Origin of the sequence: Roseateles sp. NT4 (assembly GCF_051857475.1) — a bacterium.
Classification (GTDB): domain Bacteria; phylum Pseudomonadota; class Gammaproteobacteria; order Burkholderiales; family Burkholderiaceae_C; genus Pelomonas.
In genome coordinates, this window is the sequence record NZ_JBPZGZ010000005.1 from 53,490 (window position 1) to 109,905 (window position 56,416).

Sequence of the window (56,416 nt, forward strand, 5' to 3'; positions counted from 1 at the left end):
GGGCGAAGCGGCCGTCCAGGACGGCGGCGGTGCGGGCGCGCAGCTGGGCGGGCGTCAGGGGCGAGCCGTCGGGGTGTTGCATGGTGAACGTGAGTGTCGCTTCGGGCACGTAGATGACCTCCCAGCCCAGGTCGGAGGCGTGGCGGGTCGTCGTCTCGCAGCACTGCTCGGTGCGGATGCCGCTGATGACGAGCTGGCGGATGCCCTGGCTGGTCAGCCACACATCCAGGCCGCTGGCGACCAGGGCGCTGTGGCGGGTCTTGTGCACGGTCAGGTCGGCCTGGAAGTCGCGCAGGCCTTCCAGGGGGCGCACATGGCCGCTTTCCAGGCTGAAGGGATCGGCGCCGGTGGCGTCGGGTTGCACATGGAAGACGCGCACGATGGGCAGGCCGGCGGCCTCGAAGCCTTCGATGAGGCGGTTCTGGGCGGCGAGGTAGGCCGGCAGGCCGTCGGTCTCGAAGGTCGGACGCTGGGTGAAGGAGTGCTGGACGTCGATGACGATGAGGGCGGTGGTCATGGGGTGGCCTCGTGGCGTTGTTGAGGCCTTCAGTGTTCCGCCGACAGGCATCCGTCGCCACGCGCTGGAAGACGGAGATGGATCAATTCAGGACAAACCCAAGGCGCCCGTCAACTCGGTCGGCGAATAGGGCTGGCGGCGCTGCGGCCAGTCGGTCACCAGGCCCAGCATGCGCTGGTTCAGCGGCGCATTGCGGCCCTGGGCGCGGGCCAGGCGCACGACCTCGCCGCAGAGAGCGTCGATCTCGGTCGTGCGGCCCTGGGCCAGGTCGTCGGCCATGCTGGAGCGGGCCTTGGCATCGATGCGCAGCATGCGCGCGGCGGCCAGGCGGAAGATGATGCTGGGCATGCGCAGCAGCGAGATGAGGCGGCGCGGCGGCAGCGGCGTCAGCTGGGCCACCGGGCGGTGGCTGGCCTCCAGCAGGTCCAGGGCCTCTTCCTGCAGGGCCGCCAGTACTCGCCGGTAGCCGCGTTGCAGCAACTCGTCGCGCAGCGGCATGCCGGACAGGGCGTTGACCGGGTTGTTCAGGTTCAGCAGCAACTTGCCCCATTGCACCGGTGCGAGGTCGCCGTGCAATTGCAGGCCCATGCCGACGCGGGCGAGGGCGGTCTGCCAGGCGGCCAGGGCGAGGTCATCGGGGCTGCCCTCGGCCGCCAGCGAGCCGCCGGTGCCGCGGTGATAGCGGCCGGGGCCGAGCTCGGCGACGTTGTAGGGCACCATGCCTGCGTGCCAGTGCAACTGCGGCGCGGCCTGGCGGGCGGTGTCGGCGTTGGCGATGCCGTTTTGCAGGCTGACGACGGGCGTGCCCAGCGGCAGCGTCAGCCCCAGAGCCGTGGCCGCCTCGGCGGTGGCGCCGGACTTCACGCACAGCAGCACCAGGTCGGGTTTGAGACCCGCGGGAGGCTCGTCATGCAGCAGCAGCTGCAGCGGCGGGATGTGGCGGTCCAGGCCGTCCTGGTCGGTCAGGCGCAGGCCATGCTTGCGCAGGGCGGCCAGCACGCGCGGGCGGCCGACAAAGTGGACAGGCACGCCGGCCAGTTGGGTCAGACCGCCGACAAAGCAGCCGACGGAGCCGGCGCCCATGACAAGAACGCCGGTCATGGGTTCAGCAGGTCAAACTGGATGCGCAAGATCGCGCAAGTGGGTGGGCCCAACGCGCTTTTCGATCTCCGCCAGCAGGGGGCGGCCCCAACCCAGCATGAACATGGCCTCGCCGACGACGAACATCGGGCCGACCAGCAGGCCGACGAGGTCGTCGACGAAGGCGGGCTTCTTGCCTTCGTAGTAGTGGCCGATGAACTGGAAGACCCAGCCGACGACGAAGCTGCCGACGCCGATGACCAGCCAGCTCGTTGTCGAACCCTGGGCAGCCGTCATGGCCAGGCCGGTCAGTGCGCCGTTGACGATGGTGGTGGCGGCGCCGAGTGCGAGGTTGCCGCGCGTCAGATACCAGAGGGCACTGAGGCCCCACAGCACGATGGCCGCGTTCATCGGCGTATTGCCGACTGTGAATTCGGCGCGGGCCAGCAGCACGCTGATGGCGAAGACGATGAGGGGAATGCCGACGAAATGGGTCGCGATATTGCGGCGGTCGCGGTGGTATGCCGCGTATTGCGCCATCAGGTCGAGGGCAGGGCGGAACAGGCTGGCCATGTTGGGGCTCCGTTGAGGAGGATGGTGGCTATGCTAGTCCAGCACGACGCGCCGGCGTTGTGCCCAGTCTCACAAAACACTCCAGGAATCCCCCGAATTGAGCGTGCAAACCACAGCAAAACGCCGTCTGTTACTGGCGCTCGCGCTGGCCGGCCTGGCCGGCTGCGCCAGCCCGCCCCTGCCCGCAGCACGGTCAGAGGCTGCCGGCGGCAATGCGCTGCGCATCCTGGTGTTCCGCGGCGGCACGGCCGCGCGGCTGGGCCACAACCATGTGTTGCGTGCCGCCGATCTGCGCGTGCAGTGGCCGGCGGCCGGGCCGGTACTGAGCTTCCGGCTGGATGCGCTGGACATCGACCCCGCGGCCCTGCGTGCTGGGCTGGGCCCGGCGTTCTCGAGTGCCGTCGACGACGAGGCGCGTGCCGGCACGCGGGGCAATCTGCTCAAGGCCCTGGACGTTGCAGCCCACCCCGAGGTGGTCGTGCGCACGCTGCAGCAGGTGGGCGAGGGCGGGCGCCGCGCCGTCGAGGCCGAGATCACACTGCATGGTGTCGCGCGCAAGCAGTGGTTTGTCGTCGAGGTGGAGGGCCAACGGGCGCGCGGCGAGGTGGTGGTGCGCCAGAGCGATTTCGGCATCCAGCCCTTCACCGTGCTGGGCGGGCTGCTGGCGGTGCAGGACGCGCTGGTCGTGCAGTTCGAACTAGTCGAGCCGTAGTCGCATCAGGTCCTTGGACAGGCTGCGGCCGTCCTTGAGGCGGATGGCGTCGGGCAGGCAGCCATAGCGGACGAAGCCCTGGCTCTCGTACAGGCCGATGGCGGCGCGGTTGGTGGACGTCACGCTCAGCGTCACCTGGGCCAGGCCGGGCGTGGCCCTGAGCCTGGCGACGGTCGCGATCAGCAGGTCGCGCCCGATGCCGCGGCCGCGGTGGGTGTCGGACACCATCATGCCGATCAGGTGGGCGATGTGCTGCACCTTCAGGCGCGGTTCGCGCTCGCAGGTGATGGCGCCGACCAGGCGGGCGTCGTCCAGGGCCACCAGCGTGAACAGCGTGGCGCCATTGCTGCCGCCGGTGAGGCGGTTGCGGTAGCTGGACAGGTCACGCTGGCCTTCGGTTTCGGCGTCCGACGTGAAGGCCTCGGGATGGCCGGCCAGCATGGCGTCGCGCAGCGATTTGTAGGCCAGCAAATCGGGCTCGAGCATGGGGCGGATCTGGGCTTCGATCACGTTCACAGGTCGGTCAGGTGGTTCAGGTTGGCAAAGGCGGCTTCGTCGTCGAAGTGTGCGACGCCATGCGGCCGGTTGCGCATCCAGCCGAGCACGGCCCGACCAGCGGTCTCCAGATGAGCTCTCAACGGTTGCCGCAGGCGGGTGTGCAGCAGGGCATGGGTGGGGTGCTCGCGGGCAGCCTGCGCAAAGGCGAGGCCATGAGGCAAGGCAGCGGCCAGCAGGCGCTCGGCGAGGTCCAGGGGCAGGTGAGGGCAGTCGCAGGCAGCAGTCAGCAGCCAGCTGTCTTCCGGAATCGCCTCAAGGCCGGCCAGCATGCCGGCCAGCGGACCCGCGAACTCGAGGCCGGGTGGGTCGGCCAGCACGGGGTGGCCGAGGGCGGCGTAGGAGTCGAGGTTGCGGTTGGCGCTGATGCTCAGCGCACGGGCCTGGGGCGCCAGGCGTTCGATGACATGGACCACGAGAAGCCGCCCGTCCAGCAGCTGCAGGCCCTTGTCCACGCCCCCCATGCGGCTGCCGCGGCCGCCGGCGAGGACCAGGGCGTGAAGCTCAGCCACCGATGTAGTGCATCTCGACGCGGGGTTCGGCCGCGGCTTGCGCCGTGCCGCGCAATTGCGAGTAGCGGTCCTCCCGGCCGCCCCAGACGCCGGCGATGGCGCTGGCGAGCTGGCCGTCGTCCACGGCATCGACACCCCGCAGCAGGCCGCGCAGGTCGTGCCCACGGTGGGCGAACAGGCAGGTGTAGAGCCGCCCCTCGGTCGACAACCGGGCACGGTTGCAGTCGCCGCAGAAGGCCTGGGTGACCGAGGAGATGAAGCCGATCTCGCCGCCACCATCGGCATAGGTCCAGCGCTCGGCCGTCTCGCCCGGCGCGCTGTGCGACAGCGGCGTCAGCGGGAATTCGGTGGCGATGCGGCGCTGCACCTCGGCGCTGGGCAACACCTGGTCCATGCGCCAGCCGTTGGTGGCGCCGACGTCCATGTACTCGATGAAGCGCAGCACGACACCGCTGTTCCGGAAATGGCGGGCCATGGGCAGGATCTGGTCGTCGTTGACGCCGCGCTGCACCACCATATTGACCTTGATCGGCCCCAGGCCCGCGGCTTGGGCGACATGGATGCCGTCCAGCACGTCGGCCACCGGGAAGCCGACGTCGTTCATGCGCTGGAAGACGGCATCGTCCAGCCCGTCCAGACTGACCGTCAGGCGCTTCAGCCCGGCGGCTTTCAGGCCGGAGGCCTTCTTGGCCAGGGTCGAACCGTTGGTCGTCAGCGTCAGGTCCAGCTCGCGGCCATCGGGCGTGCGCAACTGGGCCAGCATCGCGATCAGGTTTTCCAGGCCGCGGCGCAGCGTCGGCTCGCCGCCGGTGATGCGCAGCTTCTCGACACCCAGGCCGACGAAGACGCGCGCCAACCGCTCGATCTCCTCGAAGCTGAGCAGGTGGGCATGGGGCAGGAATTCGTGGTGCTTGTCGAAGACCTGCTTGGGCATGCAGTAGCCGCAGCGGAAATTGCACCGGTCGGTCACGGAGATGCGCAGATCGCGCAGCGGCCGGCCGAGTGTGTCGACGAGGGGCCCCGCCGCCGTCGGCAACGCCGTCTTCAGCCGCGCCAGGGGCGGGCTGAAGACGAGAGGGGCTTCGCGCAGAGTCATGGTGGGATTTTGGCCCGTATGGCCAACCCCGGGCGCGTGCAGGGGCTCAGAGGCGGAAGCGGCTCACGGTCTTGGACAGATTTTCCGCCTGCTGGCGCAGGGATTCGGCGGCCGCCAGGGCTTCTTCGACCAGGGCCGAGTTCTGCTGGGTGCTGCGGTCCATCTCGGCGACGGTCAGATTGACCTGGGCGATGCCGGCCCCCTGTTCGCTGCTGGCGGTGCTGATCTCGCCAATCATGGTGCTGACGCGCTGCACGCTGCCGACCACTTCGCGGATGGTGATGCCGGCCTGCTCGACCTGGGCCGAGCCGGTGCTGACCTTGGCGACCGAGTCGTCGATGAGTCCCTTGATCTCACGCGCCGCCGCGGCGCTGCGCTGGGCGAGGGAGCGCACCTCGGCGGCCACGACGGCAAAGCCGCGCCCCTGCTCACCGGCCCGGGCGGCCTCCACCGCGGCATTCAGGGCCAGGATGTTGGTCTGGAAGGCAATGCCGTCGATGGTGCCGATGATGTCGACGATCTTGCGCGACGAGGCCTCGATGCTGCCCATGGTGTCCACGACCTGCTCGACCACGGCACCGCCCTTGCGCGCCACCTCGGAGGTGCTGCGCGCGAGCTGGTCGGCCTGGGCCGCGTTCTGGGCGTTCTGCTGCACCGTCGAAGTCAGCTCTTCCATGGACGCGGCGGTCTGCTGCAGCGAGCTGGCCTGGGCTTCGGTGCGCGAAGACAGGTCGCCGTTGCCGGCAGCGATCTGCGCCGAGGCGGTGCTGATGGAGTCGCTGGCCTGGCGCACCTGGCCGACGAGCGAGGCCAGGTTGTCGCGCATGGCGCGGATGGCGTGCAGCACGCTGGCATGGTCGCCGGGCTGCACATCCACCTCGGTGCCCAGGTTGCCCTCGGCGATGCGGCCGACCACCTCGGCCGCGTACTGGGGTTCGCCGCCGAGTTGGCGGAACAGCTGTTTCACCGTGGCCCAGACCAGGCCGGCCACGATGGCCATCAAGACGGCGCCTATGGCCAGCAGGATGATGGTGTTGCGCCAGAAGGCCTGCTCGATGTCGTCGATGTAGTCGCCAAAGCCTATGGTCCAGTCCCAGGGGGCGAACTTGATGACGGCATAGAGCTTCTCGACCTCGTCCTTGCTGCCGGGGCGGGTGCCCTTGGCGATGACGGTGCCTATGGTCTTGCCCTGCAGGGCGGCGCGGTAGCGCTCACCCGCCTCCTTGCCGCCCTTGGCGTCGACGATGCCGACGCGCTTGGGGTTGGGATGCACGAGGTTGACGTCATCCGTGTAGCCGCGCACGAAGAAATACAGGTCCTCGCGGTGGAAGCTCGCGATGGCACGCTTGACCTCGGCCTGCGCATCCTCGCGACTCAGCTTGCCGGCCTGCTCCAGCGCGTGGCCTTTTTCGGCCGCTGCATGGGCCAGCGTCACCAGCGTGGACAACTGCGCCACGCGGTCGGCCATCATGGAGCTGCGCAGTGTCGACAGGGCCACGCCGGCCAGGATCAGCATGCCCATCAGCGTGACGGCGCACAGCAGCATCATGCGGGTGCGAAGCTTCATGGAACCTCCTCGGCTGTTTTGTCCATCCTAAGCAGTCGGGACACTTCTTTCCCCTGGGGCTTGCCAGCGCCTCGGCAGCCCGGTTGAATCGAAACATGAGCGCCGTTATGCATCCCGACCTGCCGCACTTCGTTGCATTCGGCGAGGCCCTGACCGACCTGATCCGCACCGGGCCCGACCGCTGGCGCAGCGCCTGTGGCGGTTCGCCCTGGAATGTGGCGGTTGCCATGTCGGCCCTCGGCCAGCTGAGCGCCTTTGCCGGCGCGATCAGCCAGGACCCGTTTGGCAATGAACTCTGGCAGTGCAGCCAGGAGGCGAACCTGGACATGCGCTTCATCCAGCAGCTGCCGCGGCCGCCGCTGCTGGCCGTCGTGCACGAGGTCGATCCGCCGCGCTATTTCTTCATCGGCCATGACAGCGCCGACCTGCATTTCCGCCCCGAGGGTCTGCCCATGGGCTGGACGCGCGGCCTGCGCTGGGCCCATTTCGGCAGCCTGGGCCTGGTGCGCCAGCCGCTGGCCGAGCGGCTGCTGTCGCTGGCCCATGCGTTGAAATCCGAAGGCCGGCTGATCAGCTACGACCCCAACTTCCGCGCCCCGCCCATGGACGCCAGCTATGACGACACGCTGGAGCAGATGTGCCGGCTGGCCGACGTCATCAAGGTCTCCGACGAGGACCTGCGCGGCCTGTTCCGCCTGCCCGACCACCGCTCCGGCCTGGCCCAGATCGCCGCCTGGAACCCCGGCGCCTGGCTGCTGCTGACCCGCGGCGAGGCCGGCGCGACGCTGTATCACGGCGTGGAGGAGTGCACCGCGCTGCCGCCCCGCGTGGACGTCGTCGACACCATAGGCGCGGGCGACTCGGCCATGGCTGGCCTGCTGGACAGCCTGATGCGTGACGCTGGTGCGCCGGCTGAAGTGCATCTGCGCTGGGCCCTGGCGGCGGGGGCCGCGGCCTGCACGGCGCCGGGCTTCGCGCCCCCGCGCCCGGGTCATGTGGCAGCCCTGGTGGACGCCGTCGAAATCCTCAAGGACTAGGGTTTTCCCGCGCATCACTTGATCCCGATCCAGCTCGCTCCTACGATTAACCGACCGGTCGGTAGAGAAATTCCATGTCTGAACAACTGATCCAGATCGAACAGCACGGCGCCGTGCGCCTGCTGCGCCTGAACCGCCCCGAGGCGCTGAATGCCTTCACGGCCGCCATGCTGGGCCAGCTCCGCCAGGCGCTGGAAGCGGCAGCCGAGGACGGCGCGACGCGCTGCGTGCTGATCACCGGCGCCGGCCGCGCCTTCAGCGCCGGCCAGGACCTGGCCGATCCGCATGTGGCGCCCAGCCGCGAGGCGGGTGCCGCGCCCAAGGACATCGGCCACATGCTGGACCACTACTACATCCCGGTCGCCCTGCGCCTGCGCAGCATGCCGGTGCCGGTGGTGGCCGCCGTCAATGGCGTGGCCGCGGGGGCGGGCGCCAACATGGCCTTCGGCTGCGACCTGGTGCTGGCCGGCGAGAGCGCCAGCTTCCTGCAGGCCTTCTCCAAGATCGGCCTGATCCCGGACTGCGGCGGCACTTGGCTGCTGCCCCGCCTGGTGGGCCGCGCCAAGGCCATGGAGATGGCCCTGCTGGGCGACAAGCTCAAGGCCGTGGAGGCCGAACGCGTGGGCCTGATCTCGCGTGTCGTGCCCGATGCGGAGTTGCAGGACACCGCGATGGCCATCGCCCAGAAGCTGGCCGGCATGCCGACCCGCGCCCTGGCCGAGACGCGTCGTGCCCTGGACGAGGCGCTGAAGCTGGACTACGAGTCGGCCCTGAAGCGCGAGGCCGCACTGCAGAGCCAGCTCGGCTTTGCCTACGACTACCAGGAAGGCGTGGCCGCCTTCATGGACAAGCGCAAGCCCGAGTTCAAGGACCGCTGATGGATGCACAAGCCGTTGCCGAGAAGGTCCGCGAAGTCATGTTCGCGGACGATGCCGCGAGCCGCATGCTGGGCTTGGAGATCGAGGAAATCTCGCCCGGCCGGGCCGTCGCGACGATGACGGTGCGCGCCGACATGCTGAACGGTTTTGCCATCTGCCATGGTGGGCTGATCGCGACGCTGGCGGATTCGGCCTTTGCCTTTGCCTGCAACAGCCGCAATGCGCTGACCGTGGCCTCGGGCTTTGGCATCGACATCCTGAAGTCGGCCAAATTGAATGACGTTTTGACGGCGACGGCGGAGGAGACATCGCTGGCTGGCCGCACGGGGCTTTACGACATCACGGTGAAGAACCAGAACGGCGACCTGATCGCTGCCTTCCGGGGTCGTTCCTACCGGCTGGGTGAGAGAAAGGTTTTCGAAGCATGACGGTCAAGACCCCTCAACCCGGCGACCTCGAACACATCGAGACCGCCAGCCGCGACGAACTGCAGGCCCTGCAGCTCGAGCGCCTGCACTGGAGCCTGCAGCACGCCTATGACAACGTGCCGCACTACAAGGCCAGTTTCGACAAGGCCGGCGTTCACCCTTCCGACCTGAAGACGCTGGCGGACCTCGCCAAGTTCCCCTTCACGACCAAGCACGACCTGCGCGCCAACTACCCCTTCGGCCTGTTTGCCGTGCCGCGCGAGAGGATGGCCCGCATCCATGCCTCCTCGGGCACGACGGGCAAGCCGACGGTCGTCGGCTACACGCTGAAGGACATCGACAACTGGGCGAACCTGGTCGCGCGCTCCATCCGCGCCGCGGGCGGCCGCGCCGGTGACCTGGTGCATGTGGCCTATGGCTACGGCCTCTTCACCGGCGGCCTGGGCGCCCACTACGGCGCCGAGCGCCTGGGTTGCACGGTCATCCCGATGAGCGGCGGCCAGACCGAAAAGCAGGTGCAGCTGATCACCGACTTCAAGCCCGACATCATCATGGTCACGCCCAGCTATATGCAGGTGCTGGTCGAGGAGTTCGCCCGCCAGGGGCTGGATGCGCGTGAGTCGTCGCTCAAGGTCGGCATCTTCGGCGCCGAGCCCTGGACCGAGGCCATGCGCCGCGACATCGAGGCCAGCGCCGGCATCGACGCGGTCGACATCTACGGCCTGTCCGAGGTGATGGGCCCGGGTGTGGCCAGCGAGTGCATCGAGAGCAAGGACGGCCCGGTCATCTGGGAAGACCATTTTTATCCCGAGATCATCGACCCCGACACCGGCGAGGTGCTGCCCGACGGCAGCGAGGGCGAGCTGGTCTTCACGTCGCTGAGCAAGGAAGCGATGCCCGTCATCCGCTACCGCACCCGCGACCTGACGCGACTGCTGCCGCCCACCTCGCGCAGCATGCGCCGCATGGGCAAGATCGTCGGCCGCAGCGACGACATGCTCATCATCCGCGGCGTCAACCTTTTCCCGACCCAGGTCGAGGAGCTGGTGCTGCAGGAGAAAGGCCTGGGCGGCCAGTACCAGCTCGTCGTCACGCGCGATGGCCATCTGGACGAACTGCTGATCCGCTGCGAACTGGCCCTGGGCGCCACCGACGATGGCATTGGGCGTAGGCTGTCGGAGCGCATCAAGAATCTGATCGGCGTCACGGCCACCATCCAGGTCGAGCCCAACAATTCCATCGAACGCACGCTGGTAGGCAAAGCCCGCCGCGTCGTCGACCAACGCAAGAAGTAAGCAAGGAGCTTCAAGCATGTACACCCAAGCCATGGATCTGATGGCGCGGGAAGCCAAGCCCAAGGTCGTCAAAAGCGCCGAGGAGCTGGCCCGCGAGGAAGCCTTCGAAGCCCGCATCGATGCCGGTGACTTCATCGAGGCCAAGGACTGGATGCCCGAGCACTACCGCAAGACGCTGGTGCGCCAGATCAGCCAGCATGCCCACAGCGAGATCGTCGGCATGCTGCCCGAGGGCAACTGGATCACGCGCGCGCCCACGCTCAAGCGCAAGGCCATCCTGCTCGCCAAGGTGCAGGACGAGGGCGGCCACGGCCTCTACCTCTACGCCGCCGCCGAGACCCTGGGCACCAGCCGCGACGAGATGACCGAGGCGCTGCTGTCGGGCAAGGCCAAGTACAGCTCCATCTTCAACTACCCCACGCTGACCTGGGCCGACATCGGCGTCATCGGCTGGCTGGTGGACGGCGCGGCCATCATGAACCAGGTGCCGCTGTGCCGCTGCTCCTATGCGCCTTATGCGCGGGCCATGATCCGCGTCTGCCGCGAGGAAAGCTTCCATCAGCGCCAAGGCTATGAAAGCCTGCTGACGATGATGACCCATGGCACACCGGCGCAGAAGGCCATGGTGCAGGACGCCGTGAACCGCTGGTGGTGGCCGTCGCTGATGATGTTCGGCCCGGCCGACAAGGACTCGCCCAACTCCGAGCAGAGCATGCGCTGGGGCATCAAGCGTGTCACCAACGACCAGCTGCGCCAGAAGTTCGTCGACGCGACGATTCCGCAGGCCGACATCCTCGGCGTGACCGTACCCGACCCCGCGCTGAAGTGGAACGCCGAGCGCGACAGCTATGACTTCGGTGAGATCGACTGGGCCGAGTTCTGGCGCGTCGTCGGCGGCGAAGGCCCCTGCAACCGCGAGCGCCTGGCCGCCCGCAACAAGGCCTGGGACGACGGCGCCTGGGTGCGCGATGCGGCCCTGGCCCACGCGCGCAAGCAAGCCACCAAGGCCGAAGCGGCCTGAGGAACAACAAGATGAGCAACCCGAAGAACGAATGGCCGCTGTGGGAAGTCTTCGTCCGCAACAAGGCGGGCCTGGACCACAAGCACTGCGGCAGCCTGCACGCGCCCGACTCGGCCATGGCCATCCAGATGGCGCGCGACGTCTACACCCGCCGCCAGGAAGGCACCAGCATCTGGGTCGTGCGCTCCGAGCAGATCGTCGCCAGCGACCCGACCGAGAAGGGCAGCCTGTTCGACCCGGCCGACGACAAGGTCTACCGCCATCCGACGTTCTATGAACTGCCGGACGAACTGAACCACATGTAAGGACAGCCCACCCCCTACTCGCTTCGCGAGCCCCCTCAAGGGGGCGACTCCGACAGCCCGGCAAAGCCGGATCTGTGGAGTCCGCTGAGTCGAACCCACTTGCCGCGAGTTGAACTGCGAACCCCATCATGTCCGATCCCCGATTTGTCTACGTCCTGCGCCTCGCGGACACCTGCCTCATCCACAGTCAGCGCCTGTCCGAATGGGCCGGCCACGCGCCGGTGCTGGAGGAAGACCTGGCCCTGTCCAACATCGCCCTGGACCTGCTGGGCCAGGCCCGCGCGCTGCTGACCTACGCCGGGCAGCTCGAAAGCGCCGGCCGCGATGAAGACCAGCTCGCCTTCCTGCGCGAGGAGCGCGACTACCGCAACATCATCCTCGTCGAGTTGCCCAATGCGGCGGCCAGCCCCAGCGATGGCGGGGGTGGGCGTGACTTCGCGCTGACGACCTTGCGCAACGCGGCCATGGCCCTCTGGCTGGAACAGCTCTACGAGCGCCTGCAAACGAGTCTCGATACCGAGATCGCCGGCATCGCCGCCAAGTCGCTGAAGGAAGTCCGCTACCACCGCCAGCACAGCAGCGACTGGGTGGTGCGCCTGGGTGACGGCACGGCGGAGTCGCAGGCCCGCATGCAAGCCGCGCTGAACGTGCTCTGGCCCTACTTCAACGAGCTGTTCGCGGCCGACGGCGTCGACGGCGTCGGCCCGGCCTGGAACGAGCTGGAGCCCGAATGGCGCGCCCGCTGGGCCACGCTGATGCAGGAAGCGACGCTCAAGCTGCCGCGCGAAAGCGCCATGCAGCCGCGCGGCATCGATGGCATCCACAGCGAGCACATGGGCCACATGCTGGGCACGATGCAGCATCTGCAGCGCACCTACCCGGGCGGTACGTGGTGATGAACCTCTCCGCCGCTCGCGCCAAGCTCGCCGCCGTGCCCGACCCCGAGATCCCGGTGGTGACGCTGATGGACCTGGGCATCGTGCGCGATCTGCGCGAGACGGCGTCGGGCGTCGAGGTCGTGCTGACACCGACCTACAGCGGCTGCCCGGCCACCGAGCTGATCGCCGACGACGTGCGCGCGGCGCTGGCTGAGTTTGGCGACGTGACCGTCACCATGCAGCGGGCGCCGGCCTGGAGCACCGACTGGATCACGCCCGAGGGCCGCCAGAAGCTGCAGCAATACGGCATCGTGCCGCCGCAGTGCAGCGCCGAGCAGGCCATCCGCGTCGTCCCCCGCCTGCGCTGCCCGCGCTGCGACAGCGGCTCGACCCAGCAGCTGTCGCGCTTCGGCTCCACGGCCTGCAAGTCCACCTGGCGCTGCATCGAGTGCCTGGAACCTTTCGAATACTTCAAGCCCATCTGACATGGCTTTGCACTTCCACCCCCTGCGCGTGACTTCGGTCGAGCGCGACACCGAAGACGCCATGGTGGTCGGCTTCGAGGCGCCGCCCGAGGGCTTCGGCTTCGAGCCCGGCCAGTACCTGACGCTGCGCGCCAGCGTCGGCGGCCAGGAGCTGCGCCGCAGCTATTCCATCTGCTCCGACCGCCGCCTGCAGGTCGGCATCCGCCGGGTCGACGGCGGCGCCTTCTCGACCTGGGTGCACGAGCAGCTCAAGGCCGGCGACGTCATCGAGTCCTATCCGCCTCAGGGTCGCTTTGTGTTGCCCGCGCACGGCGAAGGCCGCCATGTGCTCTTCATCGCCGGCGGCTCGGGCATCACCCCCATCCTGGCCCTGCTGACGGCCCTGCTGGAGCGCGAGCCTCAGGCGCGCGCTACGCTGATCTACGCCAACCGCCGCACCGCGTCGACGATGTTCAAGGAAGAACTCGAAGACCTGAAGAACCGCTTCATGACGCGGCTGTCCCTGCATCTGATCTTCAGCCGCGAGGCTGTCGACGCGCCGCTGTACGGCGGCCGCCTGGATGCCGGCAAGCTCAGCGCTTTCCTGGCCGGCCCGGTGCCCGCATCCAGCATCGACCAGGTTTTCGTCTGCGGACCGTTCGAGATGAACGACCAGGCCGAGGCCGCGCTGCTGGGGGCGGGCGTTTCGGCCGAGCGCATCCACATCGAGCGCTTCGGCACGCCGGAGACGCTGAGCGGCAAGCCGGTGCCGCATGAGGTCAAGGCCGGCGACGCTGCCCAGGCCCAGGTCACGGTGATCCGCGATGGCCTGTCGCGTGTCATCGAATTCTTCTCTACCGACCCCAGCCTGCTCGACGCCGCGGCACGCGAAGGCATGGACGTGCCTTTCTCCTGCAAGAGCGGCGTCTGCTCCACCTGCCGCTGCAAGCTGGTCGAGGGCGAAGTGCGGATGGACAAGAACTTCGCACTGGACAAGGCCGAGGTCGCTGCGGGCTTCATCTTGAGCTGCCAGGCGCATCCTTTGACGGAACGTGTGGTCATCAGCTTCGATGAACGGTGATGCGTGTGCGTGAACACATGAAGGTAGCCACAGAGGCACAGAGGAACAGAGAAATGCATCGCCGCTCTATCTCTGTGTCTCCGTGCCTCTGTGGCTTTGTTTCGCTGCCTTCGCAGGCGGTCCGCTGATGGCCAGAAAACGCGCCCCCGGCTTCGAAGCCCAGCGCGAGGACATCCTCGCTGCCGCTGCCCGCCTGTTTGCCGAGCAGGGCTTCAGCGCCACCTCCATGAACCAGGTTGCCGAGGCCTGTGGCGTGGCCAAGCCGACGCTGTATCACTACTTCCAGGACAAGCAGGAGCTGCTGGCCCAGATCTGCGACAGCCATGTGCACGCCCTGCTGGCCCTGGTGGAGGAGATCAAGGCCCAGCAGCTGGCGCCCGACGCCCAGCTGCGCGCACTGATCGAGCGCTTCACGCGCTCCTATGCCGACGCCCAGGCCCAGCACCGCGTGCTGACCAGCGAGATCAAATTCCTGGCCGATGCCGAGCGCGAGCGCCTGCTGGACGTGGAGCGCCGCGTCGTCAGCGAATTCGCCGCGGCTGTCAGCCTGGTGCGGCCCGAGCTGCGCGAGGCCAATCTGCACAAGCCCTTGACCATGCTGCTTTTTGGCATGATCAACTGGACCTTCACCTGGCTGCGGCCCGACGGCGACCTGTCGCACGAGGCGCTGGCGGCCCTGGTCAGCGATCTGTTCTTTGGCGGTCTCGGCGCGGTCCAGCTGCGCCAGCCCGCCCTCATTCCATAAACCCGAGACGCCCCGAGGAGACCCCCATGAAGCAATTCAAGCAACTCGCCCTGGCCCTGGCCGCCACCCTGAGCCTGGCGGCCCATGCCGACATCAACGTCGGCGTGACGCTGTCGGCCACCGGCCCGGCCGCCTCCCTCGGGATTCCGGAGAAGAACACCTTCGCGCTGATGCCCCAGACCCTGGGTGGCCAGAAGGTCAACTACATCGTGCTGGACGACGCCTCCGACACGACCACGGCCGTCGCCAACACGCGCAAGCTCATCACCGAGAACAAGGTCGACATCGTCATCGGCTCGACCGTGACGCCCAACTCGCTGGCCATGATCGACGCCGTGTCCGAGTCCGGCACGCCCATGATCTCCATGGCCGCTTCCGCCCGCATCGTCGAGCCTGTGGATGCCAAGAAGAAATGGGTCTTCAAGACGCCGCAGAACGACATCATGATGGCCCTGGCCATCGTGACCCACATGGTGGACAACGGCATCAAGACGGCCGCCTTCATCGGCTTTGCCGATGCCTATGGCGAGGGCTGGTGGGGCGAGTTCAACAAGATCGCCGCGACCAAGAAGCTCAATATCGTCGCCAGCGAACGCTACAACCGCACGGACACCTCCGTCACCGGTCAGGTGCTCAAGCTGGTGGCCGCCAAGCCCGACGCCATCCTGATCGCCGGTTCGGGCACGCCCGCGGCCCTGCCGCAGAAGGCGCTGAAGGAACGCGGCTACGCCGGCAAGATCTACCAGACCCATGGCATCGCCAACAACGATTTCCTGCGCGTCGGCGGCAAGGACGTCGAAGGCACGCTGCTGCCCGCCGGCCCGGTGCTGGTCGCGGCCCAGTTGCCGGCCGACCACCCGGTGAAGAAGAGCGCCCAGGACTACATCGCCAAGTACGAAGCGGCCAATGGCAAGGGCTCGGTGTCGACCTTCGGTGGCCACGCCTGGGATGCCGGCCTGCTGCTGGCTGCTGCCGCCCCCGAGGCCCTGAAGAAGGCCCAGCCCGGCACACCCGCCTTCCGTTCGGCCCTGCGTGATGCGCTGGAGAACGTCAAGAACGTGGCCGGTGCGCATGGCGTGTTCAACATGTCGGCCGGTGACCACCTGGGCCTGGACCAGCGCGCCCGTGTGATGGTGCAAATCGAAAACGGAACCTGGAAGTTGATCAAGTGAGCACGCTTCAGAGCTATATCGCCGGCCGCTGGGTCGGCGAACGCGCGGCCAAGCCGCTGACGAGCGCCATCAACGGCCGTGTCATCGCCCACACCCACGAGGAAGGCCTGGACTTCGCCGAGAGCCTGGCCTATGCCCGCGGCACGGCCTTGCCGAGCCTGCTGCGCACCCACTTCCAGGACCGCGCCCGTGTGCTGAAGGCCCTGGCCGGCTATCTGATGGAGCGCAAGGAAGAGCTGTATGCGATCAGCGCCCACACGGGTGCCACGCGCAGCGACTCCTGGATCGACATCGAGGGCGGCATCGGCACCTTGTTCGCCTATGCCTCCATCGGCGGCAAGGACCTGCCCAGCAGCAATGTGCTGCATGAAGGCCCGCCCATGCGCCTGGGCGCCAACAACCACTTCATCGGCAGCCATGTGATGGTGCCCAAGCGTGGCGTGGCCCTGCACATCAACGCCTTCAACTTCCCGATGTGGGGCATGTTGGAGAAGTTCGCGCCCAGCTTCCTGGCCGGCATGCCCTGCCTGGTGAAGCCGGCCACGGCGACCAGCTATGTGGCCGAGGCCTGCGTGCGCATGATCGTGGACTCGGGCCTGGTGCCCGCGGGTGCTCTGCAGCTCATCATCGGTGGCACGGGCGACCTGTTCGAACGCCTGGACGAGGCCGACGTGGTCACCTTCACCGGCAGCGCCGACACCGCGCTGATGCTGAAGGCCCACCCCAATCTGCTGAAGAAGAGCATCCCCTTCAACGCCGAGGCCGACAGCCTGAACTGCGCCATCCTCGCGCCCGACGTGACGCCGGACGACCCGGAGTTCGACCTCTTCATCAAGGAGGTCTCGCGCGAGATGACGGCCAAGGCCGGCCAGAAGTGCACGGCCATCCGCCGCACCATCGTGCCGGCCAAGCTCGTCGATGCCGTCGCCACCGCGCTGAAGGCCCGCCTGTCCAAGACCGTGGTGGGCGACCCCGCCGTCGAAGGCGTGCGCATGGGCGCCCTCGCCAGCAAGGCCCAGCAGGCCGATGTGGCCGAGCGCGTGGCCCAGCTGGCCCAGAACTGCGAGTTGCTGCTCTCGGCCAAGGACGGCTTTGCGCCCAAGGGCGAAGGCGTGGCCGACGGCGCCTTCTTCGCGCCGACGCTGCTGCTGGCACGTGACTCTGCTGTCAGCGATGCCCATCATCTGGAAGCCTTCGGCCCGGTGACGACGCTACTGCCCTACGGCGACTACGAGGAAGCCCTGCATCTGGCGACGCTGGGCCGCGGCAGCCTGGTCGGCACCGTCTGCACCAAGACGCCGGCCCTGGCCGCGCAAGCCGTGCCGACCTTCGCGGCCTGGCATGGCCGCATGCTGGTGCTGGACCGTGAGGCCGCGCTGGAGAACACCGGCCACGGCTCGCCCCTGCCCAAGCTCAAGCACGGCGGCCCCGGCCGCGCCGGCGGTGGCGAGGAGCTGGGTGGCCTGCGCGCGGTCAAGCACTATCTGCAGCGCTGCGCCGTGCAGGGTTCGCCGACCATGATCTCGGCCGTCACCGGCGAGTACCAGCGCGGCGGCACCGTCACCGAGAGCGACATCCATCCCTTCCGCCGCTACTTCGAGGACGTCGAGGTGGGCATGAGCCTGCTGACGCACCGCCGCACGGTGGGCGAGGCCGACATCGTCGCATTCGGCGGCCTGTCGGGCGATTACTTCTATATGCACTTCGACGAAGTGGCGGCCAAGGAATCGCCCTTCGGTCAGCGCATCGCCCACGGCTATTTCGTGCTGTCGGCGGCGGCTGGGTTGTTCGTCAGCCCGGCGCCCGGCCCGGTACTGGCCAACTACGGCCTGGAGAATCTGCGCTTTGTGACGCCGGTCGCCATCGGCGACACCATCCAGGCCCGCCTGACCGCCAAGCGCAAGATCGACCGCCCGCCGCGTGATGACCAGCCCGCCCAGGGCGTCATCGGCTGGGACGTGGCCGTGACCAATCAGCGGGGCGAGCTCTGTGCGAGCTACGAGATCCTGACCTTGGTCGCCAAGCGCGAACGGACGTGAGCCCCTCGTCCAAGGATTACCTTGGCCGGTCCCCCGAGGGGACGGCGATGCTTGCGGCGTCGAGCCGCAAGCACATCGCCAGCGCGGGCCGGCTCGGGAGCGGCCCAGCGCTCGGCCCGCCGCAAGGGTTCACCACGCCGCGAAGCAACTGAGATGACGCCAGCACAGGCCCGCGAACTCGCGCTGGCCTTGGCCGGCGCGGTCGAGAAGCCGCATCACGAGCTGACGTCTTTCCGCCTGCCGGGCGCCAAGGGCAGGATCTTCGCGACCCTGACGCCCGACGGCGCCGAGCTGCGCGTCTTCATCAAGGACGAGGCGGCGCGGGATGCCTGGATCGCGCGCGAAGCCGGTGTGGTCGAGCCGCTGTTCTGGGGTGCCAAGCGCTGCGGCGTGAAGCTGCTGCTGGCCAAAGCCAGGCCGGGTTGGGTGAAGGAGCTGCTCGCGCAGTCCTGGCGCGAGAACGGCGGCAGCGCGTGAGTCAGCGCGCGGCCGTCGCTTCGGTCGTGGCCTTCAGGTCGGCGCGGCGTGCGCCGGTGAAGCGCTTGGCCCAGTAGGAGTCGCGCATGTCCTCCACGCGCACGGCGCTGCCGGTGCGGGGGGCATGGATGAACTTGCCTTCGCCGACATAGATGCCGACATGGCTGAAGGTGCGCTTCATGGTGTTGAAGAACACCAGGTCGCCGGGCTTGAGTTCGCTCTGGCCGATGGTCAGCAGACTGCTGTCCTTGGCCTGCTCGTCGGCGCGGCGCGGCAGCACCAGGCCCACGCTCATCTCGAAGATGTGGCGGGTGAAGCCGCTGCAGTCAAAGCCGTTCTCGACCGAGTTGCCGCCGCGCGTGTAGCGCACGCCCAGGAAGTTCATGGCCGACAGCACGAGCTCGGAGGCCGTGTCGCGCACGCTGGCCAGCAAGCGAGATGACCCGCCGGCTTGTTCCGCGCTGTTCAGCAGGCCGCGCTCGCTGAGGAAGCGGCTGACCGCGTCCTGGGCCGGAGCCGGCTTGGTGGCAGCGGCCGGCTGGGCCGTCGCGACCTTGTCGGCGGCGGCTTGTTGTTGCTGCTGCAGGCTCTGACCGTAGGCGCCCGTCATCGTGCCCGGCGGCGGCGTCACCGTCGCGGCCCGGGCCACGCCCTGCGCCTGCGCGGCAGCGCAACCGATGACCAGCAGGCCAGCGGCAGCAATCCGATTCAGCAGTGCGGTGGAGACAACCAGGGACATTCGCGAGAGAGAAGAACCGGGGCGGACCGCAGGCGGTCGCGATAGCGGAGAGGGACAGCGGCGCGGAGGTTAGGGGGGCACCCCGGCACCGTCAATCGAAGCGGACGTAAAGCGAGCGATTTTCAGGGCAAACCCCGGCTTGGCCGACGGCGAACCCAGTAAAAACCCTGAAATAGATCACGACAGGATGTTGCGAAAGGTCAGATTGACGTCAGTGCCCGGGCTTCAAACTCACCCCATGACCCAGTCCTATGCCGAATTCCACAAGCGCTCGCTGACCGAGCGCGATGCCTTCTGGGCGGAGCAGGCCGAGCGCATCGACTGGCAGACGCCGCCTCAGCAGATCTGCGACGTCAGCAACCCGCCGTTCGCGCGCTGGTTTGTCGGCGGCACGACCAATCTCTGCCACAACGCGGTGGACCGCCATGCGGCCACACGCCCCGGCGACCGCGCGCTGATCTGGGTGTCGACGGAAGTGGGCCAGGAGAAGGTCTACAGCTTTGCCGCGCTGCAGGCCGAGGTCGAGGCCATGGCCGCCATCTTCATCGCCCAGGGCGTGGGCCCCGGCGACCGCGTGCTGATCTATATGCCGATGATTCCCGAGGCCGCCTTTGCCATGCTGGCGTGCGCGCGCATCGGTGCCATCCATTCGGTGGTGTTCGGCGGCTTTGCGTCGGTGAGCCTGGCCAGCCGCATCGAGGACGCCAGCCCGAAGCTCATCGTCTGCGCCGACGCCGGCAGCCGCGCCGGCAAGCGCATCGCTTACAAGCCGCTGCTGGACGAGGCCATCGCGCTGTCCACGCACAAACCCGCCAGCGTGCTGATGGTGGACCGTGGCCTCGTGCCTTTCGAGCGTGTGGCCGGTCGCGACCTGGACTACGCCGAACTCCGGCGCCGTCACGAGGGCGCTCGCGTGCCCTGCGCCTGGCTGGAGTCCAACACGCCGAGCTATACGCTGTACACCAGCGGCACGACGGGGAGACCGAAGGGCGTGCAGCGCGATGTCGGCGGCTATGCGGTGGCGCTGGCGGCCAGCATGGATTGGATCTTTGGCGGCAAGGCCGGCGAGACCTATTTCTCCACCAGCGACATCGGCTGGGTCGTCGGCCACAGCTATATCGTCTACGGGCCGCTGATCCACGGCATGGCGACGCTGATGTACGAAGGCACACCGGTCAACCCTGACGCCGCGGTGCTGTGGAGCCTGGTCGAGAAATACCAGGTCACGGTGATGTTCAGCGCGCCGACGGCGGTGCGGGTGTTGAAGAAGCATGACGCGGCCCTGCTGAAGCGCCACGACCTCTCGTCGCTGCGCGCTCTCTTTCTGGCGGGCGAGCCGCTGGACGAGCCGACGGCGCGCTGGATCGCCGAGGGCCTGGGTGTGCCCATCATCGACAACTACTGGCAGACCGAGACCGGCTGGCCGCTGCTGACCGTGGCCCATCACATCCCGGGCGTCGAAGCTGTGCCCACGCGCTTCGGCTCGCCCGGCGTGCCCATGTTTGGCTACGACGTGAAGCTGCTCGACGAGAACAACGGTGCGACGCTGGAAGGGGCAGACCAGAAGGGCGTGCTCGTCATCGAGCACCCGCTGCCGCCGGGCGCGCTGCAGACCGTCTGGGGCGACGATGCGCGCTTCGTCAACACCTACTGGGGCAGCGTCCCCGGGCGGCAGGTCTACTCGACCTTCGATTGGGCGACGCGTGACGCCGATGGCTACACCTTCATCCTCGGCCGCACCGACGACGTCATCAACGTGGCCGGCCACCGCCTGGGCACGCGCGAGATCGAGGAGTGCATCTCGGGCCACAAGGCGGTCGCTGAGGTCGCCGTCGTAGGCGTGGCGGATCAGCTCAAGGGCCAGGTCGCCATCGCCTTTGCCGTGCTGCGCGACCCCGGTCAGGCCTCGCTTGCGCTGGAAGGCGAGGTCATGAAGCATGTGGATTCGCAACTGGGCGCCGTGGCCAGGCCGGCGCGGGTGCATTTCGTGACCCTGCTGCCCAAGACGCGCTCGGGCAAGTTGCTGCGCCGGGCCCTGCAGGCCGTGGCCGAAGGGCGCGACCCGGGAGATCTGACAACGCTGGACGACCCCGGCGCCCTGGCGCAGGTGAAGGCGGTGTTGCAAGCTAGGTGAGGCCCCAATCTCGTAAACCAGGGTGCTGACCCACGGAGGCGGTCCCTATCGTCCGCGGCGACATCCCAGGAGAGTGCGATCAGCCCGGTTCACACAATGAGCCCCTGGTCGCCGCCGAAGGCGCAACCTCCCATACACGCTCAGGCCCAGAACTGGTTTGTCACAGGAGCCGACGCTGGAGAGCGGGACGGCGCGGCCTGAGCAGGCCGCGAACGTCTCCACCGAAGGAGCAAACGCCGCCGGGCCTCATCCCCGGCGCGTGAATCTCTCAGGTACCGAGGACAGCGGGAGCGGCGCGAAACAGCGAAGGGGCCATCGCCCCTGGCCGTTTCGTGGTCGTTCAACCCGTGCTGGAAAAACTGCCATGCCGTGCTGCCGCCAGCACTTGTCCCCACCGTTGATGGTTGCCGTGACGGCCTGAGCGCCGCCGAGCGCTCCGTCACCACCCCCCTTTCATCTCAAGCCATCCGGCGCTGCCCCAGCGGCTGCGTCTTGGCGGCGTTCGTCCCTTTCTTTCCAGGAATTCGCATGCAACGCAACACACTCAAGCCGCTGGTCGGTGCTCTCGCCCTGGCCGGCCTGATTCCCCTCACCGCCGCCGCCCAGGCACCCCGGCCCGAACAGATCGAGCGGGTGGAAGTCATCGGCAGCCGCATCAAGCGCATCAACATCGATGACGAGACGGCGACGCCGATCACGCTGATCACGCGCGATGAAATCCAGCGTTCCGGCGTGGCCACCACGCGCGACCTGCTGGAAACGCTGCCGGGATTCAACAGCAACTCGCTGTCCGATCTCAACGGCGGCAACTCCTTCGGCAATGGCGGCTCGGGCGCCAGCCTACGCAACCTGGGCAAGCAGTCCACGCTGGTGCTGCTGAACTCGCGCCGCATCGCGGCCTATCCGCTGGCCGACTACAACGAGGTGTTCTCCAACCTCGACTCGCTGCCGGTGGACGCCATCGAGCGCGTCGAGGTGCTCAAGAGCGGCGGCTCGGCGCTCTACGGTTCCGACGCTGTCGCCGGCGTCATCAACATCGTCACGCGCAGCAGCTTCCAGGGCCTCACGGTCAGTGCCAACACACAGAAGTCGCTGAAGTCGCACCAGTTCAAAGACCAGGCCGCCGCCATCACGGGCGGCATCGGCAACCTCGCGACCGATGGCTTCAACATCCTGGCCAACCTCGACTACTACCACCGTGGCGACTTCTTCTGGCGCGACGTGCTGCAGTACAGCAACCCGGCCTACAAGGAGTTCTCGCCCGGCTTCGACACGCCGTCCAGCTACAGCTACCCGGGCAACATCATCGGCCAGGGGCCGATCGCCGGCTGCAAGCTGTTCAACGCGTCCAACACCTTGTGCATGTACGACCGCTACGACCGCTTCTCGGTGCAGCCCTCGGCGGACCGCGTCAGCGGCATCGTGTCGGCCAAGCTGAAGATGTCCGAGCACCTGCAGGGCTTCTCGGAGGTGCTTTACTCCAACACCAAAAACACCTACCAGAACGCGCACAACTACTACGGCGCCGGCCTGGGCAGCGTCGTCTGGGGTGACCCCAACAGCAATGCGGCCCGCACCTTCTACTACCGCGGTCTGCCGGCCCAACACCCGCTGAACCACACCGGCGAGGAGGTCGAGTTCCGCTACCGCTTCTCGGACGATGGCCAGTCCAACCATGTCCAGACCGACCAGTACCGCGTGCTGGCCGGCCTGAAGGGCGACTGGAACGGCTGGGACTGGGAGACCGCGGCCGGTGTGATGGGCGGCAAGACCACGCAGCGCCAGCGTGGCCTGTTCAGCGACAGTGGCTTCAAGGAAGTCATCGGCGACTACAACAAGGACACGCTGGACGCCGATTTCTTCAACAAGCCCAATGGCTACAAGATCGGCCAGCCCAACAGCGCCGCGGTGCTGGACAAGCTCTTCCCCTCCATCGGCTATGACGCCAAGGTCACCCAGAGCTTCGTCGACGGCAAGATCTCGGGCGAATACGGCCGCCTGCCGGGTGGAGCCATCAATTTCGCAGCCGGTTTCGAGCTGCGCCACGAAAGCATGAAGATCGCGCCGGACGCGCTGTCCGCCTCGGGCGACATCGTGGGCCTGGGCACCGTGCGTGCGGATGCCGGCCGCAGCTTCAGCGCCGTCTTCGTGGAGGCCGACCTGCCCGTCACACAGCAGCTCAATGCCCAGCTGGCCGGCCGCCTGGACAAGTTCCCCGGCTTTGCCGCGCACTTCTCGCCCAAGCTCGCCTTGCGGGCTCAGCTGGTGCCCGAGTTCATGCTGCGCGGCTCGGTGGAAGGGGGCTTCCGCGCGCCCAACCTGACGGAAAGTGCCACCTCGAGCAAGTCCGCCTTCGACAACGGCGTCAGCGACCCCAAGCGTTGCGACGCCGCCAGCGCCCTGATCCGTGACCTCATCGCCCAGGCCAACGCGCTGCCCGACAGCGACCCCAACAAGACCCTGCTGCAGGCCCGCGCCGACAACATCGACGAATGCCGCCGCGGCGTGGCCAGCGTGGTGCGCAACAACCCCGGGCTGAAGCCCGAGACCTCGCGCATCGTCAACTTGGGGCTGGCCTTCCAGCCCTTCAAGTCCTTCAGCACGACGCTGGACTACTACGCCGTCACGCGCACCAACGAGATCGGCACCAAGGGCACGGCCGACCTGCTCGGCGCCGAGGCCCAGCAGGCGCCGGGCACCATCGTGCGCGCGCCTGACTTCAACAACGACCCGACCTTCGTCACGGCGGCCGAAGTGGCCAAGTACAAGCCGCTCGCGGGCCGGCTGAGCCTGGTCAGCGGGCAGTTCGAGAACCTTGCCAAGACCCAGACCAGCGGCATCGACTGGAGCATGAACGGCCAGTTCAGCGACCCGCTGGGCCGCCTGGCCCTGAGCTTCGACTCGACCTATCTGCTGAGCTACAAGCAGTACAGCACCTCGGACCTGCGCTACGGCGACAACCTGGCCGGCCGCTGGGGCTATGCGCGCTTCAACTTCAAGCTGCGGGCCAGCCAGGAGTGGGGCAGCTGGACGCACACGCTGTCCTACTTCTGGGCTTCCAGCACCACGCTGACCAAGGACTACTACGACACCACCTGGAACGTCGAGGACTGCGCCAAGAACAAGAACCTGACCGCCGACCAGTGCAAGGTGGCGACCTACAACCGGCTGGACTACAACCTCGCGTGGCGCCCGATGAAGGCGCTGACGCTGAGCGCCAACCTGCGCAACCTGACGGGCCGGCGCCCGCCCATCGACTACCGCAACTTCGGCCAGGGCGGGATCATTCCCGACAACCGCGAGGACGTGATGGGCCGCATGCTGCGCCTCGCCGCGGAATACCGCTTCTTCTGAGTCCGCGTGCCAGCCGTCGCCATGCCGTGCGCGGGTTTGCGCGGTATGGCGAATGGCTGGCCCCGCCGGGCAGGCCAGAATCGCCCCTTTTGCTGACGACAGACGCCATGAAACTCGCCCTGACTCCCCTGGCCGCGCTGGCGCTGAGCGCCGTTGCCGCGCAAGCGCAACCCAAGCTGCCCGCCCCCAATTTCCCGACCTTCGGCTCGGTGGCCGAAGTGCAGAGCCGCTGCGACACCGGCCTCAAGGGCGCGCAGCAGCGCGTCGCCGCGCTGGAGAAGCGCAAGGTCGATGGCGGCTGGCTGGCCGCCTATGACGACCTGACCGTCTACCTGGAAGACAACCAGGGCCCCAACGACTTCGTCCTCAATGTCAGCCCCGACAAGGCCGTGCGCGACGCCGCCCAGGCCTGCTCGCTGCGCTGGGCCGACTTCGGCTCCAGCTTCGGCCAGAACGAGAAGGTCTACCGCGCGCTGCAGAAGGCGCCCAAGAAGGACGGCATCGACGCCGAACTCGTGCGCCTGGCCTCGGGCCAGTTCGAGGACAGCGGCGTGGCTCTGCCCGCAGCCAAGCGCGAGCGCGCCAAGCAGATCCTGGACAAGCTGACCGAGCTGGACCAGCAGTTCAACAAGAACATCCGCGACGCCGGCACCCGGGTCGCCTTCACCGAGGCCGAGCTCAAGGGCGTGCCCGCCAGCGTGTGGGAAAAGGCCAAGCGCGACGAGCAGGGCCGCATCCTGCTGGGCGTCGACTACCCGAGCTATGTGCCCGTGATGCGCCTGGCCGAGAGCGGCGAAGCGCGCCAGCGCATGTGGCTGGCCAAGACCAACGAGGGCGGCCAGGCCAACCTCGACCTGCTGGCCCAGATCGTCACGCTGCGCGGCGAGTACGCCAAGCTGTTCGGCTTCGACAACTATGTCGACTTCAACCTGCGCCGCCAGATGGCCAAGAACGGCGCCTCGGCGACGCGCTTCCTCGACTCGGTGACGGGCGCCGTGAACGAGCGCGAGAAGACCGAGTTGCAGGAGCTGCGCGCCGCCAAGGCCCAGCACGTGGGCACGCCGCTCGACCAGACCAAGGTCGAGCGCTGGGACGCCACCTTCTACAGCGAGCGCGTCAAGCGCGACAAGTACAGCGTCGACCAGAACGCCTTCCGCCCCTACTTCCCGCCCCAGGCCAGCCTGGAGTTCTCGCTGCACGTCATCGAGAAGATGATGGGCGTGAAGTACACGCGCATCGACAACAAGCTCTGGCATGAGGAAGCCCAGACCTATGTCGTCAGTGACGCGGCCACGGGCAAGCCCATCTCGCAGCTCTATGTGGACCTCTATCCGCGCGATGGCAAGTACAACCACGCCGCCGTCTGGCCGCTGCGCGGCAGCGCCACCCGCATCGGCCGCACGCCGGTGGCCGCCCTGGTCGTCAACTTCGACCGCAACGGCCTGACACTGGATGAAGTCGAGACCCTGCTGCACGAGCTGGGCCATTCGGTGCACGTGGACCTGTCCAAGACGCGCTATGTGTCGACCGCCGGCACCACCGTCATGCACGACTTCGTCGAGGCGCCGTCGCAGATGCTGGAGGACTGGGTCTACGACAAGAAGGTGCTGAAGCTGATGCAGGAGGTCTGCCCGACCTGCAAGCCGGTGCCCGACGCGATGGTGGACCAGGCCACGGCTGCCAAGCACTACGGCAAGGGCATGCAGTTCGGCCGCCAGCACCTCTACGCAAGCTACGACATCACCCTGCACCAGAGCGCCAAGCCCGAGCCCCTGCCGCTGTGGGCCAAGATGGAAGGCGCCACGCCGCTAGGCTATGTGAACGGCACCATGTTCCCCGCCGGCTTCGCTCACATCGCCGGCGGCTACGGCGCGGGCTACTACGGCTATCTGTGGAGCCTGGTCGTCGCCATGGATCTGCGCACCGCGTTTGCGGCCGACAAGCTGAATGCCGACGTGGGCAAGCGCTACCGCGACCAGGTGCTGGGCCAGGGCGCGCAAAAGCCCGCGCCCGAACTGGTCAAGGACTTCCTGGGTCGCGAGAGCAACTCGCAGGCTTTCTTCGAGTACCTGAAGAAGTAATCAGGCGCAGCTGCTGCCCGAGCCGCAGCTGTGGGCTTCGCCTGCGGTTGCCGGCTCGCGGCACTCACCCGTCACCGGGTCGAAGCCGCGCTGCTCCATCGTGAAGACCAGGGCCGCATCCATCATCTCGGCATGTTGGGGAAACCAGCCCGCCAGCTCGGTGCGCAGGATGTTCAGCGGCTCGCGGTCGTTCAGCTCATTGGCGTAGCGCAGGGCTTCGCGCATCACGTTCAGCACCATGGCGTGCTGGCTGGCGTGACAGTTCTGCGCCTCGAAGCCGCAGCGCGCCATCCAGTCCTCTTCCATCGCGAAATGGGCTTCGGTATGGGCTAGCAGCGCCTGGTAGGCGGGCAGGGCGTCGATGCCGGCGTCCAGCGCTTCGCCATAGGCGTTCAGCAGTTCGACGAACTCCTGATGGGTGTGGTCCAGCGTGGGCTGGTTCAGCACCAGCTTGTCGCTCCAGGCCAGCGTGCTCATGCGAGACGGGCGCGATGGCGTGCCACTTGAGCGCGCACCTGCGCGGGCGCCGTGCCGCCCAGCACATTGCGGGCGTTCAACGAGCCTTCCAGCGACAGCACCTCGAACACATCGGCCTCGATGCGGGCGTCGAAGGCCTTGAGCTCGTCCAGCGTCAGCACGGCCAGGTCCACGCCCTTGGCCGTGGCCGTCTTCACGGCATGGGCGACGACCTCGTGCGCATCGCGGAAGGCCACGCCCTTCTTGACCAGGTAGTCGGCCAGGTCGGTCGCGGTGGCATGGCCCTTCAGCGCCGCGGCGCGCATGGCCTCGGGCTTGGGGGTCAGGCCGGCCAGCATGTCGGCAAAGATGCGCAGCGTGTCCTTCAGGGTGTCGACCGTGTCGAACAGGGGCTCCTTGTCCTCCTGGTTGTCCTTGTTGTAGGCCAGAGGCTGGCCCTTCATCAGCGTGACCAGGCCGACGAGGTGGCCGACGACGCGGCCCGTCTTGCCGCGCGCCAGCTCGGGCACGTCGGGATTCTTCTTCTGCGGCATGATCGACGAGCCGGTGCAGAAGGCATCGGGCAGGGCGATGAAGCCGAAGTTCTGGCTCATCCACAGGATCAGCTCCTCCGACAGGCGTGAGATGTGCAGCATGACGAGGCTGGCCGCCGACGCGAACTCGATGGCGAAGTCGCGGTCGCTGACGGCATCCAGGCTGTTCTGGCTACACGCCTCCATGCCCAGGGTCCTGGCGACGCGTTCGCGGTCCAGCGGGTAGCTGGTGCCGGCGAGAGCCGCCGCGCCCAGCGGCAGGCGGTTGACGCGCTTGCGGGTGTCGAGCATGCGCTCGGCGTCACGCGCGAACATCTCCACATAGGCCAGCAGGTGGTGGCCAAAGCTGACCGGCTGGGCCACCTGCAGATGGGTGAAGCCCGGCAGGATGACGTCGGCATGCTCGGCGGCTTTCTCGACCATGACGCGCTGCAGGGCAACCAGCAGGCCGCCAATCTCGTCGATCTCGCCGCGCAGCCACAGGCGCACATCGGTGGCGACCTGGTCGTTGCGGCTGCGGCCGGTGTGCAGGCGCTTGCCGGCGATGCCGACGCGCTCGGTCAGGCGCGCCTCGATGTTGAGGTGCACGTCCTCCAGGTCCAGCTTCCATTCGAACTTGCCGGCCTCGATCTCGGCGGCGATCTCGTTCAGGCCGCGCTGGATGGCCGCGTGGTCCTCGCCGCTCAGGATGCCCTGGGCCGCCAGCATCTCCGCATGGGCCAGGCTGCCGTTGATGTCGGCCTTCCACAGGCGCTTGTCGAAGCCCACACTGGCCGTGTAGCGCTTGACCAGATCGCTCATCGGCTCGGAAAACAGGGCGGACCAGGCTTGGGACTTGTTGGCGAGTTGGTTGTCTGACATGACTGAGGTAAGGCGGGCGGCGAAATTCAGCGCGCAAAATGCATGCGCAGCCCGGGATTATCGAACGCCAGCAAATCCAACCCTTCGCGACCCGTTGCCATAGCGTTAACAGGCCCTATCCCACGCCATGCCCTTCTTCAAGCGCCGCGTGCCGACACCGCCCAGCGGCTGGCACGAGTCTTTGCAGCACACCCAATGGGTGGGCTTCGCGGCCACCGAAATGCCCGAGCTCAGCAAGGGCCCCTTGCTCGACCCGACGCGCGCCTTCGATGTCTGCCACGTCGGCCTGGTGCTGCGCGCCGTGCTCGGTGTGCAGCTGCTGCTGGCTTTGGGCGTGGCCGTCGTCGCCCGCGACGCTGGCCAGTGGCTGACGCTGATGGCCAGCGGCACGGTGGTGACCCTGTTTGCCGTGCTGTCCTGGCTGCTTGCCGTCTGTGCCGCCCGGCGGTTGTGGCCTCGTCTGCCCGAGCCGGTGCAATGGGGCGCGCTGATGCTGCTCGGCGCCGTCAGCGCCCTGATGGGCTTCTGGCTGTTGAACCTGATCAACATGGACCCGGTCAGCGGCTGGCGCGCCGCCAGCATCGCCGCCTGCGGCGCCAGCGGAGCGGCGGGGCTGCTGTCCTGGCTCAAGCTGCGCGAGCATTCCCAACGCCCGGCCGATGCGCTGGCCCAACTGGTCGAGCTGCAGTCGCGCATCCGGCCGCACTTCCTGTTCAACACGCTGAACAGCGCCATCGCCCTGGTCCAGATCGACCCGGCCCGTGCGGAGAGCGTGCTGGAGGACCTGGCCGAGCTGTTCCGCGTCGCCCTGGCCGACGCCAGCGCCTCGGTCACGCTGGCGGAAGAGGTCGAGCTGGCGCGCCGCTACCTGGCGATCGAGCAGATCCGCTTCGGCCCGCGTCTGCGCATCGTCTGGAACCTGGACCCCGAGGCCAACGCCGCCGGCGTGCCGCCGCTGCTGCTGCAGCCCTTGGTGGAGAACGCCGTGCGGCACGGTGTCGAACCCAATGACGAGGGGGGCGAGCTCGAGGTGCGCACGCGGCGCCGCGGCGCCGAGGTCGAGATCCGCATCGTCAACAGCGTGGGGGCGCCGTCCCGCACGGCCGGCCATGGCCTGGCCCTGCGCAATGTGCGCCAGCGCCTGAAGCTGATGCACGATGTCGCCGCCCGCCTGGACATCGAATCCACCCCGCAACGCTTTTCCTTGCGTATCCTGGTGCCGTTATGACAACAGCCCTGCGCGTTCTTCTCGTCGACGACGAACCCCTGGCCCGGCTGCGCATGCGCAGCCTGGTCGATGCCATCCAGGAGCCGCGTTGCGAGGTGGTCGCCGAAGCGGCCACGGCCTCGCAGGCCACCACCTGGCTGCGCGACCATGCCTGCGACATCCTGCTGCTGGATGTGCAGATGCCGGGTGCCGACGGCCTGCAGTTCGCCGACAGCCTGGTCCAGCGCCAGGTGGACCAGCCCGGGTTGTCGATGCCCTTGATCATCTTCGTGACGGCCCACGCCATGCACGCGCTGCGGGCCTTTGAGCTCGACGCGCTGGACTACCTGACCAAGCCGGTGCGCCGCGAACGCCTGCAGGCCGCCCTGGCGCGTGCCGCCCAGCGCCTTGCCGAGCGCTCGGCCGCCCAGGCCCAGCAACCTGCCGAACAGCCCACGGCTCCCGACACCACCGACTTCGTCACCCTGACCGATCGGGGCCGCCTGCTGCGCATCCCCATCACGGAGGTGCTGTATTTCAAGGCCGAGCTGAAGTACGTGACCCTGCGCACCGCCAGCGAAAGCCATGTGCTGGATGGTGCGCTGTCCGAGCTGGAGCAGCGCTTTGGCGAGCGCTTCCTGCGCGTGCACCGCAATGCGCTGGTGGCGCGCTGGGCCGTGCGTGAGTTGGAACGCCACACGCCGACGTCCTTCAGCGAGCTGGACAGCAGCGAGGCTGCCGAGGTCGCCGACAGCTGGGCGGTGCGCATCGTCCATGTCGACGAATGGCTGGCGGTGTCGCGGCGTCAGGTGGCTGCGGTGCGTGAGGCGTTGGCGGGGCAGAAGACTTGAGGCTGTCCTGCGGCGATCCGAGCCGTACTCACGAGACGCCGCCTTGACCAGCAGGGGCAAGCGCTGGGCCGTGCTGGGCCTACTGCTGGTGGCTGGCGCTGCCGGCCTGTTGGGCTGGCGGGCGAGCCGGCCTGCGCAACTCGCCGTGACGGCGCCCGTGCCAGCGGTCGCGCTGCCCTCGTCGTCGGCGGCATCCGGTCCAGCCGGCGGGACCGACGTCGCTGCCCTGGTGATCCAGGCCTCGGCGGCCTCCCAGCCGGACCGGGCCGGCACCGAGGCGAACAAGGAGTTCGTCGACGTTTGCGGCGTCGGGCGGGTGCGTCGCAGCGATATGGAGCGGGCGGAGGGGCAGGCCGAGCCCGTCTGGGCCCAGGCGCTGAATCGGCAGACCGAGCAGGGCATGGCCGACATGCTGAAGCGGCTGGATGCCGGCTCGCTGAGGCAGCGCGTCGCGGCCGCGGTACTGCGCGGCGACGTCCAGGCGGCGGCCCAATTGGCGGTGTCGACCGATGATGTCAAGACTTACCGCTTGGCCGTGCGCGCCTGCAGCAAGGACGCCGCCTACCGCAGCCACTATCCCACCGCCCAGCAATGGCAGGCCCGTATGGCGGCGTCGGCGGCCAGCGGCTTTGTCGTACCTGAGCTGCCACCCCCTGGCCCGATGCCGACAGCGTGTGCCGCCATCAACCTCGAAAGGCTGGAGCTGCTGGATCCTGGCGATGCCTGGCCGTCCGTGATGCGCGTGAACGATGCCGCTGCGCGACGTGATGAAGCCGCCGTCAACCTGGCCCTTTATCAGCTCGCACAGAAATCGCGGCTTTCCATCAACACCCGGGCTCTCGGCGCCACGGTTGCCGAAGTCATCGGTGCTGAACCCACAGTGGGCGAGGCCTGGGCCATGACCCTGGCGGTAGGGACGGACATGGCCTCCATGCTGGACGGCAATCTGCTCGGGCTTATGCGTCCCTGCCGTGGCGACGCGCTGAAGGACGCCAACCGGCGCCAGCTCTGCGAACAGGTCGCGCGACGCATGCCCGGCATGCTGGCGGAGGCGACCGACGCCCGTGCTCTGCATTCACTGGAAGAGCGCCTGGGCCTGGCACACAGCCCGCAGGCGCTGTCGCGCGAGGAGCTGGACCGCGGGCTCAAGGCCATGGTCGACGACGGCAACCGCTGGATGGACGAGCCCACCTGCGCCAACTTCTCGGACATGGGCCAGCAACTGGTGAAGGTGGCCCGCGAGGGCGAGCTGGCTCGCATGAAGGCCTATCTGAAGACGGTGCCGGCATCGGCGCCGCACTGATCACCGCTATGCTGACGGCATGACTGCACGCAGACGTCGCGTCCTGGTCGTGGCCTTGCTGGCTGTCGCGTTTCTGGCGCTCTGGATGTGGATGGGCCGGCGCGGCATCGCCGCGGATGCCGAGGCCATGACGCCGCCAGCGGCATCGGCGAGCGCGGCAACGGCCGTCCTGGCGCGTGTCATGGCCACGCCAGCGTCCGCAGGCGTGGCAGCTGCGGCTCCGGCGGCCCTCGTCACCAAAGTCGTCGACAAGCGTGCCGTGCTGGCGAATCAGATGAAGGCTGACTGGTGCGGTTTCGGTGCCGAACAGCGCCGGCAGTGGCTGGCGGCGGTCAATGCTGCATCGAGCGCTGCGTCGGTTGCGCCTCCTCCCGACCGCGACATGCTGTTGAGCGAGGAGGTCGGTACGGAGCTGCTGGCCGAAGCCACCGCCGAGGTCGTGCGGCGCTGGGTCGCCGTGCTGATGCAGCGTGGCGACCCGCGCTCTCAGGCCCTGGCCGACATTCTGGGCAGTGACGCAGAGGCGAATGCCCGCCTGCAGCGTCGCGCCCGCAGTTCCGCCGATCCCATGGTCACCGTCCTTGCGCTGAGGCGGCCTTGTGCCAGCGGCGCCTGCATCAATGTCGAGGCCTCGCAGTGGTCGCGGCTGGAGCCTGAGAATCTGCAGGCCTGGCTGGCGCTGGCGGAGGCACCGGGCGGCGCGGGCCGCAGCCAGCAAGCCTATATCCTGGAGCGCGCCGCCAGCGAGGCGCGCTACTCCCGCAGTTATCAGCAGGAACTTCAGGCCCTGCTGCTCAGCCTGCCGCAGACCGAGAAGCCCGGCCTGCAGGCCCAGGCGGAGGCCCAACTCATCATCGGTATGGTGTCGGCCTGGCCCTGGCGCAGTGCTCGCCCGCTGCTGGACAGTTGCCGCGGCGGCATGGCTGAGGCCGGTGTGGCGCAGCGCTGTGAAACCGCCGCCAACCTGCTGTGGCAGCAGGACAGCCTGATGGACCGCGCGATGGCCATCGCGCTGGCGCGGCCGCTGCTGCCGGTGCGGCCCGACCTGCGCAACCTGTGGGAAGGGCGGGCGCGGGAGTACGAGGCGGTCGGCCAATGGACGAAGAGCGCTCTGCAGCGCGTGATTCAGAAGTTGGTCCCGGACGAAGAAGCCCTGGTGTCGCGCTGCGGCGCGTTGGCCGGCATGCGTGAGCTGCAGCGCGAAATGGCGGTCCAGACCGACTGGGTCGGGGCGCGCGCCGAGATGCGCGAGGCCAAGGCCAATGAGGCGGAGTTGTCGGCGTTGTGGCGCCAGGCCGCCGGCCGCAGTGTGCTGGAGCCGCCCCGAACGGCGTCTGCGCCGAAAAGCTGACTCAGACCGCCGGCACCTTCTGCATCGCCGCTAGGCTCTCCAGGATCAACGCGTTCACACGCGCCGCATCGCCGATCGGCGCCATATGCCCGGCGCCTTCCAGCAACTTCAGCTTCACCAGCGGCAGGCGCACCGACAGGCTCTGCGCCACGCGGCGGGCGCTGGCGCGGGTGGCGGTGCCGCAGATGAGCTGCACCGGCATGCGCAGCAGGTCCAGCAGGCTGTCGCTCCACTGCGCGGCAAACAGGGCCTCGAAGTGGCGGCGCACCGTGGGCATGGCTTCGGCCAGGCGCATGTGCTGGGCGAAGTCCATGTCGGGCCATACATCGCGACCCTGCCAGTAAGCGCAGAAACCGCGGGCGGCGCCGAAGTCGTTGCCGCGGTCCAGGGCAGCGCCCAGGGCGGCGGCAACCTCCGTGATCTCTTCCCACTCCGGTTCGTTGGGCCCCAGGGCCGGCAGCAGGCCGAAGGCGACGGGTTCGTACAGCGTCAGCGACAGCACGCGATGGCGCTGTTGCAGGGCCATCTGCAGGGCGACGGCGCCACCATAGCTGTGGCCGACGAGGTGGAACTCCTGGTCGCTGTCGAAGGGCAGGCCGGCCAGCACGCCATTCGCTTCGACGGACAGCTGGCTGGGCATGAGCTCCGGCCAGTTGGGGCGGCCGCCGTGGCCGTAGAGGTCGGGGGTGTGCCACTGCCAGCTGTTCCCGCCCTCGGCGACGAGGCGCCGCCATTGCTTGCCGCTGGCAGCGCTGGAATGCAGGCAGACGACGGGGGTGGCGGTGTCGGGCATGGCGGGCTCCTGTGAGTGGCGGCCATCCTCCGGGGCCTGTGTTTCAAGGGGACTGCGGCGGGCCGGGTGTTTGTTTCAATCGTTTCAGCCCGCGCCGCGTCCAGCAGCGGACGCGATCGTGCGGCGGGCAGGCTGGCCTGGGGCGGGAAGATTCACGGCGCCACCCGAACAGGTGGGCTGTAGGCCCAGGACTACCGAGAGCAGGGCCGGGAGCCGACACATGACTTGGGCCTGGCGCGCCCAGACTTGGGTCCCCAACATATAGAGGAGCGCGCAATGAAGCACGCCAAGCATTTCTCGGCCACAGCCCTGGCCTGCGCACTGGTGGCAGGCGCCCCCTTCCTGGCCGAGCCAGCCATGGCCCAGCGCAGCAGCCAGGTGGCGCCTCTGCGCGTGACCGGCTTCGACGTCGAGCAGGTCGACCGGCTGGAACCCGGCGCTGAACTGAACTTCACCGTCTGGGGCACGCCGGGGGCGGTGGTGCTGCTGCAGATCGATGGCAGCCGGCGCACGGTGCGCCTGGATGAGACCAGTGCCGGCCGTTACCAGGGCAGCTATATCGTGGGCCGCTCGGACCGTATCGGGCCCGATGCCCGCGTGCATGCCAATCTGCGCCGCGACAACCGGGTGACGACGGCCCTGCTGAGCGAGTCGCTGCAGGCGGGCTGGCCGGTGCCGGGCGAAGCGGCCGTGCTGCCGGAGATCCAGGCCGCCAGCGTCGTGCGCGAGCGCGGTCGCGCCGAAGCACTGCGCTACACGGTGCGCGGCACGCCGGGCGGCCAGGCCTCGGTGCTGCTGCAGGGCAGCGAGACGCGCAACATCATCCTTGAGGAAGTCCGTCCTGGCGAATATGCCGGCACCTATGTGCTGCCGCGCGGCGCCTGGGTGGATACCGAGAGGCCGCTGACGGCGCAGCTGCGCCTGGGCGACCGCACGGTGCGCAGCAGCGTGCCCAATGCCTATGCGGGGCTGAATATCCCTGTTCGCCGCGCTGACGCCCCCTGCTATGACTGCGCGACCGTGCAGGCCGTCAATGCGGTGCAGGTCGACGGCGACGGCCGGGTGCTCGGCACCGTGGCCGGCGGCGTGCTGGGCGCCGTGGTGGGCAGCCAGTTCGGCAAGGGCGACGGCCGCACGGCGGCGGGCGTGGCAGGTGCCGTCGGTGGCGCGCTGCTGGGCCGTGAGATCCAGAAGCGCCACAACGAGCGCACCCAGTACGAGGTCGTCGTGCGCATGAACGACGGCCTGCAGCGCACAGTCGTCTATGCCGACGCGCCCAACTTCCGCGTCGGCGATACCGTGCGCGTGGTGGGCGACACGCTGGCCCTGTACCGACCCTGACGGGCCGGCATCAACCGGTGTTGCGCAGCCCCGCCGCGATGCCGTTGATGGACAGGTGGATGCCGCGCTGCACGCGCTCCATGGCCGGGTCATCGGCCTGGGTGCGGCGGTAGCGGCGCATCAGCTCGACCTGCAGGTGGTTCAGCGGGTCGATGTAGGGGAAGCGGTGCTCGATGGAGCGGGCCAGCGACGGATTGGCGGCCAGCCGCTTGTCGTCGCCGGTGATGAGATTGAGCGCGCCCTGGGTGCGGTCGAACTCCTCGCGGATGGCGGCGAAGATGCGCTTGCCCAGCTTCTTGTCTTCGACCAGTTCGACATAGCGCTCGGCCAGGGCCAGGTCGGTCTTGGCCAGCACCATGTCGAGGTTGGACAGCAGGGCACGGAAGAAGGGCCAGCCCTTGAGCATGCGCTTCAGCAGGGCCAGGTTCTTGGCGCGCTGGGCGGGTTCTTCGCCGAGGAAGGCCTCGATGCCCGAGCCGAAGCCGCACCAGCCGGGCAGGGCGACGCGGGCCTGGCCCCAGGAGAAGCCCCAGGGAATAGCGCGCAGGTCCTCGATGGCGCGGGTGGCCTTGCGCGAGGCCGGGCGTGAGCCGATGTTGAGCTCGGCGATCTCGCGGATGGGTGTGGACGCGAAAAAGTAGTCGGCAAAGCCCGGCGTGTCGTAGACCAGGCCGCGGTAGGCCGCGAAGCTGGCATCCGACAGCTCCTGGGCGGCCTGAAGGAAGGCCTTGGGTGCACTCTGCGTCGGGTGCAGCAGCGTGGCCTCCAGCGTGGCGGCCACGAGTGTTTCCAGGTTGCGCCGGCCGATCTCGGGGTGGGCGTACTTGGAGGCGATGACCTCGCCCTGCTCGGTCAGGCGGATCTGGCCGTTCACCGTGCCCGGGGGCTGGGCCAGGATGGCCTGGTAGCTGGGGCCGCCGCCGCGGCCGACGGTGCCGCCACGGCCGTGGAAGAGGCGCAGCGTGATGGGCGCCTCGCGCTTGAGCTCGTCGAAGAGTTCCACCAGCGCGATCTCGGCGCGGTAGAGCTCCCAGGACGAGGTGAACATGCCGCCGTCCTTGTTGCTGTCCGAGTAGCCCAGCATGATGTCCTGCTCGCCGCCGCTGCGGTCCACCAGGCCGCGCACGCCGGGCAGTGCGTAGAACTCGCGCATGATGGTCGGCGCGATGCGCAGGTCGCCGATGGTCTCGAACAGCGGCACGATGATGAGGTCGCTGGTCGCGTAGCCGTCCAGCGTGCCGCGCAGCAGGCCGGTCTCCTTCAGCAGCAGGGCCACCTCCAGCAGGTCCGACACTGACTCGGTGTGGCTGATGATGTAGTGGCGCAGGGCCTCGCGGCCGAAGCGCTTCAGCGCATCGCGGCCGGCCTCGAAGGTGGCGAGTTCGCCTTGCGTCTTGTCGGTGTAGGTGGCGCCGATGACGCGCAGCGGGCGGGCGTCGTTGAGCAGCTTCAGCAGCAGGGTGCGCTTGGCCTCTTCGTCCAGGGCCGCGTAGTCGTCCTCGATGCGGGCCGTGGCCAGCAGCTCGGCCAGCACCAACTCGTGCTGATCGCTGCTCTGGCGCAGGTCCAGCGTGGCGAGGTGGAAGCCGAACACCTGCACGGCGCGCATCAACGGCGCCAGGCGCGGCGCGATCAGGGCTTCGGCGTGGTGGCTCTTCAGCGAGGCTTCGAGGGTGCGCAGGTCAGCCAGCAGTTCATCAGGGGTGCGGTAGGGGTCCTGGGGCGCGACGGCATGGCGCAGCGCCTCGGTGCCGGTCAGCGTGTGCAGGGTGGCGGCCAGGCGGGCATACATGCCGGTCAGGGCGCGGCGGTAGGGCTCGTCCATGCGGTGGGCGTTCTGGTCCGGGCTGCGCTCGGCCAGGGCCTGCATGGCGGGCGACACGCCGGTCAGGCGCAGCGAGATGGACAGCTCGGCGCCCAGTTCGTGCAGCTCGGTCAGGTAGTGGCGCAGGGCCACCTCGCTCTGGCGCTGCATGGCGCGCTTGAGCGTTGCGGCGCCCACATTGGGGTTGCCGTCGCGGTCGCCGCCGATCCAGTTGCCCATGCGCAGGAAGCTGGGCAACTGCTCGCCGGGCAGGTGCTCCTCGAGTTCGGCGTAGAGCTTGGGGATCTGGCGCAGAAAGGTCGACTGGTAATACGACAGCGCGTTCTCGATCTCGTCCGACACCGTCAGCTTGGAGTAGCGCAGCATGCGCGTCTGCCAGAGCTGGGTGATGCGGGCGCGCAGCAGGTTCTCGGTGTCGCGCAGCTCGCGCTCGGTGCCGGCACGGTCGCGCGCTTCCAGCAAGCCGGCGACGGCGCGCTCGGCGTCCAGGATGCTCTTGCGCTGCACCTCGGTCGGGTGGGCCGTCAGCACCGGCGAGATGAAGCCGCGCTTGAGCACCTCGGCAATCTCGGTCGGGCGGATGCCGGCCTCGTGGAGATGCTCCAGGCAGTAGGCCAGCGAGCCGGGCTGCAGGCTACCGGCGCGCTCGTGCACGTCGCGGCGGCGGATGTGGTGGCGGTCCTCGGCGATGTTGGCCAGGTGGGAGAAATAGCTGAAGGCGCGGATGACGGTGACGGCCTGCTCGCCGGACAGGCTCTTCAGCAGCTTGTCGAAGCGCTTGCCGGCCTCCTTGTCGTGCTTGTGGCGGTAGGCCACCGACAGCTGGCGCACGCGCTCGATGAGCTCATAGGCCTCGCGGCCTTCCTGTTCGCGGATGACGTCGCCGAGGATGCGTCCGAGCAGCCGGATGTCGGCCACCAGGGGTTCGTTCTTGTCGGCGTCGTTGCGGGCGGTGGCGGCTCGTGAGGGCATGGCGGGTCGTCCGGGGAAGGAATTGCTATAGGAGAAGTAACCAAGTTACTTCTCCATAACTCTAGCAGTTTCTTCCGCGAAACGGACCCCTCACTGACCCGGCTGGCCTGGCGTGAACCCGTCGCTGAGAGTGCGCAGGAAGGCGACGACGTCGGCGACGTCCTGGGCGTTGAGGGCCGGTGGCTGGCCGGCGCGGCGGAATGGTGCGCCCTGCTGCACATTGGCGCGGTAGATGGCCGGCAGGTCGTTGTAGACCTGGACCTGGCCGTTGACGGTGGGGTACCAGCGGGCCGGATCGATGTCGCGGGTGGCGTAGAAGCTGACAACGTCTTCGAGCGTCGCGAAGCGGGCGTTGTGGAAGTACGGTCCCGTCAGGGCGACGTTGCGCAGCGTCGGCGTGCGGAACATGCCGCAGAGGTCGCGCCGGCCGGCCAGGTCGCTGCGCTGCGGGCCGCACAGGCCCAGGTCGAAGAAGGCCGGGTCGGCCGTGGCCTTGCTCTGGTTGCGCGGCACGCCCAGGGCGTGATAGCTGAAGTTGGTGAAGAGGGCGCGGTTCAAACCTGGCGCCGGGCGGCTGTCGTGGCAGCTGGCGCAGTTGCCGCGCTGCGGGTCGTTGAACAGGTTGAGGCCGCGCTGCTCCTGGGCGGTGAACGTGGCGCGGCGGTCCTGCACGGCGTCGAACTTGCTCGTGAAGGGATGAAAGCTGGCGTCGTCCGTCTGATAGCGGGCGATGGCCGTGACGGCGGCGTCGACGAGCTGCTCGTCGGTGGCGGCAGCCGGCAGGCTGGCCGCGGCACGCAGGTCGGCCGCATAGGGCAGGGCGCGCAGCTTGGCGGCCAGCGCAGCGACGTCGGCGTTGGCCATCTCGTCGGGGTTGAACAGCGGGCCGCGCGCCTGTTCGACGCGGCTGCTGGCGCGACCGTCCCAGAACAGGCCGCCGCGCGGCCGGCCCTGGGCGTCGAAGCCAAAGGCGCCGGCCTGGTCGAGATAACGCGCGCTGGGCGAGCTGCGCAGGCCCTGGTGGGTGCCGTCGGCGCCGCCCAGCGGCAGGAAGGTGCCGGCGGCGTCGGCATGGCCGCGGGCTTCGACGTGGCAGGTCGCGCAGGCCAGCTTGCCGCTGGCCGACAGGCTGGCCTCCTCGAACAGGCGGTCGCCGACCTGGGCCAGCGTGGGTACCGGCGTGCGTGGAGCGGGGGCTGGCGCCGATGCGGGGGCGGGTGGCCGCGGGGGCAGGGCGGTGGCATCGGCCGTGGCTTCGTCGGCGGCCGCGGTCGTGGTGCTGGCAGAGCTGCCGCCTCCGCCCCCACAGGCGCCAAGCAGGCTCAACAGCAGGGCGGCGGGGAGGGCGGCGAAGCGGTAGAGCGGCGGCATGGCGGTCTCCTTGTTGTGATGCCGCCAGCATTCCCGCCGAGCATGGGCCGACGATGGAGAAACTGTGGAGGCTGCCTCCACAGTTGGCGGGCAAGATGCGCGCATGCGCCTTGTCCACCAGCTCTCCCTGCTTCTCATCGCCACCGCGCTGGCGGCCGTCGCGGCCGTGGCGGGCCTGGTGGTCTGGAATCTGCGCGCCGGCTTCACCGACTATCTGCAGGCCCAGGACGGCGAGCACCTGACGCGGCTGATGGAAGCGGCCGAGCGCGACCTGTCGCGCCGCAGCGGCCTGCCCCAGGACTGGCGGCCGGTGCTGCGCGACTGGCTGGATGCGGCGCGGGTGGAGTCGGCACGCGGTGGCCCGCCGGAAGGACCGCCCGGAGTCCGCGGTGAAGGGCCGCCCGATGGCCCGCCGGGTGAACAGCCGCCCCCGCCCGACCGCGCCGGACTCGAGGGGCGCCCGCCCCCGCCCGAGGCACGCCGCGACCCACCGCCGCCGCGCCGCGATCCCTCCAACTTCGGTCCGCGCGTCGTCGTCCTCGCGCCCGACGGACTTACGCCGCTGGCCGGCCGCCGCGAGACGCTCAATCGTCCCGGCCAGACGCGGGCCGTCAAGCTGCGTGGTGAGACCGTCGTCATGCTGCGCCTGGCTGAGCGCGCCGGGCCGGCCGAGGGCGTGGACGCCAGCTTCCTGCGGCGCCAATACCTGGGGCTGGCTGTGGTGGTGGCCGGCGTCCTCGTCGTCGCCCTGGTGCTGGCCCGCCTGCTGGCCGTGCGCTGGGCAAGGCCGCTGGCCGAGGCCCAGGCGGCGGCGCGTCGCATCGCGGCAGGCGAGTTCGATGTGCGCCTGCCTGCACCGGCCGATGGTGGCGGTGCCAGCGAGATCACCGGCCTGCATGCCGACATCAACGGCATGGCCGCGGCCCTGCAGCGCCTGGAGACCAGCCGCCAGCGCTGGATCGCCGAGCTGTCGCACGAGCTGCGCACGCCGCTGGCCGTGCTGCGCGGCGAGGTGGAGGCGCTGGTGGACGGCATCCGGCCGCTGGACCAGGCGGCGCTGGGCTCGCTGCAGGAGGAAATCAAGCGCCTGTCCCGCCTCGTCGAGGACTTCCATCTGCTGGCCACATCGGAGCTGCGCTCCTTGCCTTGCGAGTTCGAGCCGGTCGCGCCGGCCGCGCTGCTGCAGGCGGCCATCGAGCGCGTCGCACCGCGGGCCAAGGCGCGCGGCCTGATCGTCGAGGCGCCTTTGCCCCAGGTGCTGCCGGCGGCGCATTGGGATGCGGTGCGCATCTCGCAGCTGCTGGCCAATCTGCTGGAGAACAGCCTGCGCTACACCGAGTCGCCCGGCTTGCTGCAGGTCTCGGCGCGTTCACTGGGCGCCGCCATCGAGATCCGCATCGAGGACACGCCGCCCGGCGTGCCCGAGGCGGAGCTGGACCGTCTCTTCGATCCGCTCTACCGCGTCGACCCGTCGCGCAGCCGCGCGTTCGGCGGCTCGGGCCTGGGCCTAGCCATCGCCCGCGCCATCGCGCTGGCCCACGGCGGGCGGCTGCGTGCCGAACCGTCGTCGCTCGGTGGGCTGGCCATGGTGCTGACCCTGCCGTTGAAACCCGAGGGGAGCAACACATGAGCGACCTCATCCTCATCGTCGAAGACGAGCCCAAGCTGGCCGCGCTGGTGCGCGACTATCTGCAGGCGGCCGGCTACCGCAGCGAGTGGCTGGCCGACGGGCGCCTGGCGCTGGAGAGGCTGAGGACCGGGCCCATGCCGGCGGCGGTGCTGCTGGACGTCATGCTGCCCGGCCTGGACGGCCTGGAGGTCTGCCGCGCGGTCAGGGCCTTCAGCGATGTGCCCATCCTCATCAACAGCGCCCGCGTCGAGGAGCTGGACCGCCTGCTGGGCCTGGAGCTGGGCGCGGACGACTATGTCTGCAAGCCTTTCAGCCCGCGGGAACTGGTGGCGCGGGTGAAGGCCCTGCTGCGCCGGGCCCAGGGGCGGCTGGCGCCGGTGACGCTGGTGCCGGCCGGCGGTGGCTTCTCGGTGGACGAGGCCGGCCAGCGCATCGTCTGGCAGGAGCAGGCGCTGGCATTGACGCCGGTGGAGTTCCGCCTGCTGCGCCAACTGTTGCAGCACCCGGGGCGAGTCTTCGAGCGGGCGCAGCTGCTGGACCTCATCCATGAGGACTTCCGCGACGTGTCCGACCGCGTCGTCGACAGCCATATCAAGAACATCCGCCGCAAGCTCGCGGCGTTGGAGCCGGCGCAGGAGTGCATCGCCTCGGTCTACGGCGTGGGCTATCGCCTGGATCTGCCCTGACGCGATCGCGGTTGTCGGTCTGTGTGGGCGCAGTCCCAGCGCGGTGCATCGAGGCACCAAGCTGTGGCGAAACGGCCCATTCCGGGTAAACCAGACTGCGGCCGCAATTGAATCCGCTTCCAGATTCGGATATCGTAGACAGCGTTGTCAATTTGAACGGAATCGCGGATCGGCGTGATCTCCAGCAAAGGAGCTGAGATCGCTACCAAGACTCGTCCCGATGGGTTGTGCATCAGCCAACAAGTCGGCCCGGCCACCCCGGAAAGAGTCATTTCTCCAGGTGTTGTTGATTGCGCACATCGCTTGATCAACTCGCGTAAACCCCAGCAGTACCGGGGAGGCCAAAACGTACATTACGCAGGCGCCTGGAGCAGGTATCTCTTTTTTTGAGGGATGCTGGTAACGCTACCAAACGCTGAAGACCGCGGGCCAAAAGAGTCGTCATCAATCGGCGCCAGAGCCGGCCAAGCAAGTAAGGAGACAAATGAAACACCCACAGATTTCCAAGACCCGGCGCGAGCCGCAGTTCGCGCGGCAGCTCAAGCCCGTGGCCTGGGCCTCGTCGATCGCGCTGTTGACCGGTGCCGCGGCTGTTCAGGCCCAGCAGACCGCAGCAGCACAGTCAGCCTCGACACAATCGCTCGAGACGGTCGTCATCACCGGCATTCGCAAGTCTCTTGACAGCGCTGTCACGCTGAAGCGTGAATCTCGCGGCCTGGTGGACGGCATCGTGGCCGAAGACATCGGCAAGTTCCCGGACACCAACCTCGCCGAATCGATGCAGCGCATCGCCGGCGTGTCCATCGACCGCGCCGCCAGCGGCGAGGGTTCCAAGGTCACCGTCCGCGGTGTCGGCCCCGACTTCAACCTGGTGCTGCTGAACGGCCGCCAGATGCCTTCCGGCATCATCGGCTTCGAAGGCGCCGGCGCCAATGGTTCGCGGGCCTTCGACTTCGCCAACCTGTCGTCGGACTCGATCTCGGCGCTGGAGGTGTTCAAGACGGCGCGTGCCGAATCGCCCACCGGCGGCATCGGTGCGACCATCAACATCAAGACGGCCCGCCCGCTGGACCTGCGCGAACGCGTCGCCAGCATCGGCGTGAAGGCCAACTACGACGCCTCCGTCGGCCGTCTGCCCGATCCCCTGCAGGGCAGCAAGATCACGCCGGAAGTGTCCGGCATCTACAGCGACACCTTTGCCGACCGCACCATCGGCATTGCCATCAGCGGCAGCTATTCCAAGCGCGATTCGGGCTTCAACAAGGCCTACACGCAGAACGGCTGGGGCACCAATGATCCGGCGGTCAAGTCGGTCAGCCCGACGTCCAACATCGTCAACAACCCCGCCGGCCTGTATGCGACCTCGCGCGAGCTGCGCTATTCGCTGACGGGCATGGAGCGCGAGCGCCTGAATGGCCAGGCCACGCTGCAGTTCGCGCCGAGCAAGGACCTGAAGTTCACCGTCGACTACACGATGGCGGTCAACACGACGCACTCGAAGAACGCGGAGATGTCGAGCTGGTTCAACAACTCGTTCTCCGGCGACCTGAAGGGCAGCCCCGCAACCCAGTTCACGACCGGCCCGGTCGCGGCGCCCATCGTGCAGACGGCCATCTGGGACGGCACGCATGACCTGGCCCTCAACACCGGCCAGTACGCCCAGAAGGCCAAGCTGAGCTCCACCGGCTTCAACACCGAGTGGAAGGTCAGCGATGCGCTGCGCATCAACGTCGACGCCCATCACTCGGTGTCCAAGACGACACCGGACAGCCCGTACGGCACGTACAGCACGATGGACCTGGCGATGTTCAACCAGGGCAACGCCACCGCCTACTACGACCAGAAGTTCCCGATCCTGAGCCTGCCCGGCCAGAAGTTCGACGACACCAAGCTGAACGTGACGGGCACGCAGTTCCGCAACAACCTGAGCGACCAGACGGTCGACCAGTTCCAGACGGGGGCGACCTACCGCCTCGGTTCGGACGACAAGCTGCTGGCCGGCCTGGGCTTCACCAAGACCAAGAACCGCTCCGCCAGCTACAACAACCAGAACAACGACTGGAGCGGCGTCGCTCCCTCGCTGGGCCAGTTTGCGGGCATCAGCACGGGCACCTATGGCCTGGCCGGCCTGTTCAACCGCATCCCCGGCCACGACGACTCGCGCCTGTTCCCGTCCTTCTACATGGCGGACTTCCAGAGCCTGCGTGACCGTGCCGTCAAGGTCAAGATGGCCAACACGCCCGGCATGACGCAGGCGCAGGCCGAGGCCTATTTCGCCGCCGCCCCGGACTACAGCCGTGGTGACGACTGGCGCGCGACGGAGAAGTCCAGCTCGCTGTATGGCCAGTGGGACCACGCCTTCGACTCGTCCATCCCGATGAACATCTCGGTGGGCCTGCGCTACGAGAGCACCAAGGTGGAGTCCTCGTCGCAGGTGGTGGACCACTCGGGCACGACGACCTGGGGTTCGCAGAACGAAATCAACCTGGCCTCCGGCGGCACGACCTTCGGCACCAAGTCCGGCAAGTACTCGTACTGGCTGCCCAGCATCGACTGGGATGCCGATCTGGCTGAAAACCTGAAGGTTCGCGCCAGCTATGGCGAGAACATCGGTCGCCCGGGTTGGAACCAGATGCAGGGCGGTCTGAGCCTGGGTGGCACGGCCAACCCGAACGGTGGTGGCAACGGTTCCACCGGCGACCCGGCACTGAAGCCGCTGCGTTCCAAGAACTTCGACCTGTCGGCCGAGTACTACTACGCCAAGTCGAGCTATGCGGCGGTGGGTGCCTTCTACAAGAAGGTCAGCAACTTCGTCACCACGTCGACCATCGACACGACGGTGGCGGGCATCAACAACCCGGCCAGCGGCACCTACTACAACGCAGCCCTGGCGGCTTGCGGCGGCAACACGCAGCCGCTGTGCATCCGCAACTACATCTTCCGCAACTACAACGGCCAACCGGGCGTGACCGCGACCGGCCCGCTGAACGCGGCGGAAGTTGCAGGTGTCATCACCAGCGCCGTGCCGGGTGCCACGCCGATCCCGTTCAAGGTCACGACCTTCACCAACGGGCCTGGCGACACCATCAAGGGCCTGGAGCTGAACTTCCAGCACATGTTCGGCACCAGTGGCTTCGGCGTGTCGGGCAACTACACCAAGGTGAAGACGGGCCTGAAGTTCAACAACCAGGGCACCAACCAACAGGCTGCGCTGCTGGGCGTCAGCGACTCGGCCAACCTGGTGGGTTTCTTTGAGAACGACACCTGGTCCATCCGCGGTGCCTACAACTGGCGCGGCGAGTTCCTGGCAGCAACCAGCGATGGCAATGGCAACAACCCGGTCTATACCGAGCCCTACGGTCAGGTGGACGCGTCCATCGGCTACAAGATCGGCAAGAGCCTGACCCTGCAGCTCGACCTGCTGAACCTGAACGACGGCTACATCCGTCAGCACGGTCGCACCGACGAGATGCTGGTCTCGGCCATCCAGACCGGCCGTCGTTACCTGATCGGCGCGCGCTATCGCTTCTAAGCCCTAGCCTGAGTGCTCTGCACATCCCCTCCTTCCGGAGTGGATGTGCGGCCTCCATACTTGGCCGAGTTGGGCGTGCAGACGTCCGCCTCGGCCAAACTTCTTTGCAGAATTGCCTGGCCGTCGTGGCGCGTGACCGCAGGCCCGGCACCTATTCTTCGGGGTGTGCCCCCTAACGCTGAACCCATGCCGCAACTGCTCAACAACATCACGCACAAGGACCTGCGCATCGTCACCGAGCGCGGCGCACAGTGGGGCGACAACTTCATGTCGGCGCCCGTCACGGTGGACGAATTCCGCAGGGTGCAGGCGCATTACCCCATCGTCTTCCAGCCCGACGGCAAGGGTGGCTTCGTGCCCACCGCGCTGTTCGGCTTGCAGGAGGGCCAGAACCTGTTCCTGACGCCCAACCAGGACGGCTGGGACGCCGACTATCTGCCGCTGTCGGTGCAGCGCCTGCCGTTCTCCATCGGTGTCGCCGACGACGAGCTGCGCATGATGGTCGACATGGACAGCCGACGCATCAGCGACGGCGCGCGCGGCGAGGCCGTCTTCATGCCGCACGGCGGCACGACCGACTTCACCGAGAACGCCAACGCCGTGTTGCAGACGCTGCACGAGGGGCTGCAGGCGACGACCGAATTTGTCCAGGCTTTGATGGACCACGAACTGCTGGAGCCCTTCACGCTGGACGTCGAGCGCCCGGACGGCACGCATGGCCAGCTGGCGGGCTTCTACATCGTCCACGAGGAGCGCCTCGCCGCGCTGGACGCCGGCACGCTGGGCCTGCTGCATCAGGCCGACTATCTGCTGCCTCTCTACATGGCGATCGCTTCGCTGTCCAACTTCACGCCCTTGATCAAGCGCCACCTCGCCCGCGAGGCCGCCTGAGCCCGATGCTGGAGCGCAGCGACGTCCGCGCCGAGGCCATCCCGGCCGAGGTGCTGCAGTCCACCCGGCCCGTGCTGCTGCGCGGCCTGGTGCGGCACTGGCCGCTGGTGCAGGCGGCCGAGCGTTCGGACGCCGACTTCTGCGACTACCTGCGCCGCTTCGGCCCCGACACCCGGCTGGGCTTGTGGCGGGGCGGGCCGGAGATCGCCGGGCGCTTCTTCTACAACGACGATTTCAGCGGCTTCAATTTCCAGCGCGAGACCCAAACCTTCGGCGCGTTGCTGGACGAACTGCTGGCCGGCACGCCGGACGCCCTCTACCTCGGCTCCACCGAGATCGACAGCGCCTTTCCCGGCTTGGGCCGCGACAACCCGCTGCCCGCGTTGGCCGGATTGCATCCGCATGTCAGCCTGTGGCTGGGCAACCGCATGCAGGTGGCCACGCATTTCGACCTGCCCGACAACATCGCCTGCGTCGTCTCGGGCCGGCGGCGCTTCACGCTGTTCCCGCCGGACCAGGTGGCCAACCTCTACATCGGCCCGCTGGACCTGACGCCCGCCGGGCAGCCGGTCAGCCTGGTTGACGTGACGAAGCCCGATCTCGAGCGCTTCCCGCGCTATGCGCAGGCCCTCGAGCAGGTGCAGACCTTCGAACTGCTGCCCGGCGATGCCCTCTTCATCCCCAGCCAGTGGTGGCACAGCGTGCAGGCCCTGGAGCCCATCAGCGGCCTGGTCAACTTCTGGTGGCGGCAGTCGCCGGCCTTCATGGACACGCCGCTCAACACGCTGATGATGGCCCTGCTGTCGCTGCGCGACCTGCCGCCGGCCCAGCGCGATGCCTGGCGCGCGCTGTTCGACCACTACATCTTCGACGCCGATGAAGAGACGGCGGCCCACATCCCACCCGGGGGGCGCGGCATCCTGGCGCCCATGAACGACGACAGCGCGCGCCAGCTCCGCTCGATGCTGCTGAACCGACTGAAACGATAAGCCTTGCCATGACTCCCGCTTCCCGACCCATTCGCCGCATCGTCATCGCCGGCGGCGGCACCGCCGGCTGGATGGTGGCCGCCGGTCTCTCCAAATGCCTGGGCCAGCAGTACGAGATCCGCCTCGTCGAGTCCGAAGAGATCGGCACCGTCGGCGTCGGCGAGGCCACCATCCCGACCCTGCATTTCATGCATGAGATCCTGGACCTGGACGAGAAGGAATTCATCCAGGCCACCCAGGCCACCTTCAAGCTTGGCATCCAGTTCGACAACTGGCGCAACGTCGGCGAGCACTACTTCCATTCCTTCGGCAAGACCGGCAAGGGCCACTGGACGGCGGGCTTCCACCACTTCTGGCTGGAGGCCCGCAAGCGCGGCCTGGCCAGCGACTACGGCGACTACTGCCTGGAGCTGCGCGCGGCGATGGACAACCGCTTCGCGCTGCTGCCCGACAACGGCATCAATTACGCCTACCACTTCGACGCCACGCTGTACGGCCAATACCTGCGCCGCTTCTCCGAGGCCCTGGGCGTGCAGCGCATCGAGGGCAAAATCGTCAAGGTGCACACGCAAGAGGGCAGTGGCGACATCACGGGCATCGCGCTGGACAACGGGACCTTGGTCGAAGGCGAGTTCTTCATCGACTGCACCGGCATGCGTGCCCTGCTGATCGGCGAGACCCTGGGCGTCAAGTACGAGAGCTGGTCGCAATGGCTGCCTTGCGACAGTGCCCTGGCCGTGCAAACCACGTCCGTCGGCGAGCCCGTGCCCTACACCCGCTCCATCGCCCATCCCTGGGGCTGGCAATGGCGCATCCCGCTGCAGCACCGTGTCGGCAACGGCGTCGTCTTCAGCAGCCAGCACATCAGCGACGACGAGGCCAAGGCAGCCCTGCTTGCCAATGTGCAGGGCGAAGTGCTGCGCGAGCCGCGCGTCATCCGCTTCAAGCCCGGCCAGCGCGAGCAGGTCTGGAAGCAGAACTGCGTTGCCATCGGCCTGTCCAGCGGCTTCCTGGAACCGCTGGAGTCCACCAGCATCCACCTGATCCAGAAGGGCCTGACGCGCCTCGTCGAACTCTTCCCGACCGATGGCATCCGCCAGAGCGACATCGACGAATACAACAACCAGGCCCGCGATTCCATCGAGCACATCCGCGACTTCATCATCCTGCACTACCACGTCACCAACCGGGACGACTCGGCGTTCTGGCGCCAGTGCCGGGAGATGGACGTGCCAGCATCGCTGAAGCACCGCATCCAGCTCTTCCGCGACACGGCCCGCTTCGCGCCGCAGGCAGGTGATCTCTTCGCCGAGAACTCCTGGGTCCAGGTCATGATGGGCCAGGGCATCGTGCCGGCCAGCCACCATCCCATCACGCGGCAGATGGGCAACGCCGCCCTGGCCGACTTCCTGGGCGACATCCGCAAGGACGTGGCGCGCACCTTGATGAAGCTGCCCAGGCATCAGCAGTTCATCGATCATTTCTGCCCGGCGCCCAAGGTCGACGTGGGCGCGCCGGCCCAGCCGGGCTTGCGCATCAACCCTGACGCCAAGCTGCAGACGCTGACGCTGGCCAATGGCTCGCGCGTGTATGTCGTCGACGACTTCGCGCAGGAGCCCGAGGCGCTGGTCGCGCTGGCCCGGTCCATGGCATCGCGTTTCGAGGTGCCAGCGGGCCATCCCTATCCGGGCCCGCAGCTGGCCTTGCCTTACAGCAGCGTGGCGGAGCTGGACGCCTATTTCCAGCGCCGGCTCGGCACCGAGCTGGGCGCTGGCGCGTCGCTGGGCATGTTCGCGCGCTTCTCGCGGGTCACGCAGGAGGCGTCGACGCTGGATGCGCGGCAGCGCATCTGCCACCGCGATGACTCCGGCCTCGCCGCGGGCGAGATGGTTTGCGCCTCCGTCCATTACCTCTTCCGGGATGCCAGCCTCGGCGGCACGGTCTTCTTCCGCTCGCTGATGTCCGACAGCGAGACCCAGCAGTTCCGTCGCGACGCCGGCACGCTGGAGGCCAGCGCCTTCGGCGACAAATACGGCATCCCGCCGGGCTATATGACCGAGAGCAACCGCTACTTCGAGGTCATCGGCCGCGTGCCGGCGAAATGGAATCGAGCCATCTTCTACGACGGTGGCATCTTCCATTCCGGCGACATCCCCTGGGCGACGCCGGCGGCCTACCGCGAAGAGCCGGGCCGCCTCACCATCAACGCCTTCTTCAAGAGCCGTCGCCCCTGACGCGGGCCTGCGCCGCCGCCAGTTCGGCGTCCAGGGCTTGGGCCCGCCGGGCTGCCGGGCGGGAGCGCAGGCGCGCGGCATAGGCCTCCACGGCCGGTGTCGCCGGCATCATCTGGAAGGCCAGCATGTCGGCCAGGGCATGGCCCCACAGGAAGTCGGCCACCGTCAGGCGTTCGCCCAGCCACCAGGGCCGGCCATCGGCCAGTTGCTGCTGCACCAGCTGCACGACGCTGTCGAAGCTGCCATAGGGCGACCAGGATGGCGCGCAGTCCTCGCGCTTGAGGGCGCGGTCCGTCATGGCCGGCTCGAAGCAGGAGCCGTAGAACACCAGCCAGCGCAACAGGGCGCCGCGCAGCGGGTCGCCCACCGGCGGCACCAGGCCGCGTTCGGGATGGAGCTCGGCGAGGTAGAGGTAGATGGCCGCCTGCTCGGTGATGAGGACGCCCTCGTGCAGCAGCGCCGGCACCTTGCCCATCGGGTTGACGTCGAGGTAGGCGGGCTCGCGCTGCTGCTGGCGCGTCAGGTCGAGAACGTGCAGCTCGTGCTCGGCCTGCAGTTCCTCGATGAGGATGCGCACGCCGGCTGAGCGGCTGTTGGGGGCGTGGAAGAGGGTGACAAGACGCTTCATGAGGATGTCGGGTGGAGAGAAGAGGGCGCCGTTGTAGGCTGCGGCCCCCGCCGCCGTCTTGGAAAAACACGCATGACCGACACCAGCCCCTTGCGCGCCGTGACCAGCCGGGCCAAGGGCGTCGTCGACCCGGCCATGGCGCAGCGCAAGTTCCGCCTGGCTCGCTACGAGCCTGCGCCCGACCTGGCGCCGTTTCTGGACTACCACTGGATCGTCGAATGGGACCTGCGCGGCCAGCCCGACTTCGTGCAGCGCACCTTGCCCTATCCGGTCGTCAACATCGTCTTCGACGCCGAGCTGACCGCCATCTTTGGCGTCGTCAGTGGGTCGTATGAGCATCGCCTCACGGGTGCCAACCGCGGCCTCGGCCTGCGCTTTCGGCCGGGTGGCTTTCGCGGCCTGCTCGGGCGGCCGCTGCACACCATCACCGACATCCACCTGCCGCTGTCGGCCGTGCTGCCGTTGGATGACGTGCAGGCCGAGCGCGCGGTGCTGAGCCAGCCTGACGACGCCGGCATGATTGCCGCCGCCGAAAACCTGCTGCGCCCTTTGCTCGGCGAGCCCGACCCCAAGGTGGACCGGCTCAACGCGCTGCTGGTCCAGGCCCAGAGCGACCCCACGCTGACGCGCGTCGACGAACTGGCCGAGCGCGCCGGCGTCGGCATGCGGGCCCTGCAGGCCTGGTTCAGCGACTATGTGGGCGTCAGCCCCAAATGGGTCATCCGTCGCTACCGCCTGCACGAGGCCGCCGACCAGCTTGCCAGCGGCGCCGAGCTGGACCTGGCCGACCTGGCCCAGCGCCTGGGCTATTACGACCAGGCCCATCTGACGCGCGACTTCAGCCGCCTGGTGGGCAAGCCGCCCCAGGCCTACCGCAGCCCGCCTCGATAATCGCCAGATGACCACTTCCATCACCATCGCCACGCGCGAAAGCCGCCTGGCGCTGTGGCAGGCCGAGCATGTCCAGGCCCGCCTCGCCGACGAGCTCGGCATCACCGCCGCGCTGCTGGGCATGACGACGCGCGGCGACCAGATCCTCGACCGCACCCTGTCCAAGATCGGCGGCAAGGGCCTGTTCGTGAAGGAGCTGGAGGCCGCCCTGGCCGAAGGCCGCGCCCAACTGGCCGTGCATTCGCTGAAGGACGTGCCCATGGAGCTGCCCGAGGGCTTCGTGCTGGCCGCCGTGCTGGAGCGCGAAGACCCCCGCGACGCCTTCGTTTCCAATGACTACGCCTCCGTGGCTGAACTGCCCGAGGGCGCCGTCGTCGGCAGCTCCAGCCTGCGCCGCGTCACCCAGCTGCTCAGCCTGCGCCCCGACCTGCGCGTCGAGCCGCTGCGTGGCAATCTCGACACGCGCCTGCGCAAACTTGACGAGGGCGGTTATCACGCCATCGTGCTGGCCGCTGCCGGCCTGAAGCGCCTGGGCCTCGCCAACCGTGTGCGCGGCTATTTCGAAGTCGACCAGATGCTGCCTTGCGCAGGGCAGGGCGCCCTGGGGCTGGAGATCCGTGCCGATGACGTGGGCCTGGCCGAAGCGCTTGCCAAGCTCATCCACCTGCCGACGCTGCTGGCCTGCGAGGCCGAGCGCGCCGTCTCGCGTGCCCTGGGCGGCAGCTGCAGCCTGCCGCTGGCGGCCCATGCCCGGTGGCTCGATGGCAGCCTGCGCCTGGATGCCGCTTTGGGACATGTCGAGGCTCACACCTCGCCGCTGTTGCGCGCCACTGCTGCCGCCCCGGTGGCCGATGCCGCCGCCGCCCGTGCCCTGGGCCAGCAAGCGGCCGCCCGCCTGCGCGAACTGGGCGCCGGCTCCTACCTGCCTGGATGACGAAGTTGATCGTCACGCGCCCCCGGCCGCAATGCGCGGCCTGGCTGGCGCGTCTGGCTGAACTGGGCGTCAAGGCCGTGGCCTTGCCGCTCATCGAGATCCTGCCGGCCCGAGATCCGGCGCCGGTCGCGGCGGCCTGGGCGGGATTGGAGCAGGTGGATCTGGCCGTCTTCGTCAGCCCCAACGCCGTCGAGCAGTTCTTCCAGCATGCCGACCGCCCCTGGCCGACCGGCACGCTGGCGGCCTGCGTCGGGCCGGGCAGCGCGCAAGCGCTGATCGAGCACGGTGTACCGGCCGGGCAGGTCGTCCAGCCCGCCGCCGATGCAGCCAGCCTGGACTCCGAACACCTCTGGCAACAACTGTCACCGCGCCGCGCCTGGGCCGGTGCCCGCGTGCTGCTGTTGCGGGGCGACGGCGGGCGCGAGTGGCTGGCCGAGCGACTGAGCGCCGCAGGCGCACATGTCGAAGCCGTGACAACCTATCACCGCAGCGGCCCTCGCTTCGATGCCGCCGAACAGGCCCTGCTGGACGCCGTTCGCGCAGAGCCCACAGGCTTTGTGTGGCTGTTCAGCAGCGCGGAGGCGGTTGGCCATCTTCAACACCTGGCGCTGGCCGGACAGCGCGCCATCGCCACCCATGAGCGCATTGCCGAGGCCGCCCGCGCGGCTGGGTTCCATCCTGTGGTTTTGGCGCGACCGGCCCCTGAAGCGGTGACTCAGGCCCTGAAAGGCCTCTGACAGAATCTGGCGCACTGTGAGTGAGCCGATCCCTGTTGTCGCCGCGGCCGAGCCCGCCGCCCCGCCGCCCCCTTCCATCCCCGCTCTGCCGGTCTGGCTGCCATGGCTGCTGGCCCTGCTGGGCGCCGCCGTGGTGCTCTGCGTCGTGCTGGCCTGGCAGAGCCTGTCGCGCCAGCAGTCGCTGGAGCAGGAGCTGGTGCGCCGCCAGGAGGCCAGCCAGGCCCAGGCCGCCGAGGCGCGCCTGGCCGCCAAGCAGTCGGCCGAGCTGGTGCGTGACACGGCCGCCAAGGTCTCGCTGCTGGATGCCCGCCTGGCCGAGGTGGCCCTGCAGCGCGGCCAACTGGAGGAGCTGATCCAGTCCATGTCCCGCTCGCGCGACGAGAACGTCGTCGGCGACATCGAGGCCGCCATCCGGGTGGCCCTGCAGCAGACCCAGATCACCGGCAGCGCCGAACCCCTGGTCGCCACGCTGAAGCAGGCCGACGAGCGCCTGCTGCGCTACAAGCAGCCGCGCATGGAAGGCGTGCGCCGCGCCGTCGCGCGTGACCTGGACCGCGTCAAGGCGGTCGCCGTCGTCGACGTGTCGACGCTCACCATCAAGCTCGACGAAGTCGTGCGCATGGCGGATGAACTGGCCCTGGTGTCGAGCAACGAGGCGGCGCCCAAGCCGCGCGATGAGCGCAACGGTGATGCCGCCAAGGAGCGTGATCGCGTTGCACGGCTGCAGCGCGAGCAGGCGGCGGCCGCCGCCGACGGCAAGCTGGCCCTGTGGTGGTGGCAGGCCAGCCAACAACTGTCGAGCTGGACCGGCCTGGTCTGGGGTGAAGCCAAGACCCTGCTGCGCGTGACGCGCATCGACCATCCCGAAGCGGCGCTGATCTCGCCTGACCAGAGCTTCTTCCTGCGCGAGAACCTCAAGCTGCGCCTGCTCAACGCCCGGCTGGCCCTGCTGAGCCGCCAGTTCGACACGGCACAAAGCGATCTGCGTGACAGCCAGGAGATGCTGAACCGCTACTTCGACACGCGCTCGCGCAAGGTCAGTGCGGTGACGGAGTTGCTGCGCCAGGTCGCCGGCCAGGCGCGCCAGGTCACCGTGCCCCGACCCGACGACACCCTCGCCGCCTTGACGGCCGCAGCGGCTGGACGCTGACATGCGCTTGGTCATCTGGCTGGTCCTGCTTTTCGTCGTCGCCGTCGTCGCGGCCCTGACCCTGGGCAGCAACGACGGTCTTGCCAGCTTCTACTGGGCCGGCTGGCGCCTGGACATCTCTCTCAACCTCTTCCTGCTGCTGCTGGTGGCGAGCTGCTTCGCCCTGGTCACGGCCATCCAGGCCATCGAGGCGCTGACGACCCTGCCCAAGCGCGCCCGTGAGTGGCGGCTGGCTCAGCGCGAGCGCAGCGCCCAGTTGGCCCTGCGAGAGGCCCTGGTCGAGCTTTTCGGTGCGCGCTTCAGCCGTGCCCAGAAGGCCGCCCAAAAGGCGCTCAACATCCAGTCCGCCACGCCCGAGCTGGCGGCCGACCAGTCCTTCATGGCCCTGGCCCATCTGCTGGCCGCAGCCAGTGCCCACCGCCTGCAGGACCGCCGCCACCGCGACGAACAGCTGGCCCGCGCCCTGGACCTGGCCCATCGCACCGGTGGCGCGCGCGCCCAGGAAGACGGCGCCCGCCTGCTGGCCGCCGAATGGGCGCTGGACGACCGCGATGCCACGCGTGCCCTCAGCGTGCTCGGTGAGCTGGCGCCCGGCGTCGCCCGCCGCACCCAGGCCCTGCGCCTGCGCCTGCAGGCCTCGCGGTTGGCGCGCCAGCCACTGGATGCGCTGCGCACCGCGCGCCTGCTCGCCAAGCACCAGGCTTTCTCCAAGGTGGCGGCCCAGGGGCTGTTGCGGTCTCTGGCCTTCGAGGCCCTGGACGGCGCCCGCGACGTCGATCAACTGCGCTCCGTCTGGCAGCAGCTGGACCCCGCCGATCGTCGCGACCCTCTCGTCGCTGCGCGTGCTGCCCAATGTGCCGGTCAGCTCGGGGCGCCTGATGACGGCCGCGGCTGGCTGCGCCCCTTCTTCGACGACCTGGCCGAACTGCAGTCCGACGACCGCGTGGCGCTTGCCAATGCGCTGGTGCCGGTGCTGGCCGGCTGCGGGCCGGACTGGTTGCAGCGCCTGGAGTCGGCCCAGTCGCGTTTCCCGCGCGAGCGCGCCCTGGCCTATGCGCTGGGTCACGCGCTGGCCGAGCGTCAGCTCTGGGGCAAGGCGCGGCTGATGCTGGAGGCTGCTGCCGACGACGTGACCATGGCGGCAGCGGCGCGCCGCCGCAGCTGGCTGGCGCTGGCGGCATTGGCCGAACAGGAGGGCGACGAGGGCCGTCGTGCACGCTGCTTCGAGGCTGCCGCGCGCCTCCCCTGAAGGGCGTTTTCAAAACAATTGCTAAAAAAACCTCGAAGTCTTGCCGGACCCCGAAAAATCTGGCTATACTGTGAGGCTTCAGCGGCTGTAGCTCAGTTGGATAGAGTACTTGGCTACGAACCAAGGGGTCGTGGGTTCGAATCCTGCCAGCCGCACCATAATAAAAAGAGAATCAACGGGTTAGATGCGAAAGCGTCTAACCCGTTTTCCGTTTCTGGGTTTGTGTTTGCATAGCGGCGACGCCGGCGTTCTGCTGCGATATCCGCAAACTCTCCCTCTTTGCTGAAGCCGCGCAGGCGATGCCTCGCGACCTCGTCAAGCACCCCCGGGAAGACCCCCGTGTCGGCGGCGCTTACAACGAGCGAGTTACTTCAGATCGACGCTGCTGGCAAGTGATTGATTTCACGAATCAATCGCCTTGCGGCTCAATTTTTGCTTTTAGACCTGCATCGGAAGCTTGCCTCCGACATTTCGCAGGGCGTCTCGCGCTGTGCGGGTACGCATGCAATTCAGCCAACACTCCTCATGGGAAAGGTCGATCATGTCGTCTCGAACAACAAGATTACTTGCCAGCAGTTGGGTCGCGGCCGCACTGTTTGCCACCAGCGCGGCGCATGCCAACCTCGTGACGAACAGCGGCTTCGAAACGGGAGATTTGATGGGATGGTCCAGCGTGACCGATCCTTTTTATGACGGCGTAGACGGAAATGCCCCGCACGATGGCAGCTACGCCGCCTTCTTTGGTGGAGCCGGCAGTTCCATCACCCAGACGATCGCCACGGTCGCGGGCGCCACCTACAAGATTTCGTTCTGGCTTCAATCGGAAGCTGACGTGACCGGCGCAGCCGGCAACAACGCCTTCAGCGTCGACTTTGGCTCGCCCACCGGCCTGAGCCTCACGAATGTCGGTGCCTTCGGCTACACCTACTACGAAATCCTCTTCGCCGCGTCAGGCGCATCGACCGATCTGACCTTCAACTTCAGCCAAGGGCCTGCCTTCTGGGACCTGGACTCGGTCAGCGTCACCCTCCCTGAGCCCGGCAGCATGGCCTTGCTGGCCGCGGCGGGCGTGGGGGGCATTGCGGCCTCCAGGCGCCGCAAGCAGGCCGACACCAGCGCCTGACGAGTTTGAAGACCGACGCCGGGCTCAGTGCCCGGCTTTGCTTTTGGTGCTGCCGACTCCGCCGCGGGGTCGCAGCAGGCTGCAGCACTTCGCTGCTCGGTGATCAGGAAGCCCGTG

The 56,416-nt window shown here is 68.3% G+C and carries 48 protein-coding genes, 1 tRNA gene and 2 riboswitches (1 of these 51 running past the window's edge); of the genes, 35 read left to right on the plus strand and 14 right to left on the minus strand.

Translation table 11 applies throughout. The features are described 5' to 3' along the window. The 3 genes from ACS5PN_RS26225 to ACS5PN_RS26235 form a co-directional block, all read right to left on the minus strand. Window positions 1-517, minus strand: the 5' portion of a protein-coding gene (locus ACS5PN_RS26225) for a cysteine hydrolase family protein (protein ID WP_439466985.1). It extends 62 nt beyond the left edge of the window; only the first 517 of its 579 coding nucleotides appear in the window; its start codon is at window positions 515-517; its stop codon lies beyond the left edge, outside the window. An 87-nt stretch (window positions 518-604) separates the two neighbouring features. Beyond that, entirely contained in the window at window positions 605-1,618 is a 1,014-nt protein-coding gene (locus ACS5PN_RS26230; protein ID WP_439466986.1) for a 2-dehydropantoate 2-reductase, read from the minus strand. A 12-nt stretch (window positions 1,619-1,630) separates the two neighbouring features. Continuing rightward, entirely contained in the window at window positions 1,631-2,170 is a 540-nt protein-coding gene (locus tag ACS5PN_RS26235; RefSeq protein WP_439466987.1) for a DUF962 domain-containing protein, read from the minus strand. A 103-nt stretch (window positions 2,171-2,273) separates the two neighbouring features. Between ACS5PN_RS26235 and ACS5PN_RS26240 the strand changes: the two genes are divergently transcribed. Beyond that, window positions 2,274-2,882 carry a YceI family protein gene (locus ACS5PN_RS26240; RefSeq protein ID WP_439467202.1) on the plus strand — a complete coding sequence of 203 codons (609 nt, stop codon included), beginning with the start codon at window positions 2,274-2,276 and terminating at the stop codon, window positions 2,880-2,882. Here ACS5PN_RS26240 and ACS5PN_RS26245 read toward each other — a convergent pair. From ACS5PN_RS26245 to ACS5PN_RS26260, 4 genes are read right to left on the minus strand one after another with little or no spacing between them, the layout of a single operon-like run. Next, window positions 2,868-3,398 (minus strand): GNAT family N-acetyltransferase, encoded by a 531-nt coding sequence (locus ACS5PN_RS26245; RefSeq protein ID WP_439466988.1) that lies wholly within the window; start codon window positions 3,396-3,398, stop codon window positions 2,868-2,870. The two genes, ACS5PN_RS26240 and ACS5PN_RS26245, sit on opposite strands and share 15 nt — an antisense overlap. Next, window positions 3,395-3,949, minus strand: coding sequence for a molybdenum cofactor guanylyltransferase MobA (gene mobA, locus ACS5PN_RS26250; RefSeq protein ID WP_439466989.1), 555 nt, complete (start codon window positions 3,947-3,949; stop codon window positions 3,395-3,397). The genes ACS5PN_RS26245 and mobA overlap by 4 nt, the downstream gene beginning before the upstream one ends. Further along, window positions 3,942-5,045, minus strand: coding sequence for a GTP 3',8-cyclase MoaA (gene moaA, locus ACS5PN_RS26255; protein WP_439466990.1), 1,104 nt, complete (start codon window positions 5,043-5,045; stop codon window positions 3,942-3,944). The genes mobA and moaA overlap by 8 nt, the downstream gene beginning before the upstream one ends. Window positions 5,046-5,091: 46 nt before the next feature. Then, the gene (locus tag ACS5PN_RS26260) at window positions 5,092-6,612 is read right to left on the minus strand and encodes a methyl-accepting chemotaxis protein (RefSeq protein WP_439466991.1); all 1,521 of its coding nucleotides are present in this window, start codon (window positions 6,610-6,612) and stop codon (window positions 5,092-5,094) included. A 95-nt stretch (window positions 6,613-6,707) separates the two neighbouring features. On the opposite strand from ACS5PN_RS26260, the gene ACS5PN_RS26265 reads away from it, so the two are divergent. The 13 genes from ACS5PN_RS26265 (at window position 6,708) to ACS5PN_RS26325 (ending at window position 18,432) form a co-directional block, all read left to right on the plus strand. Beyond that, entirely contained in the window at window positions 6,708-7,649 is a 942-nt protein-coding gene (locus ACS5PN_RS26265; RefSeq protein ID WP_439466992.1) for a carbohydrate kinase family protein, read from the plus strand. 74 nt (window positions 7,650-7,723) lie between these two features. After that, window positions 7,724-8,527 carry an enoyl-CoA hydratase-related protein gene (locus ACS5PN_RS26270; protein ID WP_439466993.1) on the plus strand — a complete coding sequence of 268 codons (804 nt, stop codon included), beginning with the start codon at window positions 7,724-7,726 and terminating at the stop codon, window positions 8,525-8,527. Next, window positions 8,527-8,955 carry a hydroxyphenylacetyl-CoA thioesterase PaaI gene (gene paaI / locus ACS5PN_RS26275; protein ID WP_439466994.1) on the plus strand — a complete coding sequence of 143 codons (429 nt, stop codon included), beginning with the start codon at window positions 8,527-8,529 and terminating at the stop codon, window positions 8,953-8,955. The genes ACS5PN_RS26270 and paaI overlap by 1 nt, the downstream gene beginning before the upstream one ends. Continuing rightward, entirely contained in the window at window positions 8,952-10,250 is a 1,299-nt protein-coding gene (paaK, locus tag ACS5PN_RS26280) for a phenylacetate--CoA ligase PaaK (RefSeq protein WP_439466995.1), read from the plus strand. Before paaI ends, paaK begins: the two co-directional genes overlap by 4 nt. A 16-nt stretch (window positions 10,251-10,266) precedes the next feature. Beyond that, entirely contained in the window at window positions 10,267-11,271 is a 1,005-nt protein-coding gene (paaA, locus tag ACS5PN_RS26285) for a 1,2-phenylacetyl-CoA epoxidase subunit PaaA (protein ID WP_439466996.1), read from the plus strand. 11 nt (window positions 11,272-11,282) lie between these two features. Next, the gene (gene paaB, locus ACS5PN_RS26290; protein WP_119042409.1) at window positions 11,283-11,576 is read left to right on the plus strand and encodes a 1,2-phenylacetyl-CoA epoxidase subunit PaaB; all 294 of its coding nucleotides are present in this window, start codon (window positions 11,283-11,285) and stop codon (window positions 11,574-11,576) included. Window positions 11,577-11,704: 128 nt separating this feature from the next. Next, window positions 11,705-12,472 carry a 1,2-phenylacetyl-CoA epoxidase subunit PaaC gene (paaC, locus tag ACS5PN_RS26295; RefSeq protein ID WP_439466997.1) on the plus strand — a complete coding sequence of 256 codons (768 nt, stop codon included), beginning with the start codon at window positions 11,705-11,707 and terminating at the stop codon, window positions 12,470-12,472. After that, window positions 12,472-12,939, plus strand: a complete 468-nt coding sequence (gene paaD, locus ACS5PN_RS26300) for a 1,2-phenylacetyl-CoA epoxidase subunit PaaD (protein ID WP_439466998.1) — start codon at window positions 12,472-12,474, stop codon at window positions 12,937-12,939. The genes paaC and paaD overlap by 1 nt, the downstream gene beginning before the upstream one ends. Window position 12,940: 1 nt before the next feature. Then, window positions 12,941-13,999 (plus strand): 1,2-phenylacetyl-CoA epoxidase subunit PaaE, encoded by a 1,059-nt coding sequence (gene paaE / locus ACS5PN_RS26305; RefSeq protein WP_439466999.1) that lies wholly within the window; start codon window positions 12,941-12,943, stop codon window positions 13,997-13,999. A gap of 127 nt (window positions 14,000-14,126) precedes the next feature. Then, entirely contained in the window at window positions 14,127-14,744 is a 618-nt protein-coding gene (locus ACS5PN_RS26310) for a TetR/AcrR family transcriptional regulator (protein WP_439467000.1), read from the plus strand. A gap of 26 nt (window positions 14,745-14,770) precedes the next feature. Further along, window positions 14,771-15,916, plus strand: a complete 1,146-nt coding sequence (locus tag ACS5PN_RS26315; protein WP_439467001.1) for an ABC transporter substrate-binding protein — start codon at window positions 14,771-14,773, stop codon at window positions 15,914-15,916. After that, window positions 15,913-17,955, plus strand: a complete 2,043-nt coding sequence (paaZ, locus tag ACS5PN_RS26320) for a phenylacetic acid degradation bifunctional protein PaaZ (RefSeq protein WP_439467002.1) — start codon at window positions 15,913-15,915, stop codon at window positions 17,953-17,955. Before ACS5PN_RS26315 ends, paaZ begins: the two co-directional genes overlap by 4 nt. Window positions 17,956-18,108: 153 nt before the next feature. Then, complete coding sequence (locus ACS5PN_RS26325; RefSeq protein ID WP_439467003.1) at window positions 18,109-18,432, plus strand: MmcQ/YjbR family DNA-binding protein; 324 nt, start codon at window positions 18,109-18,111, stop codon at window positions 18,430-18,432. A gap of 1 nt (window position 18,433) precedes the next feature. Here the strand turns inward: ACS5PN_RS26325 and ACS5PN_RS26330 are convergent, their stop codons facing one another. Then, on the minus strand, window positions 18,434-19,171 hold the full coding sequence (locus tag ACS5PN_RS26330) for a C40 family peptidase (protein WP_439467004.1): 738 nt from the start codon (window positions 19,169-19,171) through the stop codon (window positions 18,434-18,436). Between the two features lie 238 nt (window positions 19,172-19,409). On the opposite strand from ACS5PN_RS26330, the gene ACS5PN_RS26335 reads away from it, so the two are divergent. The 3 genes from ACS5PN_RS26335 (at window position 19,410) to ACS5PN_RS26345 (ending at window position 26,740) form a co-directional block, all read left to right on the plus strand. Continuing rightward, window positions 19,410-21,305 (plus strand): propionate--CoA ligase, encoded by a 1,896-nt coding sequence (locus ACS5PN_RS26335; RefSeq protein WP_439467005.1) that lies wholly within the window; start codon window positions 19,410-19,412, stop codon window positions 21,303-21,305. A gap of 56 nt (window positions 21,306-21,361) precedes the next feature. Further along, window positions 21,362-21,470: riboswitch (glycine riboswitch) on the plus strand. Between the two features lie 8 nt (window positions 21,471-21,478). Further along, a riboswitch (glycine riboswitch) is annotated at window positions 21,479-21,592 on the plus strand. A gap of 241 nt (window positions 21,593-21,833) precedes the next feature. Continuing rightward, window positions 21,834-24,659, plus strand: coding sequence for a TonB-dependent receptor plug domain-containing protein (locus ACS5PN_RS26340; protein WP_439467006.1), 2,826 nt, complete (start codon window positions 21,834-21,836; stop codon window positions 24,657-24,659). Window positions 24,660-24,766: 107 nt separating this feature from the next. Further along, window positions 24,767-26,740, plus strand: coding sequence for a M3 family metallopeptidase (locus tag ACS5PN_RS26345; protein ID WP_439467007.1), 1,974 nt, complete (start codon window positions 24,767-24,769; stop codon window positions 26,738-26,740). Here ACS5PN_RS26345 and ACS5PN_RS26350 read toward each other — a convergent pair whose 3' ends face one another. Together ACS5PN_RS26350 and argH are read right to left on the minus strand one after the other, a co-directional pair. Then, window positions 26,741-27,217: a hemerythrin domain-containing protein gene (locus tag ACS5PN_RS26350; protein WP_439467008.1), complete on the minus strand. Its 477-nt coding sequence runs from the start codon at window positions 27,215-27,217 to the stop codon at window positions 26,741-26,743. Continuing rightward, the gene (gene argH, locus ACS5PN_RS26355) at window positions 27,214-28,611 is read right to left on the minus strand and encodes an argininosuccinate lyase (protein WP_439467009.1); all 1,398 of its coding nucleotides are present in this window, start codon (window positions 28,609-28,611) and stop codon (window positions 27,214-27,216) included. Before argH ends, ACS5PN_RS26350 begins: the two co-directional genes overlap by 4 nt. Window positions 28,612-28,738: 127 nt before the next feature. Between argH and ACS5PN_RS26360 the strand changes: the two genes are divergently transcribed. Genes ACS5PN_RS26360 through ACS5PN_RS26375 form a run of 4 tightly spaced genes read left to right on the plus strand, consistent with a single transcriptional unit; the run spans window position 28,739 to window position 33,323 of the window. Continuing rightward, window positions 28,739-29,839, plus strand: a complete 1,101-nt coding sequence (locus ACS5PN_RS26360) for a sensor histidine kinase (RefSeq protein WP_439467010.1) — start codon at window positions 28,739-28,741, stop codon at window positions 29,837-29,839. Then, window positions 29,836-30,669 (plus strand): LytR/AlgR family response regulator transcription factor, encoded by an 834-nt coding sequence (locus ACS5PN_RS26365; RefSeq protein ID WP_439467011.1) that lies wholly within the window; start codon window positions 29,836-29,838, stop codon window positions 30,667-30,669. Before ACS5PN_RS26360 ends, ACS5PN_RS26365 begins: the two co-directional genes overlap by 4 nt. 43 nt (window positions 30,670-30,712) lie before the next feature. Beyond that, window positions 30,713-31,972: a hypothetical protein gene (locus tag ACS5PN_RS26370; RefSeq protein WP_439467012.1), complete on the plus strand. Its 1,260-nt coding sequence runs from the start codon at window positions 30,713-30,715 to the stop codon at window positions 31,970-31,972. Window positions 31,973-31,991: 19 nt separating this feature from the next. Continuing rightward, window positions 31,992-33,323, plus strand: a complete 1,332-nt coding sequence (locus ACS5PN_RS26375) for a hypothetical protein (protein ID WP_439467013.1) — start codon at window positions 31,992-31,994, stop codon at window positions 33,321-33,323. A 1-nt stretch (window position 33,324) separates the two neighbouring features. Here the strand turns inward: ACS5PN_RS26375 and ACS5PN_RS26380 are convergent, their stop codons facing one another. Then, on the minus strand, window positions 33,325-34,116 hold the full coding sequence (locus ACS5PN_RS26380) for an alpha/beta fold hydrolase (RefSeq protein WP_439467014.1): 792 nt from the start codon (window positions 34,114-34,116) through the stop codon (window positions 33,325-33,327). Between the two features lie 276 nt (window positions 34,117-34,392). On the opposite strand from ACS5PN_RS26380, the gene ACS5PN_RS26385 reads away from it, so the two are divergent. Continuing rightward, window positions 34,393-35,457 (plus strand): glycine zipper 2TM domain-containing protein, encoded by a 1,065-nt coding sequence (locus tag ACS5PN_RS26385; protein ID WP_439467015.1) that lies wholly within the window; start codon window positions 34,393-34,395, stop codon window positions 35,455-35,457. Between the two features lie 10 nt (window positions 35,458-35,467). On the opposite strand, the gene ppc is transcribed toward ACS5PN_RS26385, so the two are convergent. Both ppc and ACS5PN_RS26395 read right to left on the minus strand, forming a co-directional pair. Further along, a complete protein-coding gene (gene ppc, locus ACS5PN_RS26390; protein WP_439467016.1) occupies window positions 35,468-38,254 on the minus strand; it encodes a phosphoenolpyruvate carboxylase in 2,787 nt (928 codons plus the stop codon). A 90-nt stretch (window positions 38,255-38,344) separates the two neighbouring features. After that, window positions 38,345-39,625, minus strand: coding sequence for a cytochrome-c peroxidase (locus tag ACS5PN_RS26395; protein WP_439467017.1), 1,281 nt, complete (start codon window positions 39,623-39,625; stop codon window positions 38,345-38,347). A gap of 103 nt (window positions 39,626-39,728) precedes the next feature. On the opposite strand from ACS5PN_RS26395, the gene ACS5PN_RS26400 reads away from it, so the two are divergent. From ACS5PN_RS26400 to ACS5PN_RS26425, 6 genes are all read left to right on the plus strand, one after another. Then, complete coding sequence (locus tag ACS5PN_RS26400) at window positions 39,729-41,255, plus strand: ATP-binding protein (protein ID WP_439467018.1); 1,527 nt, start codon at window positions 39,729-39,731, stop codon at window positions 41,253-41,255. Then, a complete protein-coding gene (locus ACS5PN_RS26405) occupies window positions 41,252-41,941 on the plus strand; it encodes a response regulator (protein WP_439467019.1) in 690 nt (229 codons plus the stop codon). The genes ACS5PN_RS26400 and ACS5PN_RS26405 overlap by 4 nt, the downstream gene beginning before the upstream one ends. A gap of 484 nt (window positions 41,942-42,425) precedes the next feature. Beyond that, window positions 42,426-45,473 (plus strand): TonB-dependent receptor, encoded by a 3,048-nt coding sequence (locus ACS5PN_RS26410; RefSeq protein ID WP_439467020.1) that lies wholly within the window; start codon window positions 42,426-42,428, stop codon window positions 45,471-45,473. A 186-nt stretch (window positions 45,474-45,659) separates the two neighbouring features. Beyond that, window positions 45,660-46,364 (plus strand): SapC family protein, encoded by a 705-nt coding sequence (locus ACS5PN_RS26415; protein ID WP_439467021.1) that lies wholly within the window; start codon window positions 45,660-45,662, stop codon window positions 46,362-46,364. A 5-nt stretch (window positions 46,365-46,369) separates the two neighbouring features. Then, a complete protein-coding gene (locus ACS5PN_RS26420) occupies window positions 46,370-47,353 on the plus strand; it encodes a cupin-like domain-containing protein (RefSeq protein ID WP_439467022.1) in 984 nt (327 codons plus the stop codon). An 8-nt stretch (window positions 47,354-47,361) separates the two neighbouring features. Next, on the plus strand, window positions 47,362-49,587 hold the full coding sequence (locus tag ACS5PN_RS26425) for a DUF6445 family protein (RefSeq protein WP_439467023.1): 2,226 nt from the start codon (window positions 47,362-47,364) through the stop codon (window positions 49,585-49,587). Here ACS5PN_RS26425 and ACS5PN_RS26430 read toward each other — a convergent pair. After that, window positions 49,568-50,215: a glutathione S-transferase family protein gene (locus ACS5PN_RS26430; protein WP_439467024.1), complete on the minus strand. Its 648-nt coding sequence runs from the start codon at window positions 50,213-50,215 to the stop codon at window positions 49,568-49,570. The genes ACS5PN_RS26425 and ACS5PN_RS26430 overlap by 20 nt on opposite strands. A 72-nt stretch (window positions 50,216-50,287) precedes the next feature. Here ACS5PN_RS26430 and ACS5PN_RS26435 point away from each other — a divergent pair, with 72 nt between their 5' ends. The 7 genes from ACS5PN_RS26435 to ACS5PN_RS26465 all read left to right on the plus strand — a co-directional run bounded on the left by ACS5PN_RS26435 (window position 50,288) and on the right by ACS5PN_RS26465 (window position 56,299). After that, window positions 50,288-51,106 (plus strand): AraC family transcriptional regulator, encoded by an 819-nt coding sequence (locus tag ACS5PN_RS26435; protein WP_439467025.1) that lies wholly within the window; start codon window positions 50,288-50,290, stop codon window positions 51,104-51,106. Between the two features lie 7 nt (window positions 51,107-51,113). Next, window positions 51,114-52,040 carry a hydroxymethylbilane synthase gene (gene hemC, locus ACS5PN_RS26440; protein WP_439467026.1) on the plus strand — a complete coding sequence of 309 codons (927 nt, stop codon included), beginning with the start codon at window positions 51,114-51,116 and terminating at the stop codon, window positions 52,038-52,040. Further along, complete coding sequence (locus ACS5PN_RS26445) at window positions 52,037-52,777, plus strand: uroporphyrinogen-III synthase (protein ID WP_439467027.1); 741 nt, start codon at window positions 52,037-52,039, stop codon at window positions 52,775-52,777. Before hemC ends, ACS5PN_RS26445 begins: the two co-directional genes overlap by 4 nt. Before the next feature lie 16 nt (window positions 52,778-52,793). After that, window positions 52,794-53,927, plus strand: coding sequence for a uroporphyrinogen-III C-methyltransferase (locus ACS5PN_RS26450; RefSeq protein ID WP_439467028.1), 1,134 nt, complete (start codon window positions 52,794-52,796; stop codon window positions 53,925-53,927). Window position 53,928: 1 nt separating this feature from the next. Then, a complete protein-coding gene (locus tag ACS5PN_RS26455) occupies window positions 53,929-55,176 on the plus strand; it encodes a heme biosynthesis HemY N-terminal domain-containing protein (protein ID WP_439467029.1) in 1,248 nt (415 codons plus the stop codon). Between the two features lie 81 nt (window positions 55,177-55,257). Further along, a tRNA-Arg gene (locus ACS5PN_RS26460) sits at window positions 55,258-55,334 on the plus strand. A 344-nt stretch (window positions 55,335-55,678) separates the two neighbouring features. Continuing rightward, window positions 55,679-56,299 (plus strand): carbohydrate binding domain-containing protein, encoded by a 621-nt coding sequence (locus tag ACS5PN_RS26465; protein WP_439467030.1) that lies wholly within the window; start codon window positions 55,679-55,681, stop codon window positions 56,297-56,299. Window positions 56,300-56,416 lie beyond the last annotated feature (117 nt).

Excerpts from the sequence above, each read along its gene's own strand:
- ACS5PN_RS26230 (WP_439466986.1), bottom strand. The coding sequence starts at position 1,618 with ATGACCGGCGTTCTTGTCATGGGCGCCGGCTCCGTCGGCTGCTTTGTC.
- ACS5PN_RS26235 (WP_439466987.1), bottom strand. The coding sequence starts at position 2,170 with ATGGCCAGCCTGTTCCGCCCTGCCCTCGACCTGATGGCGCAATACGCG.
- moaA (WP_439466990.1), bottom strand. The coding sequence starts at position 5,045 with ATGACTCTGCGCGAAGCCCCTCTCGTCTTCAGCCCGCCCCTGGCGCGG.
- ACS5PN_RS26260 (WP_439466991.1), bottom strand. The coding sequence starts at position 6,612 with ATGAAGCTTCGCACCCGCATGATGCTGCTGTGCGCCGTCACGCTGATG.
- ACS5PN_RS26265 (WP_439466992.1), top strand. The coding sequence starts at position 6,708 with ATGAGCGCCGTTATGCATCCCGACCTGCCGCACTTCGTTGCATTCGGC.
- ACS5PN_RS26270 (WP_439466993.1), top strand. The coding sequence starts at position 7,724 with ATGTCTGAACAACTGATCCAGATCGAACAGCACGGCGCCGTGCGCCTG.
- paaI (WP_439466994.1), top strand. The coding sequence starts at position 8,527 with ATGGATGCACAAGCCGTTGCCGAGAAGGTCCGCGAAGTCATGTTCGCG.
- paaK (WP_439466995.1), top strand. The coding sequence starts at position 8,952 with ATGACGGTCAAGACCCCTCAACCCGGCGACCTCGAACACATCGAGACC.
- paaA (WP_439466996.1), top strand. The coding sequence starts at position 10,267 with ATGTACACCCAAGCCATGGATCTGATGGCGCGGGAAGCCAAGCCCAAG.
- paaB (WP_119042409.1), top strand. The coding sequence starts at position 11,283 with ATGAGCAACCCGAAGAACGAATGGCCGCTGTGGGAAGTCTTCGTCCGC.
- paaC (WP_439466997.1), top strand. The coding sequence starts at position 11,705 with ATGTCCGATCCCCGATTTGTCTACGTCCTGCGCCTCGCGGACACCTGC.
- paaD (WP_439466998.1), top strand. The coding sequence starts at position 12,472 with ATGAACCTCTCCGCCGCTCGCGCCAAGCTCGCCGCCGTGCCCGACCCC.
- paaE (WP_439466999.1), top strand. The coding sequence starts at position 12,941 with ATGGCTTTGCACTTCCACCCCCTGCGCGTGACTTCGGTCGAGCGCGAC.
- ACS5PN_RS26310 (WP_439467000.1), top strand. The coding sequence starts at position 14,127 with ATGGCCAGAAAACGCGCCCCCGGCTTCGAAGCCCAGCGCGAGGACATC.
- ACS5PN_RS26315 (WP_439467001.1), top strand. The coding sequence starts at position 14,771 with ATGAAGCAATTCAAGCAACTCGCCCTGGCCCTGGCCGCCACCCTGAGC.
- ACS5PN_RS26325 (WP_439467003.1), top strand. The coding sequence starts at position 18,109 with ATGACGCCAGCACAGGCCCGCGAACTCGCGCTGGCCTTGGCCGGCGCG.
- ACS5PN_RS26330 (WP_439467004.1), bottom strand. The coding sequence starts at position 19,171 with ATGTCCCTGGTTGTCTCCACCGCACTGCTGAATCGGATTGCTGCCGCT.
- ACS5PN_RS26335 (WP_439467005.1), top strand. The coding sequence starts at position 19,410 with ATGACCCAGTCCTATGCCGAATTCCACAAGCGCTCGCTGACCGAGCGC.
- ACS5PN_RS26340 (WP_439467006.1), top strand. The coding sequence starts at position 21,834 with ATGCAACGCAACACACTCAAGCCGCTGGTCGGTGCTCTCGCCCTGGCC.
- ACS5PN_RS26345 (WP_439467007.1), top strand. The coding sequence starts at position 24,767 with ATGAAACTCGCCCTGACTCCCCTGGCCGCGCTGGCGCTGAGCGCCGTT.
- ACS5PN_RS26350 (WP_439467008.1), bottom strand. The coding sequence starts at position 27,217 with ATGAGCACGCTGGCCTGGAGCGACAAGCTGGTGCTGAACCAGCCCACG.
- argH (WP_439467009.1), bottom strand. The coding sequence starts at position 28,611 with ATGTCAGACAACCAACTCGCCAACAAGTCCCAAGCCTGGTCCGCCCTG.
- ACS5PN_RS26360 (WP_439467010.1), top strand. The coding sequence starts at position 28,739 with ATGCCCTTCTTCAAGCGCCGCGTGCCGACACCGCCCAGCGGCTGGCAC.
- ACS5PN_RS26365 (WP_439467011.1), top strand. The coding sequence starts at position 29,836 with ATGACAACAGCCCTGCGCGTTCTTCTCGTCGACGACGAACCCCTGGCC.
- ACS5PN_RS26375 (WP_439467013.1), top strand. The coding sequence starts at position 31,992 with ATGACTGCACGCAGACGTCGCGTCCTGGTCGTGGCCTTGCTGGCTGTC.
- ACS5PN_RS26380 (WP_439467014.1), bottom strand. The coding sequence starts at position 34,116 with ATGCCCGACACCGCCACCCCCGTCGTCTGCCTGCATTCCAGCGCTGCC.
- ACS5PN_RS26385 (WP_439467015.1), top strand. The coding sequence starts at position 34,393 with ATGAAGCACGCCAAGCATTTCTCGGCCACAGCCCTGGCCTGCGCACTG.
- ppc (WP_439467016.1), bottom strand. The coding sequence starts at position 38,254 with ATGCCCTCACGAGCCGCCACCGCCCGCAACGACGCCGACAAGAACGAA.
- ACS5PN_RS26395 (WP_439467017.1), bottom strand. The coding sequence starts at position 39,625 with ATGCCGCCGCTCTACCGCTTCGCCGCCCTCCCCGCCGCCCTGCTGTTG.
- ACS5PN_RS26400 (WP_439467018.1), top strand. The coding sequence starts at position 39,729 with ATGCGCCTTGTCCACCAGCTCTCCCTGCTTCTCATCGCCACCGCGCTG.
- ACS5PN_RS26405 (WP_439467019.1), top strand. The coding sequence starts at position 41,252 with ATGAGCGACCTCATCCTCATCGTCGAAGACGAGCCCAAGCTGGCCGCG.
- ACS5PN_RS26410 (WP_439467020.1), top strand. The coding sequence starts at position 42,426 with ATGAAACACCCACAGATTTCCAAGACCCGGCGCGAGCCGCAGTTCGCG.
- ACS5PN_RS26415 (WP_439467021.1), top strand. The coding sequence starts at position 45,660 with ATGCCGCAACTGCTCAACAACATCACGCACAAGGACCTGCGCATCGTC.
- ACS5PN_RS26420 (WP_439467022.1), top strand. The coding sequence starts at position 46,370 with ATGCTGGAGCGCAGCGACGTCCGCGCCGAGGCCATCCCGGCCGAGGTG.
- ACS5PN_RS26425 (WP_439467023.1), top strand. The coding sequence starts at position 47,362 with ATGACTCCCGCTTCCCGACCCATTCGCCGCATCGTCATCGCCGGCGGC.
- ACS5PN_RS26430 (WP_439467024.1), bottom strand. The coding sequence starts at position 50,215 with ATGAAGCGTCTTGTCACCCTCTTCCACGCCCCCAACAGCCGCTCAGCC.
- ACS5PN_RS26435 (WP_439467025.1), top strand. The coding sequence starts at position 50,288 with ATGACCGACACCAGCCCCTTGCGCGCCGTGACCAGCCGGGCCAAGGGC.
- hemC (WP_439467026.1), top strand. The coding sequence starts at position 51,114 with ATGACCACTTCCATCACCATCGCCACGCGCGAAAGCCGCCTGGCGCTG.
- ACS5PN_RS26445 (WP_439467027.1), top strand. The coding sequence starts at position 52,037 with ATGACGAAGTTGATCGTCACGCGCCCCCGGCCGCAATGCGCGGCCTGG.
- ACS5PN_RS26455 (WP_439467029.1), top strand. The coding sequence starts at position 53,929 with ATGCGCTTGGTCATCTGGCTGGTCCTGCTTTTCGTCGTCGCCGTCGTC.
- ACS5PN_RS26465 (WP_439467030.1), top strand. The coding sequence starts at position 55,679 with ATGCAATTCAGCCAACACTCCTCATGGGAAAGGTCGATCATGTCGTCT.